Raw genomic sequence first — 51,203 nt, 5'->3', positions numbered from 1 at the left:
CAGCAGGTCCCCGCAAAACGTCAAAACCGCGGCCCCGGCAACTCAACGGGTGATGGTTTTTTTAAAGCAAAACAGGTTCAGAAGGAGGAGCTACATGAGCGAGGCGCTGGCGGTTTTACCCGACGACACCTTTACCCGCGAACAGGCTGAGGCCGTTGCGGCGCAGTACACCAACGTGGAAATTGAGGACGATCAAGGAGCGCATTTTCGCCTGGTTGTCCGTAAGGACGGCGAGATGGTCTGGCGCACGTGGAACTTCGAGCCGGGCGGCACGTACTGGCTCAACCGTTATATCGCGGACTACGGCATCCGTAAGCCGCAGTAAGAAGGTGCCCTGCCGGAGCGGTAACTCCGCAGGGCCGGACAATCATCAATCTGTGAGGTATTAACTATGTCAGTAACCGATGTTAAAGCAAAAGCACCCAAAAAAGCGAGCAGCAAAAAAATCACGAAGGCGCAGGAAGATGCCCTGAAAGCCGCCCTTGAGGCCGCTGTCATCGAGTATGTTCCGCTGTCTGCTCTCGTTAAATCCCCGCTTAACGTGCGCACCATTCCGTATTCCGTGGACAGCGTTCGCGGTCTGGCCGACTCCATTGAGTCGCTCGGACTGCTGCAGAACCTGATTGTTCACACTCTCGCGGACGGACAATCCGGCGTGGCCGCAGGTGGCCGCCGACTGACTGCCCTTAATCTGCTGGCGCAGGAAGACCGTCTTGCGGCCGATCATACCGTCATGGTCAAGCGCGTCCCGGACGACATTGCGGCTCTTGCCTCCATCGCTGAGAACGAACAACGCGCTGCCATGCATCCCGCCGAGCAAATCTCAGGGTTCCGCACATTAGCGGAGCAGGGCAAAACCCCCGCGCAGATTGGTGACGCGCTCGGTTTCGGCTCCCGCCACGTCCAGCGGATGCTGAAGCTGGCAAATCTCGCCCCGTCCCTGATGGAGAAGCTCGCGCAGGACGAACTGACCGTTGAACAGTGTCAGGCGCTCTGTCTCGAGGACGATCACGCCCGTCAGGCCGAAATCCTCGATACCGTAAAAGCCAGCTGGTCGAATGCCCCTGCGCACCTGATTAAACGCGCCATTACTGAAACCGAGATGCGTACCGACAACACAAAATTCCGGTTCATCGGACGGGAAGCGTACGAGGCTGCAGGGGGTTACGTCCGTGAAGATCTGTTCAGCCAGGACGAGGGCGACGGCACGGCTGACAGCGTGCTGGTTGAGCGTCTGGTGCAGGAAAAACTGGAGCATATCGCCCTGGACATCAAGCAGCGTGAGGGCTGGGCATGGAGTCGCGGACGTGCAGCCCGCATCTGGTACCACGGAGAAGACGGTAAAGAGTTCGTTCAGCCCGCAGAACCCGAGCCTGTATACACCCCTGAGCAGCAGCAGCGCCTTGATGAACTCTGTGAGCAATGGGACGGCTACGACTCCCGCTGTGACGAGACGGACGCGCTGGAAGTTGAGATCGAAGCCATCGAACAGGCCGCAGAAGTCAGCGCGTGGACTGACGACATGAAGTCAGGCGCAGGGGTAATGGTCAGCCTGTACGAAGGGCAGGTGTACGTGCAGCGCGGTGTGCGCCTGAAAGCGGATATGCCGGAAGAAACCGAAACCAGCAGCGTAACGGTGCCGTTCACCTCGCGCCAGCCCGATGCCGCAGAGGGGATCAGCGTTCCGCTGCTCACGAAAATGACCTCCGAGCGCACGCTGGCTGTACAGGCGGCGCTGATGCAGCAGCCCGAAAAGGCGGTGGCGCTGATGGTCTGGCGCATGTGTACCTGCGTCTTTTCCGGCTGTCTGACCACGACGCATCCGTTCCGTATCAGCCTGACCGTGTCTCACGGCAGCCTGACGGAAAACGCCCCGTCCGGTCAGGAGGGCGCAGCGTTTGGCGTCCTGATGACCGAAAAGGCGCGGCTGAAAGCCCTGCTGCCGGAAGGGTGGGAGAAGGACTTCACCACCTTCTTTGCACTCGACGGCGGGGTTCTGATGTCGCTCATGGCCTTCTGCACGGCCTGTTCCGTGGACGGGGTACAGACCCGCGATATGGGGCACACCTCGCGCAGCACCCTCGATACGGTAGAGGCGGCAATCGGGTTCCACCTGCGCGACTGGTGGCAGCCGACGAAGGACAACTACTTCGGCAGCCTGAAACATCCGCAGATTGTCGCATCCCTGAAAGAAGCGGGTCTGACGGGCGCGGCGGGTGACGCGGAGAAGATGAAGAAGGGCGATGCAGCAGGGCATGCGGAGCATTTTATGCAGCACACCCGCTGGGTTCCGGCATGGCTGAAAGGCCCGGAGCCAGCGGCTGAATCCGGTGCTGACGACGCTGTTTCCGATACCGACAGCACTGACAACGACACCACTGACACGGCACACGCCGCCTGATAACGGAGAGCCGCCCTGCGGGGCGGCAATAAGGAGATACCCATGCAAACTGTTCTGACCCCCGATGTGCTGAAGACCATGTCACCTGACGAGATGGAGGACTGGCGCGACAGCGGCGAAGACTATCGCCGTGAACTGACCCACGCCGTTATGCGTGACCTGTCATGCCCTGAAAACTGGGACATGAACGGCGAGTACCGCAGCGAGTTCGGCGGGTTCTTCCCCGTACAGATACGCTTTACCCCCTCGCACGGCAGTTACCATATTGCGGTGTGCAGTCCTGGTGCCATCAGTCCGGCGTGGATGGTGGTGTTTGTGCCCGCCAGCGGTCGCCCGTTCTCCGTCATTCGTACCCTGCGCGGCTACCAGCCGGAGCTTGTCAGCCACACCGTCAGCCTGACGGCGCGTCTCGATGCGGACGGATACAGTCAGGCCAGCATTATCAGCATTCTGGCAGCGGAGGGCGCGGCATGACCCCCTCACATCTCTCTCTGGTTCCCTTCAGCCCCGAGCGACGCGCCGCGATGGAGGCCATCGCGGAGATTGAGCGCAGGCGGTCGCGCGGCGCGGTGTCCACGGTGTATCCCTATGCCAGCGCCTTTTTTCGCCGGCTCACGGGCAGCACGCGCATCACTATCAGGGAAATCCATTATTTTGCGCCGGTGCTGACGGCGCGGGAGCTGCGGGGCAGCAGGGACAGCTGGCTCAGTGCCATCGATGCGCTGATTGAAAGCCGCGGGACATGTTGCTGGCTGCCGCTTCCTGTCGGTGCAGGTCAGCGCCTCTTTCCGGAGGTGGCCTTTCAGCAGACCGAGCGGGTTCGCTGTCAGGACGCCCTGCGGGATGAAAAATACACCCGCCAGCGCCACAAAGAACAGTGCCAGCGTGAGCAGGCGTACCAGGCGCTGGCGGGGCAGGCGGAAATTGAACTGGCCTTTCATACACCGGAAACGGTCAGCAGCTGGAGCGTGCGCTGGTCGGGGACTGAACTGCGCCAGTACGACCTGGAGGAGATGTTCTGGCGCTGGAGCGAGCGCTTTCCGTCACTGGCACCAATGGAACGCTGGATGACGGAGAACCAGCCTTTCTGGACGGTGATGGCTGAAACGGATGCGCTGGCACGGGAAAGTCCGGGATCTGTCAGGCAGCTGGAGCGCTGGATGGTCCCGAACAAGCTGACAGCACGGGACCGGGCATGAAGTGGCGTTACTCGCTGCGCTGGAAGCGTTCCGGTCCCTGTCCCGGTGAACCTGAGCTGGCGTCAGAAGTGGTGGAGGCAGGGAAGCCCGTCCCTGAGTCCGTGATGTCACTGTGGGTGGCCGGAGCCGGATATGCTGTCTGCGTTGATTTTCTGTGTGACAGGCAGATCAGGCGCTGGACCGACGAGCGTAAGGCGGCCACCCGCCGACGGAATCTGGAGAAGCGTATTAACCTAAAAGCGCCCCTGTTTGCTGATGAACTCATTGAGCGGGAACTGATGGCCCGGCCTGACTATTTTCGGGGAAAGTCGCCTCGTTGAGTCTGATATCATGCCTGGCTAATGAACTGGCTGGCATCACCGGTACGGCAATATCCGGGCGTCGTCCCTGACGGGACACGGCTGTCGTGAACAGAGCCAGCGAGCTGTCTCTGCCCTCCGGGCGTCCATCCTGACTCAACGTCAACCCCTGCGCTTGCTGCGTCCGTAAACGGACGCGCCGCTTCACCCTGTCGGCGGTAAAACTGCCGACAGTCCGCTGACGCCACGCCGTTCCGCCGTGTCGGATGTGTTCATCCTCTCCCCGTACCTCTGGTGAGCCCTCTCCCGTTAAGTCCCCGGGCGGAGGGCTGGTCGTAGCACCGCCGTGTCGTCATCCAAGGGGTGAAATAAACTCCGCCAAAACTTTTTGCGAAGAGCTGCAAAAACTTTTGTCTCCGCCCCTTTCCTTCCTCCGTACGTCGTTGCTCCTTTGCCCTTTGCCGCCAGGGAACTCACCGAGAGATGGATTAACCACCAGACAAGAGGAAAAGCAGGATGAACACACAGAACGTCAACGTCAAAACCGCCACCAAAGAATCTTCCGAAAGATGGGTGAAAACCTCGTCCCTGCGTACTGATGGCTTTGTGCGCAATATCCATTCGCCTAGCCCGTTCGATGTTATTCGCGCGGACGTGGTTCTGGCCCGTATGGAAATACAGGCTAACCGTGGGTGTGGTCTGCACTACGAGATTTACGAGTCCCGCCTGTTGGGAATGGCCATGCGTTATCTCGTCGAACTACCGCTTAAAGATCGTCCGGTTTTCATCGGTGCGGCGTCGAAGCGGGGTTACACGCTGACGCTGGCGGAAGAAGACCGTGCACATGGTGAGTGTGCCGGACTGATGAACGAACTGGCGGCAGATTACTAAACCAGCTGGCGGCAGGTGATGCCGTCATAAACCAAAGAAGGAGAAAACGATGCACTTACATCTTACCGAATCCTCAGCAGTACCCGGAATGCAGGCCACGGCGGAAGCAGAACGCGCCTACTGGATGAGTCGGGAAAAAGCGGCGGTTGCTGCACCATCGGAAATCGACGTGCACGCTTTTCATGACGCGCTGGGGCTGATGTATCCGATGAACTGGCGCAGCAGTGAGAACGGCGAGTGTGAAACCTTCATGCTGGCGGAGATGTATTGCGGCAACGTGACCGAAATCTATGCGCGGATCGGTATCCGTTATTACCGCATGCGTGACTACAGCAACCTTGACCACGCGGAGATTCTGGCATGCGTGAAGGAGGTAGTGCAGCGCCAGAAATGAAAAAAGCAGGCTTTCGCCTGCCTTATTCCGCCGGATTTATTCGCCTAGGAACGATGAATCCGGCCTCAACTAAAAGGAAACACCTATGAATCATTTCAGTAGAGCGTCGATTGTTACACCGACCGCCCTGTATGTCCAGATGCTTGAGGCGGAAAACGCACCCGTAAAAAAACAGGTGCGTATCAAACGCAGTGATATCGACCGTGACAAAATCAGCACCGAAATGCGGGCGCTGGGGAGACATATCGCAAAGTGCCGCAGAAAGGGGCGTGCCGTTCGCATTCCTGCCATGCGCGGAAGCGAGTGGGGACAGGTGTTACGCACGCTCGAACTGAAGCGGGCATTTAACTGATAACTGAGCCGCTCCTTACGGGGCGGCATTTAAGGAGGAACGATGTCTCAACTCAGTTTTGCCAGCTTCTTTGACCAGGCGAAAGAGGTCGCGTCAGCCACGCCCGTAAAGCCCGCATTGCCCGCTATAAACGCGCGGCCGATACCGCACCGGATGATGACCATCGAGGACGCCCGCCGCCAGTTTGTCAGCGTGTTCATGGACACCGCCCGTAATTTGCGCCGCTGGGAGGTGTTCAGCGACTTTATCACGCTGGCGGCCAGCGAGCTGGATATGGCGCGGATAAGAACGCCGGAGAACATTGATCGCAGTCGTGAAATCTGCGCGAAGTACAGCGCGAGCGATATCAGCAACCTGCATACGCTTTTCTGCCTGATGGTCTGCGCACTGGAGGCGAAATTCCACGACTTTCTGGGCGCGATCTTCATGGAGCTTGAGCTTGGCGACGACCGCAACGGGCAGTATTTCACGCCGTATCACGTCCAGTCACTGCTGGCGAGGCTGCTGATGCCGGACGTTGACGAAACGATACGCCGTGAGGGATTCGTTACCGTCAGCGATCCGGCAAGCGGTGCGGCGGGAATGATTGTGGCGTATGCGGAATATCTGCTGGAGGCGGGCTATAACCCGTCTGAACATATGTTCGGTAGCTGCATCGATATCGATCCTGTTGCGGCCGATATGGCGTTTATTCAGCTTTCCCTGCTGGGTATTCCTGCCGAGGTGGTCACGGGCAATACGCTGACGATGCAGTTAAACAGGGTGCGGTATACGCCGGTGTACTACATCAACAACTTTGAAAAGCGGCTGGACGATCAGCGCCGTGTCAGTGCCATGCGCGAATTTTTGCGCGGTATAAATGAAGCTGCATAACAATCCAGAAGGGCAGGGGAGTATCCTGCCTTTCGTGGCATCAAAGGCCGCGCACCTGCGGCGCAGAATAAGCAGGCTGCGCTGACGCGCTGCCCGTATTACTCCGGCGCGTGGTTGTCACATCATTATTATTTATTAAGACCTGTAATATCTCATTCGGCATCCTGCTGTTTATCTCTTCTGGTATTTATCCTTTGTGCTGAAAATAATAAATATCGGGCCGGGCGTCGTCCCTGAAGGGACACGGCTGTCGTGAACAGAGCCAGCAAGCTGTCTCTGCCCTTCGGGCATCCATCCTGACGCAAATTCAATTTCACGCTTGCTGCATCCTGAAAGGATGCGCCGCTTTCACCGTGTCGGTAATAAATTACCAACACTCTGATATCCGTAACGGTAATTCGTCCTGCGACGATTTTCCGTTACGGGATGTGTGCATTCTCCTGGTGTGACTATCGCCCGATTTCATCAGTTCGCGGAGGGCTGCTTTTAGCATCAGCCAGTAAGGAAATAAAGGGGTATATAAACGCTGCGCGCCCCTTTATTTCCTTACTGTCAACTGCTCATTGCCCTTCGCCGCTCAGTGATGAAGTCGAACGATGTAATAACCCAATGAGGAGAAAACCAGAATGCACACATTAAACGTCAAAACCGCCACTCGTGAATCAGCCGAACAATTTAAAATCGATGAACGCCAGCGCTACTCTGTCACTGATGGTGATGAGCGTCTTGAATTTATTCCAGCTCTGTTTTTTACACCGTCAGCGGACAATATGATTGCCAGCTGGTTACGTCAGCATTCAGATTACGATGGTGGTTTCTGGAATTACTGGATTATTCCACAAGGTACTGGCGGGAATGTTGCACCAAACTGTGTCAGATACACCACGACACAAACCGGTTATATCGCACCGGAAGGTGAACAACGTTATAACATGGTAATTCCAGGTAATTATTTTGAATCAGAGATCAGCGCTGATGCTGCCGGAATTATTGCCACGCTGATGATCATGAACTGGTTATCCTGGCAGGTTGCGGATATGGGGCCTGAATATGCGAAAGTCTGTAAACATCTCGTCGCTCGTCAGGATGCACTGAAAGACTATATTAGTATCATAAAACATCCTGAAGCTCATTTGATCTACCGGGCTATTGATTGATGGGTTAAAGACCACATGAATAAAAAAGACCTCGTATTGAGGTCTTTTTTATTGTTTCGGGAGAAACTGCTCTGCATTTTTATTCTTCTTTATCGCCCGATATGTTGCCTCGATTTTTCTGGCATAGGCATATCTTCTCTGCGCCTGTTCTTCTGTTTTCCGGAAACCTGCATTATACGCGCCCACGGCCTGCCAGCTGACTCCCCACTTTTTGAATGCTATTGCAAGATAGTAAGCCCCGGTGTAGATATTCATACATGGGTCGGAAATAAGGTGCTCCGGTTTTATTCCATAACGAGCCAGTTCGTTAAAGTGCTGGGAGTCCACCTGCATAAGTCCGGAGCCAAAGCCCGAAACAGGATTATAGCCTTTAACGTCTGTGCGGAAGTTCGATTCATTCCAGGAGATTGCCCGAAGTAGATCTGGATCTATACGATAATCTCTGCCCGCCATATCAAAACAATCTGCATTAGCATTCTGAGCGGCTATCAGGAGTAATGCTGCCAGAAGTAGATTCCTCACTATTATTTCCCTGTGACGTATTTTAGATGCCCTGATGATCGCATTATTACCTGATCTCAGGCAAGCCAAATATAGCCGAGAATTACTCTATGGATACCCGTGCTAATATGCTTCTCCGGTAGTTTCGTTCTCACACCCCACGCAAAATTTTATTTTGCAGGATTAACTAATTAAATCATTTACTTACATTGAAATTCTGAATGCAGGTTTGTGTTTTATCGCACAGAAAGGCACTGCTACAGTGCTGTAATGTCGCCGGTTTGTGGCTGGAATGTGGCTTTTACAGTGCTAAATGAGAAAATTCATATAATTACCATGAACACCACACATTGCGGTGCCGCCTGATGTGTGGCATTGTAGTGCCTGATTTTAGTTGATTAGCACTACAGTGGTGCTGCATTTCAACTGGCGTGGTTTTTATGCAGTGCCGGTATGGTGCTGCATGAACAAAGGGAAAATAAAGTCATGGCAAGGCAGAATGTTTATTTGAAGCAAAAAACGATAGACGGGATTCGACAGATTGTCGATATGAGAAGAGAAGAGGGAGCGACAGCTTCTGATGCCAATATCTCCAGTGTTTGTTCTGAAATGCTGGAGCTGGGAATGCGGGTTTATTTGAATGCGAAGAAAAGGGCTGTTAATGATGATGAGCGCCCGGAAGATAAATTGATGAAGGAACTGGCAAAAGAAGTCGTTAAATCCAGACTGGCATCACAAGAAATACTGAAGCTGATGTTTGATTTGCAAGATATCAAATCTGACAGCAGGAACAACTATGACAAACTGGTTGACCGATTGAAGAACCAGACCGATATACGGATTGAATCCGTTTTTAATGGTAGTTAATGATACAGGATATACTACTATGGGTAATGTAGTGGTAATATATATTGCATTTTAATTACGGTCCATTTTTAGGTGGTTTTAATGAAAACAGTTTTTATTAGTGGTGCTAGTCGAGGGATTGGTATGGCTATTTGTAAGGATTTTGTGAAAGATGGCGGATATCATGTTTACGGAACATCGACCTCAGATAAAGGAGTGGAAGACATTAATCAGATGGGGGCACATGGTTTAAAGTTAGACGTAGTAAGTGAAGAAGAATGTTCTTGCCTTTTTACTGAATTAAAAAATAAAGGGGTATCTATTGATGTATTAGTGAATAATGCAGGTGTAGCTAATGTGTCACTTTTTGCTAAAACTAAAAGAGAATCTTTTGATTCTGTTTTTGATGTTAATTTTCATGGGAGTATGCGATTAATAAAAGAGTGTTTAAGGTATATGTCTAAAAATAGATTTGGACGAATAATAAATGTATCTAGTGTATTGTCTGTTATGCCCCAGCATGGGTTCTCCTCTTATGCTGCATCTAAATCTGCATTGGAAGGTGTAACTAAAGTCCTGGCACTAGAATATGCCAGTAAAGGAATTACAGTTAATTGCGTTAATCCCGGTTTTGTCGATACTGATTTACTTAAGGTCATTGGAGGGAAGGGGGAGGATTTGAAAAGTAAAATACCTTGCGGTTATGCAGCTGAACCCGAAGATATTTCACCGTTAGTATTGTTTCTTGCATCAGAAAAAGCTAGGTATATAACTGGAGAATGTATTCAAATTAATGGTGGGCTGTACTTTTCATAATGTATCTCTGAACGAAATGCATTAAGCATGGATTTCACCGTCGTTGTGTTGATCTTCTCGTAGAAGAATGTATCATCCTTGCTTCCGGCAAAAACTATTGATTCACGATGGTTTTTGCCGGAAAGCGCAATTCCAACTCCATGTGCTATATTAAAAGATGTGCGAAAGTCTTTTATGTCGCATTCGATTCCCTTGTTGTGGGGAACCGTATCCCATATTGTGACGATGCTTTCATTATTCTTTAGTGAAAGGAATGCGTTATGATATATAGGGCAGTGATTTATTAACTTTTCCTTTATTAATTCATTCTTCCAGTCAGGGTTAGATGTGTAATAATATATGTTGTCACTACTTTCAAACATGTACGTAATATATGTGCAACCTGTTTTCGTGGCCAGGTTTCTGTAGGGCTGGTGTAATGATGGTGATTCCTGAATTAAATTAGAATGAATTTTTCTTTCTGGGGTTATTATTTTCATATAAACTTCCGTATCCATACTACATCATAAATTTCTTGTACCGTTTCTAACGGTAAGTAACTTATTTTTTGTTGATCCTGATCAAATATTACAACCTTTTTTCCATCAACCCTGGACAAATACAAGCATGTTTCACCATTGTTTAACTTAAACAACCGGAACTTTGAGTGTGTTGGGTTATTTTTGCTGTAAACCCCCCCAATGATGTCTCCTTGAGCAATATTTAACGATGTCATTGACTTCGTTACTGTGTAAATTAATGATTTGTAATTGTTTTTTTTGAAAAAGCTAACTTCTTTTAGCGCAGAGAGGTTACTTTCGAGAGTAACACTGTCGCTCGGACCTGGACCGTTACCAGCTATGAGCCAATCAAAACTGGTTTCAATCCCCTCACCTTTATAAAACTCCACCAATTGCCTTAAATAAGAGATGCTTATTTGTGATTGTGCATTTTCAAATGACGACAAGGAGGTCGCTTTAATCAGTCCACCTGAGCGAATCTCAACCTCTTTCCTGCTTATGTCCAGAAGCTCGCGAAGCTCTCTAATACGATCTGCTATATCTTTCATTTTAAACCAATTGTCTTTTAACTGATTGTATTTATTGGTTTTTATACCATCCTTTCTTTGTCTATATCTGGATTTGACTTTGATGGAGTTTAAATAATAAAATAAACTCTATTGGAGTTATTTTGGCGAGTGATAATGAAAACAAATAAATCAAAATCTGATTCTGATTACGTATACATCACATTGCGACTGGATCCTGTCCGTAATGCTGCGTTAACGACAGCAGCCCGTAGGTCTGCACGTTCTAAGAGAAAAGAAGCTGAACTCAGGCTTTCCCTGCATTTGGACAACCACGAGATAATCCCTACTGAGGAACTTCGCTCATTTAGTAAGTAGGTCGTTTGCACGTATTCATTACCCGAATTTTTTCTTCACCGAAAAATTCGGCGGGCTTCCCTTTGCCCAAAATCCGTCGGGTGAGTATTTCCCCATGAAAGGTGTGACACCCTGGGGCGGTAGCGTGCCTGTCGCCAGACTCCCGTCAGAGATCCACCCGAAGCCCCTGTGCACAGAGCCTTCGGGGGCATTTCTGCCCGCGTGTTTAATCATTTAATTTTAAGGACAGAAAAATGGCTGATATTTCAGTTATCAATCAGGGGGCGGACATTGTCTGCGAGGGGAATAAAAAGGGACGGCTGTCGCGCATGATGTCTGCCGTGAAGTCAGCGCCGTCGCTGGTGAACAACCGTACCGCGAAAGCGCTGTTTAAATATGTGGCGGTGCCGCTGGCATTGTGGCTGGCTGCGCGCGGTATGGCGCATGCCGAAGACCTGACGGCGGCCGGCAAACAGGATGCAGAGGATACCTTTGGTTCCAACTCCACCATGATGTATTACTTCATGATTGCGGAAGTGGTGCTGGTCTTCCTGCTGTACCTCAAATCCCATAACCCGGCAACCTTCCTTCTCGTTCCTGTGTTCATCGTGGTCACCAAAATTATCTTCGCTATCATTGCCGCCCGCTCCGGCGGTTGAGGCTGACAGCACACGGAGTCTAATCAATGGATGAGGAACGCGCCTCGCGCTTTATGTTTCCTCAGACACTGACAGAGCAGATGCGGCCCATCGGGCTACCGATGGATGAAACAATAGCCCTGTTCGCACCGATGGGATGGGGCTTTTATACCGGTAAGTACGTTACCGGTCTGGTCATTGCCGTTCTGCTCTGGTTCTGTCTGAAGTATTTCAAAAAGGGGAGGGGAACCGACTGGCTGCTCAACGCCTGCTACTGGTACCTCCCTTCATCACTCTTCAAAGGCATGTACAAAGTCATTCCCGATTCGTCATTCCGGCTGTGGCTGCGTTGATGCCCAGGAGGTATTCCCATGGACCTGAAGGCAAAGCGCCTGTCGGCCCGCTACACATCACTCATCTTTCTGCTGCTTCTGGTGTTCTTTGGTCTGAGTCTTGCCGGCAACCTGGTGGCCTGGTTGCGACTCGATACGCTGATTAACAGCCGTGAAGAGACCTATATCCCGATGGGGTTTGATACCCCGTTCACACTGACGCGCAACCGGATGGATGCGAACTATCTGGAGCAAACCGCCGAGTCACTGGTTTTCCTGCGCTACAACGTGTCGCCGGAATCGGTGAAAGCCAATCACAAAGCGCTGCTGCGCTTCTTTGATAACGAAGAGCGTCCTGCCATGCAGGAAGTGCTGGCCAGCGAAGCGCAGCGCGTTATCGACAATAACGTCACCACGGCCTTTTACCTGTCCGGTTTCGACACCTACCCGGCTTCGGGGATCGTGGATATTCACGGGACGGTACAGCAGTGGATAGGCAACCGTAAGCAGCTGCCGGAAGACAAAACTATCCGGATGGCACTGCGCTATCACCGGGGTATTACCACCATTCAGGATTTCAGGGAGCAGGTGGATGAAAAGAAAAAATAACAGGCATGGCAGGCACCGTCTGGCATTGCTGGTCAGTCTGCTCTGTCTGAGCGGCACTGTGCTGGCGGAGCCGGTGGCGATGTTACCAGTAAAAATCCCCGTTTCGCCGGACAGCCAGGTCCGGGTTGCGCTCAGCAATACCAATCCGAATCTGCTCGTTGTGCCCGGCGATAAGATTATCGCGGTGGACAGTGCGCAGGGGATGTTTCTCAATGACAACAAGGCGCTGGGGCAGGCTAACGGCGGCGTGCAGCTGATGACCGCCCAGACTACCCCGTTCACCTTCTATGTTCGCACGCAGGGTGGACTCACCGTGTCCGTCGTCGGTGTCCCGCAGAAACGGGATGGCCGGGTGCTGCAGTTTATCTCCAGCCGTCCGGTACAGCATGATAATGCGCGGCGCTGGGAGCGGTCGCAGCCGTATGTGCGCACTCTAATCTCTGTTCAGCAGGCGGTACTGAGCGGTGGCGTACCGAAAGGGTTTACCGAGGCGCCTGTCGTGGCGGTACCGACATTTTCCCTGCCGGGCTGGTTGTCGGTGACGCCTCAACAAATGTGGAGCGGTGGTGGGCTTCGGCTCTATCGCCTGACGGTGCGTAACCGTGGTGTCAGTGCGCTGGCTATACCAGAACGACTGTTTCAGGCACCAGGTGTACGGGCCGTGATGGTGTTTCCGTTCAGTACCACGCTGATGCCCGGCACCGATACGCAGGTGTGGGTCACGGTCAGCAACGACGGGGAGGAGCAGGCTAATGGCTAACATTAACGTGCTGACCCGTCGCAAGCAGATGGCGGTGCTGATCGCCGTGGCGCTGGGATTAAGCGCTATCGGCGGTGTCGCCTGGTATATCGGTGCACCATCAAAGGTGTCCCCCGGTAAGAGCCAGGCAAAAAAACCGGTACCGGATATGACCGGCGCGGTGACCTCCAGTACTTTCGGCAAAAAAGTCAGCGATACGGCGGTGGCTGACCTGCAGCATACCGCGAATGAAGCCGATAAAAAGCTGGCCAGCTTCGAGAATCAGCTCAATAAACTCGCCAGTGAAAACAAGGCCTACCGGGAAAAAATTCAGTCACAGGATGATGATATCAAACTGCTGCAGACGCAGATTGATGCCATGAACCAGGCGGGGGATAGCGGCAGCGGTCATGCGTCGCCTGGTCCGGGAGTGCCAGCCGGCACCCTGCCTGTCGGTGGTGGTTCAGGGGCGGTTCCACCGCCGACCGCCTTTTACCCGGGCGTTCCCGGCAATCAGACGACGGTGAATATCGCCCCACAGCTGAATCAGGGGCTGTCCACCATGAGTATCGATTACGGCGAAAAAAAGGATGATGCGCCGGCGTTGCCGTATATTCCGTCGGGAAGTTTTGTCGGCGCGACGGTCATTGAGGGGGCGGATGCTAACGCCTCCGTCACGGGTGAAAGCGCCTCATCGCCGATGCAGTTTCGTCTGACCGGGAAGGTGATTTTGCCGAACGACGGGGAATATGACCTGCGGGGCTGCTTTGTGACCGCAGCCGCTTACGGTGATATCTCCAGTGAGCGCGCCCTGCTACGTACCGACCGTCTGTCCTGCCGTGTTCATGGCCATGTTATCGACCAGCCCTTCAAAGGACACGTCTCCTTTATGGGGAAAAATGGCATCCGTGCTGAGCCGGTCATCCGCAACGGCAAGATTGTTGGCTACGCCTTTGCCGGTGGTGCCATCGATGCAATGGGCAGCGCCATATCGAACGTCGGCTCAACCAGTGTTGGTCTGGGGGCGGCGAATACCGTCAGCGGTGGCGATGTTGCCCGCGCCGGTTTCGGCGGTGGTACGTCACAGGCAGGCAAAACCCTCTCAGATTACTTCATCAAACGCGCCGAGCAGTACCACCCGGTTATCCCGGTCGGGGCCGGTGTGCAGGTCTCTGTCGTCTTCCAGGAAGGTTTCCAGCTGCAGTATGCCGACGTGAAGAAGGAGAAGAAGCCCGCCGTATCTTCTCAGGAAAAAGCGACCGGTAACGGTATCACCATCACTAAAGAAGCGCTGCGCAACCTCAATCTCGGGGACTCAGTGGGTGCCATGAAGGACCAGATACAGGCAGGAATGCAGGAGAGTATGCGATGAAACCCGGACATGATGACCGTGCTGTTATGCGTCTGAATACCGAGACAGCGAAAGAGAGCATTGAACAGTTATCTGAACGCGAATTAAACAAAAGAATGCGAAGTCTGGTGGGCATCCGCATACAGCTGGCTGAGACACGGCACACCCGAATGTCACCGCGCATCAGAATGATGTTTCTGGTGGTGCTGGTGACGCTAGTTGCCGCCCTGTTAAGCCCGTATCGGGAATACATACTGGCATTAGGCGTGATGGCAGTGTGCCTGTGCACGTTGTTGCCCGCCAGCCGGGAGGAACAATTCTTTTCTTGGTTGGCGCGCTACCCGGTTTTTAATCAACCGCGTCTCAAAGCGTTGCGTGATGCGGTGCTGAGTTCCGGTGGAGAACCCTGGCCAGCTGTCGATGGCTGGATCGCCGCTGAAATTGACGATGTGACCGCGAGGATCTGTCATTTAAAAATGGCTCGGGGATTCAGCCAGAAATGCCAGAAGGTTGATGAACATGACTGAGTACAGAACATGCTGCCTCTTCGGTGGAGTATTCCGTTCAATTCGCGTCGTTAATTTTTCTTCCCCATTCAGGAGATTGTATGCGTAAACCACAACGCCATCCTCTGGCTTCGTTGTCTTCTCCGGAGCTGGCGCAACACATTCTGGATAACTGCACGACGTTTATCACGCTGGGCCAGCCTGCACACCCATTCTGCCTGCAGGATGGGCCGCAAAGTGGCCATACGATAGTTGTCGGGCGTACCGGTAGCGGTAAATCCGACCTCTGTGCTCGCGTCATGAATGATGTTCTTCGCCGTTCCGCTTCGACGCGCCGGCGGCCGTAAAAATCTTCACCCGCTGAACCTCTTTCTCTCAGGATAAATCATGAATAAATTCATTATGCCTTTACTGGCAGGCGCTGGCCTGCTCTCCGGCTGTGCCGGGATGAACTCTGACTTTGACTGTAATACTGTGGCCCATGACCGATGTATCACTATGGAGCAGGCTAACCAGCAGGCGGCAGGGCGTACATCCTCGTCCTCTGCGATGTCCGCCGTTGATGGTGATGCGGGAAAGACGGACGCGGCTGCTGAGACCCTGCCGCGTCTGGCTCCGGTTCCGGTCTCGCCATCTCCGCTTACCGGCATTCAGGCGGCCACCCGCGACGCAGGTGTGCGTTCGGCACGAACCTCCGGCAGCCCGCTGTTGCCGGGGAATCATCCGAGGGCCACGCCACGATCCTCACTGTTATCTCCGCCAGTACCTGCGTCAGCCCCTGTCGTTGTGCCCACCACCGCTCCTGCGACAGAAGCGCAGCGCTACGCTGACACTGGCGTCACACAGCCTGTACGGGTCAATCCAACCACTGCTCGACTGTGGATTGCGGGCTGGATTGACCGGGATGATGTTATGCATCAACCGTCGGTAGTGTCTTTCGTGGTGAAGCCTGATCACTGGGCCGGGAGCTGAGTATGGCCCTGCATGATGAATTGTTCCGTCGCCTGATGACCGACTGGCAGCGGAAGGACGGTGCCGCGAAGGCCGGGGAGGCGCTGGATGATATGGATTATCCTTCTCTGGTCAGCGTGCTGCCGTATCAGCATTACGATAAAGACAGCGGCCTGTTTGTAAACCAGAACACTATGGGGTTTATCCTGGAGTGTACGCCGCTGATTGGCGCCAACGACGGTATCGTGGAGGCCCTGGACAACTTCCTGCGCAACAAACTTCCCCGTGAACAGCCGCTGAGCGTGCTCCTCCTCGGGAGCAAGTGCGTCAGCCATCTGCTGGATAACGGTCTGTCAGACATGGCATGGCAGGGGGAGCAGGCTACGCGCTTTGACCATATCACCCGCGCGTTCTATGAACACGGTGCCCTGTACGGACTGCCTAACAACAAAGGCTACCCGCTGTCGCTGCGTAACTATCGCCTCTTTATCAGCTACGCCGAGCCGTTGCGTCGTGATGTTGATGAGCTGTTCGCCTCGCTGGGTCAGACGCTGAGTATCGTACAACAGTCGCTGTTTGCCGCGAACCTTCACTCTGAGGTACTGGATGACCGGGGCCTGGTCGGGCTGATCCGTGAAATCGTGAACTTCCGCCATGACCGTATCACGCCACCGCCTGATGAGGTGGACCCGTATGAAGAGCTGAATGCCCAGTGTGTTGCCCGCTCCATCAATCTGAAAGTGACGCCGGATTGTCTGCACCAGAGCCAGTCCTCCGCAGAGGGGGGGCGGGTGAAAACCCGCATCATGAGCTATATGCCGGAGAAGAACCCGGTGAAGTTTGCGCTGTGGCAGGGCGGGAACAACCTGAGCAATCTGCTGGACCCGACGTCGACGGTGCCGTGCCCCTTTGCTATCACCCTGACGACAGAACTGGATGTTCAGGCAAAAAGCCAGAACGAAGCGGTACGCAAGTTTGCCACCAACGATAAGCGGGCAAACTCCCCGTTCGGTAAGTGGGTGCCGGGGGTAAAAAAAGCCGCCCGTGAGTGGGACGGATTGCGTGAGCGACTGTCTACCGGGCAGTCGGCGCTGGCGCGCTACAGTTTAGGCGTCACGCTGTTCTGCGAGGATGATAATGATAAGGCCCTGATGTGCGAACTGGCGCTGCAGAATACCTTCCGCGCCAATGGCATTTCACTGTGCTCGCCCACCTTTATGCAGCTGCGTAACTGGCTGTCGCTGTTTCCGTTCATGATGCCGGAAGGATTATGGAGTGATATGCGCCGCAGCGGCGCGACGCTTCGGGCGGAGTCCTTCAATGTCGCCAATCTGTTGCCGGTGGTGGCGGATAACCGTATCTGCCCGAAAGGCGTGCCCATTCCGTCGTACCGTAACCAGCTCTCGTATCTGGACCTGTTCGACAGCAAGTCAGGGCTGGGTAATGACAACTATAACCTCGGGGTGTGTGGCACCTCCGGGGGCGGGAAGTCCTTCCTGATGCAGACCATCATCCGGCACATCCTTGACAGCGGAGGGCGGGCCTGGGTGTTCGATATGGGGGATTCGTACAAGGCCCTGTGCGCCAACGTTGGCGGGGTCTACGTCGATGCCACCGACCTCAAGTTCAACCCGTTTGCCGGTATCGTCAATATTGTGGAATCGGCAGAGAGTATCCGCGACCTGTTGCTGGTCCTCTCCAGCCCGTCAGGCAAGGTCGATGATACCGCCAAGTCTATTCTGCTCAACGCGGTACAGGCGGTCTGGGAAGGGGAGGCACCGTCGAAACGTCGCGGCAACGCGGTACTGATAGACGACGTCTCCGACCTGCTCAACGTCTGGACCACAAGTGAGAAGTACCGGGATACCACCACGGTCCGCAGTCTGATGGAAGAGATGGTGGTCTCCCTGCACAAGTACACCACCGGCGGTATCTACGGCGAATACTTCAACAGTCCGGAGCCGGCGCTCGATGACAACGTTCGGTTCTGTGTGCTGGAGATGGGGCGCCTCAAAAACAAACCTGACCTGCTGGCGGCCATCATGTTCTCGATGATGATTTATGTCGAGCAGCGGATGTTCCTGTCACCCCGTAGTGAGCGTAAGGCGGCCATCATCGATGAGGCCTGGAAGCTGCTGGCGAGTGAAAACGGCTTTATTGGTGACTTCATCGAGAACGGCTACCGCACCGCACGTAAGTATGGTGGCGCCTATATCACCATCACCCAGGGGATTGAGGACTTTGACGGTGACAAGGCCAGCATCGCGGCGAAAGCGGCCTGGTCCAACTCGTCGTTCAAAATCATCCTGCGTCAGAACCGGGAAGCCTTCCGCAAGTACAACCAGAAGAATGAGGGGCAGTTCAGCTCATCGGAGCAGACCATCATTGAAGGTTTCCCTTCGGCCAAAGATGCGCACTTCAGCGCCTTTATGCTGCGCGTGGCCGGACAGGTCTCGTATCACCGCTTGATCCTCGACCCGCTGAGCCGGGTGATGTTCTCGTCCGACGGCGATGACTTTGAGTTTCGTGAACAGTGTCTGAAGGAGGGGAAAACTGTCCATGAAGCGCTCTGGTTACTGGCCCGTAAAAAATACGCTAAGGAAATGGAGGTGCTGGAAAAATGGCAGATACAGTCGTGAATCAACCGGAGTCCCCTGAAGTACAACCATCTGCGGGCGTTACCCCGGCAGACGGAATAAGTCATCACGTCGCTTCAACATCCCCTTGTCAACGCCTCAGTCGCCGTCGCCGGCGCTGCCTGGTACCGGTGGCCTGTGTCACCGCTTTTATTCTGGTCATGAATGCAGGCATCTCGATGTTGCTGGCGCAGTGGCAGCGACCGGAGACGGTGAGCTTCGATATGACCGGTACGGTGAATAACTTTATGGCTCAGGTGGCCGGGCGTCATCTCAGCGATGACGAGGTAAAAGCCACCACCGCGCGTTTTAACACCGCCCTCAATGCCTCGCTGACCGACTGGCAACGCCATCACGGCGCCGTCATCCTGGTGGCACCGGCGGTGGTGGGTGGTACCCGCGATATCACTGCAGATGTTCAGGCAGAGGTGGCGAACCGGATGGCAGAGGGAGACAGTCATGAGTGACGAAGTCGATGTGGCCCAGGACGTTGTTGAGCTGACGAACACCGTGGCGGTGCTGGCTATCCGCCATCAGTTGCAGGCAGCGGGGAGCGAATATTGCCAGTCATGCGGTGAAACTATCCCGGAGGCCCGGCGTCTGGCGGCACCGTGGGCAGACACCTGCACGCCGTGCCAGAGCGTACTGGAGCACCGAAATAAGGTGGGGTACTGATGCATAAACGATACCTGACGTTGTTGTTCCTTGTCTGTCCACTGGTCGGGCAGGCAAAAGATCTGGGCTCATGGGGAGATGTCTGGCCGGTGCAGGAGCAGAGCTTTCTGGCGCTGATTCAGGATCGCCTGCAGGAGTTGCAGGATAACGGCCAGCTGGCGGAGCTGCAGCAACAGTTCCAGGACCGGGTGGTGGAGCATACGCTGCGCCCGACACCGGTAGAAGGACTGCTTACAGACACGCAGGCACATACGTCCTGGTATGACCCGACCTTTGTGGTTGGCCAGACGCTGGCCGATGCGCAGGGCCAGGTCTTTGCGCGTCAGGGTGATACCCTGAACCCGCTGGATACGCTGGCGCTGAATACCACCCTCTATTTTATCGATGGTGATGATGCGCGTCAGGTCGCCTGGATGAAGGCGCAAACCCCACCCACGCCAACCTGGAAGGTCATCCTGGTCAACGGCAACATCAAAACGACAGCGGATGCGCTGTCAGAGCGTATCTACTTCGACCAGCAGGGCGTACTGACGAAGAAACTGGGTATTCACTATATTCCTGCGATGGTCAGTCAGGATGGTAAGCGCCTGAAGATCACCTCAGCACCCATAAAGGAGGCCCGATAATGCTGTTCCCGCTTGTTATTACCCTGCTGTGTTTCATCGTTGGCGCGCTGCTGTTGGTGGTGATATTCCAGCGACGGGAATTCCGTCGCCTGCGGGCGGACGCCGATGGGATCGTGATGCGCTATCTGGCGGTTGCTGAGCGGTTTGAGTCTCTGGTCCGTGAGCTGACGGAGCCTTACGGCGGAGTATTGTATGATTTGATGGAGGTGGAGCAGCTTGCGGTCCGGATGAAGGCGTTGCCCGACAGTGAAACACGGGAGACTGCTGAGCGTATTCTTGGGCGCCTGAATGGACGAATGCGCATGTTACTGAAGCAGGTGTCTGACCGTTATCGCCTGTCTGATGCCGATCGGCTGCGCTGGCTGAGTGAACCGGAATACCCGGAGGCTGGCAAATGACATTCAGACTGTCTGCTTTACTACTGGCCTGCGGTCTGACCATCGGTACCGGTACGCTGGCCTCTGAACCCGAATGCCAGGGACGGTTCGTCAACCCGATCACCGATATCTGCTGGGAATGTATGTTCCCGATGTCCATCGGCAATGCGGCCGTGTCGTCCGGCTCGCTGCCGGATACGGAGAACCCGTCTTCCCCTATCCAGTTCTGCCCGGTCCCGCCGCCGGTGTTTGAGCGTATAGGCCTTGCGATTGGCTTCTGGGAGCCGTTTGCCCTGACTGACGTGACCCGCGCGCCGTTCTGCATGGTAAATCTTGGTGGCACGAGTATCAGCGCAGGCAAGCTCGGCAGCGGCGGCGGGAAACGCCAGGGGGCGGTCAATACCGGTGCCTTCTACCACGTCCACTGGTACAAATACCCGCTGACCTGGTGGCTCAATATTATCACCGACCTGGGCTGCCTGCAGGGGGGGGACATGGACATCGGCTATCTGTCCGAACTGGACCCGACCTGGGATGACAGCTCACTGGCCTCGGTGCTGGCCCCTGAAGCGTTCCTGTTCGCCAATCCGATTGCGCAGGGGGCCTGTGCCGCTGATGCGCTGGCCAGTGCTGTCTCAAAACCCTTAAACCCGCTGTTCTGGTGTGCCGGTTCGCACGGCAGCATGTACCCGTTTACGGGGTTTGTCTCCAATCAGGCCAGCCCGCAGGCCGCCAGTGTGCTGCTCTCCGAGCGAATGGATTACAAGCTGCATCGCCAGGGGATGATCCTGAACAGCGTCGGTGCCGATACGGCCGTGTGCTATGAGTATCCGTCGCCCATTATGCCGAAAGATCGTTACCGCTATCAGATGGTCAACATGTATCCGGATGCGGGACGTTGCCACCCGTTTGGCCGTACCGTGATGGCCTGGGAGGCCGGGCATGCCACGCCGGCGAGCCGACAGAACTTTGGTTACCTCATCTGGCGCAAGCGTAACTGCGTCTTCCTCTGATTTTCCGGGAACAATCTGATGAAACTTAAGATTTTTACCGTGCTGGCTGGCGCGTTGATGGCGGCCGCTTCCGCACAGGCTGACGGACTGACAGACGAGCAACAGCTTTTTCGTGCCCTGCGGGAGCAGAGTGCGGCGATACGCCAGCTGCCGCAGAACACCGCCACCATGCCGGACGTTAACGCCCTTCTGCAGGACAAGCTCTCCGGGGCTGACCGTCAGTGGATTGGTGATATGCAGCGCCGGGTGCAGTCGTCCGTTGCACCGGACAGCGAGGCCCGTCCGGATGCCCTGTATTTCCTGTCGTTTTCCATCCCCGAGGAGGGACTGAAGCAGATGGTCCCGGCGGCAACGCGCTTTCACATTCCGGCGCTGATTAACGGTCTCGTGGATAACAACTTCCGCAAAACCGTGGAATCGGTCTTTCGTCTGGCGCGGGAGAACAATCAGGGTGGGGTGCAGATAGATCCCCGGCAGTTCAGCAAATACGGCATCACCACGGTTCCGGCCCTGGTGGTGACCTGCGATGCCGGATATGACCGCCTTACTGGCAACCTGAAACTGAAGGAAGCGCTGGAGCGGATTGCAGCAGAAGGGGACTGTGCCGATACGGCGAAGAAGTTGCTGAAGGAGGGGGCATCGTGAAAAAACAGCTGATACCGGGCTTTTTATTGCTGGCAACGGCGGTATCCGTACTGGCCAGCCCGCAGTATGACGAGGCGGCAAAGTATGCCGGCAGCGTGAAGGATCAGGGGATGAATGTGATGAAGGGGACGGACCCCGCCGCGACCATTCCCGGCTATACCGCGAAACCGGATGAATCAGGGTATTACGGTGGGACCACCGCCACCAGTAATACCGACCTGGAAAACGCCGGCAATACGGAGATGCATGACGGTGAAGCCGGGAAGACCATCATGGACGTCATTAAAAACCGCCCGAAGGACCTTATCTCCACCGACGCCCCCTTTATCAGCGGTTCGCTGGATATTGAGGATAAGGCTGAGACCATCATGTCCGGTACTGACACGCAGTGCAAGGACGTGAATGTGGATAAGACCCAAATCACAAATTATACCTGCGAACGCACACCTGCCGTGCAGCTGGCCTGTACACGGACGGCGACGGCAGGCGGAGGGCATGAAGAAGATTCGACCGAAATAAAACAGGTGGTTATTCAGTCTCAGGGGATTGCTTTTGCATCCTCCGATGCCGGATATACCGGTACCTGGACTTCCCCGCTGACAGGAAGGGTCGTGACGGCGTCAGCTACGTATTCCTGGAATAAACACCTGGCGTTCAGTAATTCAAACTGGTTTATGCGGGTGACCACCCCTTTCGGGCTGATCTCAATGGATGATGATACCGGCAGTCCGGCCCTGAACAGTGGGGCGCAACTGACGGAGGGGGCGAAGATGGCGTTCTCCATCCGTAACAGAAATAATAAGCCAACTGTCGATTTCATCTGGAAAAGCAGCAACATGCGTTACAGTTTTACCATCACGCTGAGGGTGGCGGTTCCTGTAAAAAAATGGGTTCCGGACGTGGTGTGGTCGGAGAACTGCCCGTTTGATAAGACCGACCAGGTGCTGATCAACAGCGTCTGTACCGACCCCGGCGGCGATCGTACTTTTACCGTCAACGGTGAAAACTATGTTCTGCACAGCGACTGCTGGCAGTACACCGACACGTATGTCTCTCAGTCGGCCGATAACGGTACCTGTAACGACTATATGCAGAACCCGGCCTGTACCGTCGGCTCCACGACCTGCCTCGACAGCCTGAATGGTACCTGTTTGCGTGAGCAGGTGGTCTTTTCCTGCGAGGAAAAGGTGAGCGGTAGTGCGCAGCTGTGCGGTGGTGAACTGGTCTGTACCGATGGCAGCTGTGACCAGCTGGATGACGGTAAGTCTGATGGATTTCAGTCTGCTGTTTCGGGGCTGGCGGCGCTGGCGGCCGCCGGTAAAGATATTGCCGCCCTGAATGGCGTCAACGTCTCCGCCTTTACCGGTGAGGGCCACAGCTGTCGTAAGGCGATGGCGGGTTTCAGCAACTGCTGCAAGGACAGCGGCTGGGGTAACGATGTCGGACTTGCCAGTTGCAACACCGAAGAAAAGGCGCTGGCGGAGGCCAAGAAGCGCAAGCTGAGTATCTACGTTGGGTCGTACTGTGCGCATAAGGTGCTCGGTGTCTGTCTTGAGAAGAAAGAAGGGTACTGCCAGTTTGACAGCAAGCTCGCGAAAATCATTCAGGACCAGGGGCGTCGCGGCCAGCTGGGTATCGGCTTTGGTAGCGGAAGTTCGCCGGACTGCCGTGGACTGACGGTGGCGGAACTGCAGCGCCTGAATTTCAAAAACATTAACTTTGCCGACTTTTATGATGACCTGGAGAACGGTACCACGCTGCCGGCAGACCAGGATCTGCTTGACCGCGTTAAAGAACAGATAGCCGGGAAGATGGCAGGAGGTGGCCAGTGAAGCAAACCCTCCCGACAGTATTCCTGTTGCTGGTTACCGGGGCGCAGGCAGCGACTGTCAGTCCTGACCCGTCGCAAAGTGCATTTCCTCCGCCTGCCCTCTCATCCACCGGGACCTATGTGGATACGCCGATTGTGGGCTGGCACTGGTACAACGAACCTCAGCCAGAAGAGGAGGATGAGCCGGACGATGACACTGTCCCGCTCAGCGTCCTGCCACCGAACCTGCAGATGTCGTTGCTGCAGAAGCTGACAAAAGAAAAGCTCAACAGCGCCATATTGTCCCCTTCCCCGGAGAAAGCGGCGGACTATCTGCGCATGCAGTCTTATCTGATGAACCTGTCCGGGCAGTTTACGCAGTCGGCCAAAAAGGCGCTGCTGCTGTATCCGGACCTCGATTACAACCTGGAGCACAGCCGCTATAACGGTACCGCAACCCTGCAGCAGACGGCGGCCCGTCAGCTGCAGAATGATGCCATTCATAACCTGGGTCAGCGCTATGGTCTGTTCCTGTTTTACCGGGGAAACAATCCGCAGGATATGCAGATGGCGGCCACGGTGCACCAGTTCTCACAACAGTATGGGCTGTCACTGATACCGATCAGCATGGACGGTGCGCGCAGCGAAGCGCTGCCGCAGACCCGACAGGACATCGGGCAGGCGGCGAAGATGGGCGTCAGCCAGTTCCCGGCCCTGATGCTGGTTGAGCCGGGCAGTGAGCAGTATCAGCCACTGGCGTACGGATTTATGACCCAGGACGACCTGGCCCGCCGCTTCCTCGACGTGGCCACCGACTTTAAAGCGCAATACTAAGGAAAGAAAAATATGACGAAAGAATGCACTTCGCATAATAAGCACGAACAACAGGTCAGGCAGGAGAACCTGCTGCTGTTCTGTGGCATGGCCTTTATGGCGGCCGGGCCGGTGTTCTGGTATCTGGCGGGGATAGCGCTGGATGCGCGGGCTCTTAGTCTGGGGCCGGACAAGGTTGATGTTCTGGAGTGGGTCAGTATTGCCGTTTCGCTATTGCTCAGTCTCTGTGGTGCCGCCCTGAGTCTGGCGGGCTGGGGACTGGCGTCATGGCATGCCTGGCGTGCTATCCGGCAGCCGGGGGGACTGTGATGAAAATCCAACACCCAAAAGTGGCGCTGGGGCTGGTACTGATGCTGAGCGGGGTTGTGTCGATGGCGCATGCCTCGACGCTGGATGAGCTAAAGGCGCTGGAAGCGGGCAAGGCAGAACCCCAGTCCCGGACAGAGGTGAGCCCAGTACCAGAGACTTCCACTACGCCTGCAGGGCGGGCATACCGTCTTCCGGATGGTCGTTCGATAAATACGGCCGATTATCGCCTGATATTGTTTATGCAGTCTTCCTGCCATTTTTGTCAGCAGTTTGATCCGCAGCTTATCCAGCTGTCCACGCAGACGGGATTTAAGGTGTTTCCCTACACGCTGGACGGGCAGGGCGATGTGAGTTTTCCGCAGGCAATACCCGCCCCCCGGGCGGTACTGGACCAGTTTTTCGGCCCGGGCAGTAATGGTGTGACACCCACGACCTGGCTGGTGAACGTGAATACTCTGCAGAGTTGGCCGCTGGCACAAGGGTTAACCGATATGAACAGTCTGCTGCAGCGGATTAATCAGGCACTGATGGCGCAATAACCGACCCACACAGCATTACCTCCGCACTTTCGTTTCATATAACGAACTATTTTTCAAAGGATTTGCAACGTGAATAAATCATTTCTGATGAGGACTGCCCTTGTCTTCTTTCTGCTGGCTGTGGCCTGCGGGGTGGCGGGATATGCCTCCCGGACGTTCTGGCTGACAGCGTTTGAGTCTCTGAAGTACGGTATCACAGATTTTGCAGCGCTGGATGCGGAGAACCAGGCGATGAAGACGCCTCTGAACCTGGTGATGTACGTCATGCCGGTGGGGTTTGGTTGTGCGGGCGTGGGACTTCTGGCCGCGTCTGCGCTGGCATACTGCCTGGGTGTACTGGACGGTGTGATGACGTATTTCTCCTGCCGGTCGGGCCGTAAGGACGGGCAGCATGCGTAAACCGATACTCTCAGGTTTTTGCGCCCTGGCGCTGCTGACCGCCCCTTCACTGTCGCATGCCGATGTGAACAGCGACCTTAATAACTACTTCAACAAGCTGGGATTTGAAGGTAATGCCACTGGCGCTGCGGCCTGGCAGGGGCAGGCCGCAGGCTATATGACCGGCGGTAACCTGTTTCTCAGGAGCCCGGTCAAACAGATGCAGGTGATGTCGTTTACCCCGCCGTCACTGAATGCCGGCTGCGGCGGTATCGATGCCTACCTCGGGGCGTTCTCGTTTATTAACAGCGACCAGCTGCAGCAGTTCATCAAAAACCTGATGGCCAATGCCCAGGGCTACTTTTTCGACCTGGCACTACAAACCGTGGCACCTGAGCTGAAAGACGCCAAGGACTACCTGCAGAAGCTGGCAGCGGACATGAACAGCATGAACATCTCCAGCTGCCAGGCGGCACAGGGCATCATCGGCGGCCTGTGGCCAAAGACCCAGGTGTCCCAACAGAAGGTCTGTCAGGACATTGCGGGAGAAAGCAACCTCTTTGCCGACTGGGCGGCCTCCCGTCAGGGCTGCACGGTCGGCGGAGAGATGGACCGTGTGCTGGACAAGGCCGGCGATAAGGACAAGGACCGGGTGCTGCGTAACAAAAACCTGATGTGGGAGTTGCTGGGGCGCAATGCCATGCTTGACGGGGACACGGAACTGAAAGAAATGGTGATGAACCTGACCGGGACGCTGATATTTGACCGCAATGGTGCGGCAAAATCTCTGATACCGGAGGTAAACCACCAGGGATTGCTGGTTGCCCTGATGAAGGGCGGTAATGTGGAAATTCAGCGCTGTGTATCGAGCGGCGACTGCCTGGAACTGAAAAACGGGTCCGTGACTATCAGCAGCAACCGCGCCCTGATATCGCGGGTGAGAGACATGATTGGCAGTATCCGCGATAAATTACGTACTGATGAACCGCTGTCAGCGGCGGAAAAAGGGTTTATCCAGAGCACTTCCATTCCGGTGCTGCGCTACCTGGTGGACCCGATGCAGCTGAGCCTCAACGTTGACATGTTGTCCTCACTGTCGGATTACATCGCCTACGACATTATGCTGCAGTATCTGAAAGAGCTGATTGAACAGGCCAAACTCTCTCTGGCCAGCCGGAATTATGATGAAGAGGTGATGAAGCCGCTGAGGGCCAACATCAGCGAATCCAGCCGTCAGGTGGAGGCCCTGCAGCAGGAAGTGCAGGTGAAAAGCGATGCGCTGGCTGAGATGGATCGTCAGATGAGCTACCTGCGTCAGCAGACCTCCAGCCAACTGCTTGACCGCTATCAGCAGAACTACCGCTTCGGCGGCAGCGAAGGGGGCCTGTGATGGATACGGTTTACGTCCTGAGCGGCGGGGAGTTCCTGACGGCCATCTTTAACGGTGTGGCCGTCCTGATGGGGACCACCGAGTGGGCCACGATGTTTCGTATTGCGGCGCTGATGTCGGTCATGGTGTTGTTTGCCACCTACATCCGCGGCCATGACCCGCTGGAAGTGCTGAAGTTTATTGCTTTCTTTATGTTTCTCACCAGCGTGCTCATCATACCCAAGCGAACGGTGCAAATCATTGACCGCAGCGACGCAACCAGTGTACATACGGTGGACAATGTACCGCTGGGGCTGGCGGCGCCAGCGAAGTTTATCACCGGCATTGGCACCGCCCTGACGGAAGGTTTTGAGGCTGTATTCCATACCCCGGATTCCGCCACCTACAGTAAAACCGGGATGCTGTTCGGCGCCAACCTGGTGGGGACTGCAACCGACTTTGCCTTCCGTAATGGTGACCTGGCAGAGTTGTTTACCGCTTACGTGCGAAACTGCGTGGTAGGCGATATGTTGCTTAACCACAAATACTCCTTCCAGGAGCTGATGAACAGCGAAGATCCGTATTCACTGATATTCAGCAAGCCCAGCCCGCTACGTGGTGTGATGGTGCAGTACGGTAATACCATGGCAAACCGGGAAGGGTTCTGGACCTGTCAGGAGCTGGCAACCGGTGTGCTGCAACCCCAGCTGACCACCGACACCCAGAATGGCGGTAAGACCTGGGACTACTATGTTGCCCGGCTCACCGGTGGAAAACCCAACGCCAGCGCGCTGTTTGGTACCCTGCTGGGTGACAGCTACAGCTATTACTACGGCGGTGGCTCCAGCGCCAGCCAGATTATGCGCCAGACGGTGGTGATGAATGGTCTGAAGCAGGGCATTGCCTCCACCAGTGCGCAGAACGGCGATGCCGCCGGCCTGGTCAATCTGGCCTCGCAGTCGTCCTATACCAAGATGCGTCTGAGCCAGGCCACATCAACCAGTATTGCCACCACCTACCTGCCTTTGCTCAATACCGTGCTGCTGGCGATGGTGATTGGTCTGTTCCCGGTGATTATTTTGCTGGCCTCCATTCATACCCTGACTATGGAAGTGCTGAAGGGGTATATCTTCACACTGATATACCTGCAGGCCTGGGGGCCGATGTTCGCTATCCTCAACTACGCGGTCAGTATGTATCTCACGGGTAAAACAGGGACGCTGAGTTTTTCGCTGTCGAACCTGTCGGTCATCCAGCAGACCCATGCGGATATTGGTTCGATTGCCGGCTGGCTGTCCCTCTCCATTCCGTTCCTCGCCTGGGGTATCGTGAAAGGGCTGGGTAGCGCAGTGTCGCAGGCCGGTAACTACCTGGGTACGGCAATGAACAGTACGGCCTCTTCTGAATCCTCCCGTGCCGGCGACGGCAGCTGGGCCTTTAATAATCTGCAGACCGACAACGTTGCCGGCAATAAGTGGGACACCAACTACGCCAGCCGTAGCGGAATGGCCATGACCCAGATGGGCAACGGTGCCACGGCAACCCGGACACGGGATGGAAGTACCGTGCTGGAAACCAGCCAGGCTATTTCAAAACTGGCGACGGAGGTTATGGGAGACCAGATATCCCAGACCGGTATCCAGAAGCTGCAGCGTGATGCTATGAGCCAACAACAGAGCCTGAACAATTCGCTTAATCATAGCACCAGTACCGGGATGTCCTTGTTGTCACAGTGGGCCAGTCAGCGGGGGAATAGCGACACCGTCAGTCGCGGAGCAGACAACAGCGTCAGCGCGAACGATGCGGCGGCTATAAGTAAGATGCAGAGTGCTGTTGCCCGCTATGCTAGGGATAACAACATCAGCCAGGCCGATGCACTGCGAACTGCCATGGATAAAAGCCAGAATATGACATTCAATGCGGGTGCAGGAGCATACGCCAAAGTCGATTCTGATAAACAAATTATTGGAAAAGTGGCCAGTCTAGGGACGGGCTGGAGTGCGGGAGGTGATTTACATACTAGACTGGATTATAACGGACAGAGTGGGTCATCTCACGGCACCAGTTCTGATATGAGTAACCGGACCAGTAACACGAAGGACTTCAGCGCTCAGGACCTGAAGGATATTCGTCACGGTGTGGATGTGGTAGCCAGTCAACGGACCACGGACAACAGCAGCCATACAGACAACGCCTCCGGCTCGCTGCTTAACCAGATGGCCGCCACCTTCAGCGACATGCGCACACAGTCCAGCCAGTACAGTGATGCGCAGACCCGTAGCCACGAATATGCGCAGGTGGCGAGCTATGTGCAAAACCACAGTGACTCGGTGCGCAGCAACTATACCCAGGAGTTTGTGGAGTATGCGCAGCAGAACGATCCAGATGCGACTCGCATACTGACGGACGTTAGTGACCCGGCGGTGCGTGAGAAACGCGAGGCTCTCGCTGGTCGTTTTGTGGAAGAACGCCTGATGCCGCAGCTGGCGCAGGAATTTGCGGCTAACCGGGCACAGACCGGTGACAATATGGGCAGTGTTGCTCCTGGCGGCGGCCTGCAAGGTGTCAGCCACAGTGACTTCGCCGACCAGCAACAGCATATGGCGCAGACTGCTGCCGATCACGGCGTGAAAGCTGAGGGTGCTGTCGCCGGTGAGGTGTCACAGTCACGGGCCGATGTGCAGCGTTCTGTTGATTCTGCTCAAGAAAAAGTCAATAAACAGCAGGGTGAGGTACATAAACAGTATACTGAACTGGAGCAAGATCATCAGGTTCAGGGGCGCCGGTTTGATGAAGAAAACAAGAATGAAAAGGTGCGACAGAGTGCTCTTCCTGGTGGCGATACGCGTGACGAATTAATGAAGCGTGCAACCGACATGCAAAAACAGTATGAGGATAAAAATAAATGATTCGTAAGTGGATGCTATGTTACTGGATTAACTATGTTGTTATTATTCTTAATGCGATCTTGTTTTTGAGTACCTTCATTTCGATTAGTTATTTGAACATAACGCCAAGCGTTATCTCTTTTGTAATATGCATGGTGCCAATGGTTTTTTCATTAGTGTCATGGTCTGCTATCAGGAAGCTAGATGCTAATCATGTATATCTTGATAGCTTATTTATGAAGAAATCGGCTGCATCGCTTTTTACTATTATTGTTATTCTTGCATGGTCATGGTGGGGAGGTGGTTTGGCGGTGCTTGTTGGTAGCATTGTTGCTAGTTGGGCTGGGTTGTTTATATTTTGGCTTGTCGGAAAAAAGGATTTTTCTTGTCTTTTTCCTGAGCAAAAAAATAATGTTGTAGTACCGCGTACCCGCGGTCATGAAATGATAACGTCCTTCGAGATTAATCCGACAACAGGGTTACCCATGATGGGGGCTGTAGACTCGAAAGGAAATGCCTATGGGGCTCCAGCCCATGAACCAAAAATCTACTCTGACTCAAGTTCGTCTTCTCGCCCGGATAATATATATGACTACTTCTCTTCCGGTAACGACCATTACAGGAATTAAACTCTAACGCATTTCGTTTGTTCTCAGTCAGTGTGTATCGGAAATCAATTTCGACATGCACTGACTGTCTGACTGAACAACCTTCCTGTTGTACAAATCATTTGTTCTCTGATTATATTTATTGATCGCCCATAAAATGCTCAGTGTCGCACTGTCGCCCACAGTGCCTGTTACTGATCTCAAAATAAGGTTCTGCCATGAATTGTTCTGATAACGTCAGTTCTGATGTTGTATTGCCTGAAGAAAATATTTCGTCTTCGCGTCAGACAGGAATGGGATACGCCCATATAAAACATCTTCTGCCTATGATGAAATGGAATAATGATGTCCTCATTATTATTTATGATCCGGCTGTTGCATTTCGGAATGCAACTTCTGAGGAGATGATTATCTCGCTTTCATGTGAATATACCGGGGAGCAAAAATGAGTTCCACCAAGCATATTACCCAGGGCGGACAGGTATTCAGCTATATGCTGAATATGTTTATGCAGGTCAACCGCCGTATTGCCTTCTGGTTATTGAATCTTTTTTTTGTGCTGACACCGTTATTTTTCTGGATGCGGGTGCCGTGGCAGGATATGCGTAACGGCGGACTGTACTGGTGGTTATACCTGTCTGCCGGCGGTGAAAAAGCGTTGTTCAACGTACCGCCCGTATATGACGTGCCCTATGACGGACAAACCCTGCATTTTACCTCCGCTGCCATTCTGAAAGACCCCTATATGACCTATGCCGGTCAGCTGACGCTACAGGAGCTGTTTATTGCGGTATTTCTGGCGAGTTGTGTGGTGCTGGCGGTGGCGTATGGCGTCTATTATCTCCTGCGCCGGCTGGGTGAGAAGCAGGCCCAGGACGATCTGGTCGGTGGCCGGACACTGACAGAAGATGTGAAAGCAGTGGCCAGAACCCTGCACCGCAATAATGAAGCATCGCCACTGCATTTTGACCAGTTGCCTCTGCTGCTCGACAGTGAGGTCAAAAACCTGTTGCTGCATGGTACGCCCGGGTCCGGTAAATCCAATGCCCTCAACAAGCTGCTGCAGCAGCTGCGCGCACGCGGCGACATGGTGATTGTCTACGACAAGGGCTGTTCGCTGGTTAAGCGCCACTTTAATGAAAACATCGATAAGCTGCTGAACCCACGTGATAAGCGGTGTGAAAACTGGGATTTGTGGCTGGAGTGTCAGACCACATCGGACTTTGATTCTATTGGCAATACGCTTATCCCCCAGAGTACCAAAGAAGATCCCTTCTGGACGGGGTCTGCCCGGACCATTTTTACCTCGGTATCTAAACGTTTCCAGAATGACCCGCATCGCAGCTATAACGCGCTGTTGCGTACCCTGCTGGCCATCAATCTGAAGGCACTGCGGGAATACGTGCAGGGTACGGAAGCGTCCAACCTGATGGAAGAGAAGGTGGAGAAGACCGCTATCTCCATTCGTGGTGTGCTGACCAACTACGTGAAAGCCCTGCGCTACATGCAAGGGATTGAGCGCACCGGTAAACCTCGCTTTGCCATCCGCGAGTGGATGAAGCAGGTCAATGAACCTGGCCAGCGTCACGGCTGGCTGTGGATCACCTCTAACGCCCGGGAGCACGAGTCTCTGAAGCCACTGATTTCCATGTGGCTGGCGCAGGCAGCGAACTGCCTGCTGGAGATGGGAGAGAACCCGACCCGTCGGGTGTGGTTTATCTACGATGAGCTGACGTCCCTGCATAAGCTGCCGGAACTGCCTGGCGTACTGTCGGAGGCCCGTAAATTTGGTGGCTGTTTTGTCCTCGGTTTTCAGAACAAACCGCAGCTGGATTTCACCTACGGTCGTGAATTTGCTGACGCAATGATGGATTTACTCAATACCCGCTTTTTCTTCCGTTCCCCGGATGAAGGCGTGGCGAACTATGTGATGCGTCAGCTGGGCCAGCGCCGGGCGAAGGTGTTTAACGAGCAGTACAGCTATGGTGCAGATACCGTGCGTGACGGGGTGTCGTTCAGCAAGCAGGAAGATGACCAGTATCTGGTCAACTACTCCGACGTGCAGTCCCTGCCAGACCTGACCTGTTATGTGACACTGCCGGGGGCGTATCCGGTGGTGCGCATGAACATGACGTACGAGAAGTTACCCTTCATTGCGGCGGAGTATCTGCCTCGCGAACTGAACGACAGCCTGGACCCGGAAATCGAGGAGGAAATTACCCGCCGCGAGCTGGATGAAGACAGCATCGACAGGCTGCTTGCGGTACAGAGCAACGAGCCTGCTGTACCGGCAACAACAGCACCAGTTGCCACCGTACCTTCGGCCACGGCTGCAACAGAAACCATCAATTCATCCCCTCTGCCACCGGCCGCTGTATCGTCCTCCGTGCCTGATACCCGGTGCAGCCAGGCAACGACCAGTCCGGTCCAGAACGGTGGTCGGGTGAAGGAATATGACGGACTGCAGGTGGATACACAGACCGGCGAAATCCTGACTGAGCCAGATCGTTACGAAGACTATGCGGCGTACGAGCAGGAGGCCCTGCAGGCGATGCGGGAAGAAGAGAAAAATATCCTCGTTCACCGTGAACATGACGAACCGGACAGGGAGTATGAGCCGGGGGACCGCTGGTAATGCTGACCGTATCATCGACTGCTGGCGGCGGAGCCAGCTACTACATGGCGAAAGATAATTATTACTTTCTCGGCAGTATGGAAGCGTCCTGGATGGGGAAAGCTGCAGAGCTGTTAGGGCTGGAAGGCCCCGTGGATGCGAAGACATTCGATGATGCCCTGGCCGGTTTCTTCCCGCAGGGCGTCGATCTCTCCCGGATGTCGGGCGGTCAGAATGTTCACCGGCCGGGTTACGATCTGACGCTGTCGGCACCCAAAAGTATTTCCGTGCTGGGTGTGGTACTGGGCGACAGCCGTATTCTGGAGGCCCATCAGCGTGCTGTCGGTGTGGCCATGGGGGAAATTGAACGACTGGCCAGTACGCGAGTCATGGTGGATGGGGTCAGCCAGACAGAGATGACCGGTAAGTTGCTGGCCGCCGCTTTCCATCATGACACCTCGCGTGAGCTTGATCCGCAGCTGCATACGCACCTGATAGTGATGAACCTGACGGAGTACCTGGGGGAGTGGAAAACCCTATCCAGCGATAAGGTCGGCAACAGCGGGTTTATCGAGAACGTCTATGCCCTGCAGGTTGCGCTGGGCAAAATCTACCGTAACGAGTTGCGTCAGGCCGTGGAGGAGATGGGATTCCGGACCGTGGTGACCGGCAAAAACGATCTGTGGGAAATCGAGGGTGTCCCGGTGGAGATATTTTCACAGCGTACGCAACAAATCCGGGAGGCCGTTGGTGATGGCGCTTCCCTGAAATCCCGTGACGTGGCGGCGCTGGATACGCGTAAGGCTAAACAGAAAGATCCCGACCGGGTCGAACTGCTGACCGACTGGATGAACCGTCTGGAGCAGGAAGGATTCGATATCGGCGCGTTTCGTCAGGAGGCTGAAGCCCGTCTGAAGGCTATGGATAGTGACAGAGCAATACGCCCGGAGACGACCCCGGACGATGTTCGTCAGGCGGTGAGCCTGGCGATTTCTCAGCTCAGTGAAAAACGTACCCGCTTTACCTATTCCGATGTGCTGAACCGAACGCTGAACAGTCTCGATGCGCGGGAGCAAATTGCGGTGATGGCGCGTTCTGCCATTGAACTGGCGATTGAGGACCAGCAGCTGATACCGCTGGATCGGGAGAAAGGTCTGTTTACCTCCTCCATTCATCTGCTGGACGAACTGAGCCTGCAGCAACTGGCCGGGGAGATGAAATCCACTGTGGTGGTCTCTGGCGGTGTTCCCGCCCGGTCCTCTCCGTCTGCACCGGTGATGCAGCAGATTGAAGCAGACCGTCCTTCACTGGCGATTGTCAGCCAGCCCGGAGGTGCAGGCGGTATGCGTGAATCGGTGCTGGCAGGCGTGCAGCTGGCGCAGTCACAGGGGCGGGACGTGGTGGTGCTGGCCACCGACCGCAGCAGTGAGCGCTGGCTGGCCGAGCAGCCCGGGCTGACGGATAAAGTGATAACCCTGAAAGGGCTGTCAGAGGCCCCGTTGCCGGAGAACAGTACCCTGATTGTGGCCGGGGCGGAGAAGCTTTCCGTCCGCGATGCGCTGACGGTCACCGACCAGGCGCTTCGCGCGCAGTCGCAGCTACTGATGATGGACAGCGGCGGGCGCAGCGGGACCGGCAATGCCCTGCAGACGCTGGAGGCGGCCGGGGTGACCCGCTACCGGGCAGAAACGGAACGCACCGTGGCCGTCAGCGTGGTCAGTGAGCCGGACAAGCGCCAGCGTTATACGGTACTGGCCCGGGATTATGTGGCGATGGTGAGCCAGGGAGAGAATGTGGTGGTCCAGGCTAGCGGCGAGCGCGAGCAGCAGTCGCTGACGGCAGCGTTGCGGCAGACGCTGCAGGAGAAGGGGCTGCTCGGGAGTAAAACAGCGACCATCGACACGCTGGTTCCGCAGTGGCTGGACAGCAAAAACCGGCGCCAGCTGGATACGTACCGGGAGGGCATGGTGCTCGAGCAACGCGCTCCGGACAGCCGGGTATCTCAGCGCTATACGATTGACCGCGTCAGCGCGGAGACCCGTTCGCTGATGCTGGTCGATGAGGATGGCCAGCGTCAGGGGATGAAGCTCAGTCAGGTGGACAGCAGCTGGAGCCTGTACCGGTCACAGACCGTTGATATTGCCGAAGGGGAGAAACTGACCTGGCTGGCGCGACAGGGAAAACAGCGAGCCGGTGACAGTGTCACGGTCACTGCCGTGCGAAAGAACAGCCTGGTGGTGGAGCAGGACGGACAGAAGCGCGTGATTCGTACCGACGAACCGCTGAAGGCCGGATACGGCTACGTCACCTCACCGGGAAAGCGCGTCAGTGAGCAGGGCACGGTGCTGGCGGCAGTATCCGGCCGGGATACCGGGGCGACGATGCTCAATACCCTGGCCCGCAGCGGCGAACACATACAGCTGTATACCCCGCTGGCGAACGATGAGGCCGGGCGACGCCTGTCCCGTTCACCGCTGTACCGGACCGCGCTGGCGCAGGTGAATCCGCAGAACGGTGAACTGGCTGACGCGCTGTCGGCGGCGCAGGATGCGCTGATGTCGCCGGCAGAGAAAGCGGTGCGTCAGGCGGTGACGCTGACCCAGGGGAGTGAAGTGGTATTCAGCCGACCTGATGTACTGGCAAATGCTCTGCCGCTGCACCCCTCCCTGCGTCAGGGGGATGTGGACCAGGAGCTGGCCCGACAGGTGCAGACCGGGGAAATTATCCCGGTGCCCGGACCGAAAGGCATCGCACAGCAGCTGTATGTGACGGCCGCGAGCTATGAGGCGGAGAAGCGCGTCATTCGTCTGGTGGTGGAGGGGCTGGACACGCAGGCGCCACTCCTGAGCCACGCCGACCCGGCGTTATTCGCCGGGCTGACGGCCGGGCAGCAGCAGGCCTCCGGCCTGATACTGGAGAGCACTGACCGTTTCACCGGCATACAGGGCTACGCCGGGGTGGGGAAAACCACCCAGCTGAAAACCGTACTGGCGGCCCTTGATACGCTGCCGGCAGACCAGCGTCCTGATGTTGTCGGGCTGGCCCCGACCCACCGGGCGGTGGGTGAGATGGCTGATGTCGGCGTCAAAGCGCAGACGCTGGCGAGCTTTCTGATGGATATGGAGCGCCGCATTCAGGGCGGAGAGAAGCCCGATTTCAGTAAGACCCTGTTCCTTGTGGACGAGAGCTCGATGGTGGGCAACCGGGATATGGCCGATGCGATGAGCCATATCGCCGCCGGTGGTGGTCGTGCGGTGCTGAGCGGTGACCGGGACCAGCTGCTGCCGGTGGATAACGGCGCACCGTTCACCCTGCTGCAGGAGCGTAGTCCGTTAGATACCGCCATCATGCAGGACATTGTGCGTCAGAGTCCGGCGCTGAAACCGGCGATCGAATCGGTCATTGCCCGCCAGGTCCCGGCGGCACTGGACACCATCCGCAGCGTGACGCCGGACACGGTGCCGAGAACGCCGGGCCGCTGGTCACCGGGGCAATCCGTGGTGGCCATCCCCCAGACGAAAGAACAGAAGGAAGAGCAGGGGGACCGGGTGATACAGGCCATCGTCGATGACTTTACCGGTCGTACCCCGGAGGCGAGAGACAGTACGCTGATTGTCACCCAGACCAACGCCGACAAAAACGCCATCAATACCGCCATCCACGCTCAGCTGCAGGAGCGCGGTGAGCTCGGCCGTGAAGTGAGCATTACCGTGCTGGAACGGGTGAAAACGCAGACCGACAGGCTGAAGTCGGTGGCGGGAATGATGGCGCAGCACGGCAATATTGCGCTGATTAACGACCGTTACTACACCATTCGCGCCGGGCAGGACAGCAAACAGAACGGTTATGTCGAACTGATTGATGACACCGGTCAGGCGCAGGCGCTGTCGGCCTTTGAGAGCAGTCTGCGGGATATCGCGGTGTTTAAACCCCGTGAGATTGCTGTATCGGTCGGGGAGAAGGTCAGTTTCTCCCGTTCTGACCGCGAACGCGGACGTGAAGCGAACAGCAACTGGACCGTCACCGGCGTGACAAAAGACGGCGAGCTGCAGCTGACTCAGGGGGAGGAGACCCGCATCCTGAACCCGAACGCCGACCTGGCTGACCGTCATCTGGACTACGGCTATGCCGGAACAGCGCACAAGGCTCAGGGAGCCAGCGCATTGTATGTCATCGTGCTTGCCGGCGTGGACGGTGGGCGCCAGGCGCTGGCCTCCCTGCGAGATGCGTATGTCGGCCTGTCGCGTGTAAAAGTGCATGTGCAGGTCTATACCGACAATCTGGGTAAGTGGCTGAAGAAGGTCTCTCAGCCTGCAGAGCGGCAGACGGCCCACGATGTGTTGCTGGCCGACGATGACCGTCAGGCTGCGACCGCACAACAGCTATGGGAAAAGGCCACGCCGTTGTCTGACAGCGCCCTGGGGCGTGCGCTGGCAACGCAGCTGCCGGAGGCGGGTGAGGCCCGCTTTATCCACGGCAGCCGGAAATATCCGGCGCCGCATGTGGCGTTGCCGGTGCATGATGCCAGCGGCGTGCAGCGGGCGGTTTTGCTGCGGGAGGTGCAGCTCGACAGCGACGGTCGTCTGCGGGGCCTCAGTGATAACCCGCGCCTGCTCGGCAGTAAAGATGCCACACTGGTGATATTCCGGCAAAGCGAAACCGGCCTGACCCGTCAGGCCACGGACCTGGCAGAGGCCCGCCAGTTGGGGCAGCAGCATCCTGGCGACGGTATTGTGGTCGTCAGTGGTGAATCCCCTACCGATGCCATTATGAAGCGACTGAGTGGTGGGCTGGCTATGCCGGACAGTGCCGACATTTCCCGCCACACGGAAAGTAACCCGGCCGACACGCCGGACCCGGTCAGCCTCAAAACGCCGGAAGAGCAGCGGATGGCGAAGGCGCTGGCTGAAGAAGCCCGACGCCAGCAGCAGGCGGAGGCTGTCCCGCATTTACCTGGTGATGCCGAACGTCCGGATGCCCTGCAGCAGGCGGAGCGCGCTGAATCCCGTGCGCTGCAGCGTGAGGCTGAACAATCCCGGCAACAGGAGCAGGCCGGGTTAAGTCAGGCCACACAGCAGGCGCGGCAGCGAGAGAGCGTGACCGACCAGCTTCACCGGGTTGAGCGCGAGATAGTGAAAGAGAAGGAAATTGGTGAGTAACCGGCATCTGTCGCGCAATATCAATGCCGCCAGCACCGGTCCTGTGGAATACTTCACATAACAATTACTCCCGAGCTATCAACACACTATTCGAGTCAGCCTATGAATGATGACAAAACCCGTCCGCTCCTGAGCCTGAAGCGTAAGGCCCCGTCAGCAGACACGTCCGCGCCTGCCAGCGAGGCGGAGGTGGACATCACGGTCTCCCGACGGAAAACGGTGGTGGTGAACACCGGGCCAAAACGCAATAAAAAGCCGCTGCCGGATGACAGACCGCCCGCTCCCCGGATGCCTCAGCCGGGCAACGGGCAAGCAAAAAAGCCAAAGAAAAAAAGCAGCCTGCGCCTCCACCCAAAAAGGTGGTGGCGGTGATCCCCCCATCCCCGAAGAAGCAGCAGCGACCTGGTCGTTCTCCACGGCTGATGCGCCCGGCGGACGCCGTGCAGACGCTGAGTACACACTGGCCGGGCCTGTTCACTGGCGGTCAGCTGCGTCCGCTGGCCATCGGGGTAAGGGAACAGCTCTTTGCTGATGCTGCGCAGCGAACATTGCCGCTGTCGCATAAGGTGCTCCGCCGCTGTCTGAAAACGCTGACGCGGACGGAAACGTATCTGAGCAGCCTGACCGTCGGGGTCGCATGCTACAACGCGGATGGTTCTGTGGACTCTCTCGTCCCTCCGGAGCGTGAAGCGGCCGCCAGGCTGAAGCTGGCGCGGGTGCAGGCAGACAAACTGAAGAAACAGGCGGTGAAGGCCGCCACCAAAGATGAAAAAAAGGAACATTAAAATGTTAACAGTAAAGCGCACCGCACTGGCGGTGCTGATGACCAGCGCTCTGTTGTCCGGTATGGCAAATGCGGCGGAGAAAGCCACACCTGTCTTTAGTCCGGAGCAGGAGGCCCGCATTGGTGAAATCGCGAAAGACTACCTGCTGGCTCATCCTGAAGTGCTGGTTGAGGTTAGTCAGAAACTGCAGGCACAGCAGCAGGAAAAGCAGCAGCAGGCGATGACGGCGGCCGTGATTCAGCATCAGGCCGCGCTGCTGAACGATAAAGGCACGCCATCATATGGCCCCGCCGATGCGAAAGTGACGGTCGTCGAATTCTTCGATTACCAGTGCATCTACTGTGCCCGCCTGGCACCGGCGCTGGAGAAAGTGATTAAGGCCAACCCGGGCGTACGCTTTGTGTTCAAGGAACTCCCTATCTTCGGAAGCCGCTGGCCGGCGTCGCTGACGGCCGCTAAAACCGGCCTGCAGATTTACCAGCAAAAGGGCAGTGAGGCTTATCTGCAGTACCATAATGCGGTCTATGCCACCGGGCATAATGAGGGCAAGCTGACGGATGCTGATATCAGCACGGCTGCAAAAGCCGTGAAGTCAGATGTGAAAACCGCGCCGGATGTTCAGGGTACCCTCGAGGGTATCGGTGCACTGGCACAGCAGCTGGGTTTTGGCGGAACACCGGCCCTGGTGGTCATGCCGTCCAGCGGTGCCAGCACAGACAATGTGACCGTTATCCCTGGCTTCACTGACGGCGACACCCTGAACGCCGCTATTCAGAAAGCGGCGGGCGGTATTCGCTGATTTTCACCCTGGTGGTGGTCTTCCTGGCCGCTGCCCAGTGACGCACGTCGTTGCGACGGGCTCCGCTGACCCCGGTCAGCGTCAACCTTAATCCAGCCAGACTGAACACTGGTCCCGGCATCGCTGGGTATGCTGACCTGCGCGTTTGCCTGGTCAACGTGCCCCTGTCCTGCCGCCCTCACGCTGTTCGGTTGGCCAACCCCGGATGCGGGTAAAAGCGAGTTTTTCCCGCATCCGGCGTTTCTTAATTAATTCAGAGAAGATGAAATCATATGGCATGTTTTGAATGCAGCAGCGATGCAATGCTTATCAATCAGCTCGTCCCCTGGGTAACCGTCGGCATTTTGATAGTCAGTGCACTATTTTTCAGTCGTCTCCTGAAGCGCGATCATCGAATGTGGACATTCGTCGTCGTTACGCTGGTGTTGATGGAGGAGCTGGCTTTGAGCCTCTGGCTGCGGCCTGGTGAAGTGCAGATATTTTCCCCGCATTTAATGGATGGCATGTAATGAGGATCGCAATGCGAATAACCCGTAATGCCCGCAGATGGTGTCTGCCCGGCCTGCTCAGTCTGGCGCTTTCAGCGCCCGTGCCGGTAGTTTGTGCCGCCAGTATCGAGGCGGGTTTTTCTCCGGAAGGAACGGCGCTGCAGCTGGTCCTTAAGACCATTGACTCAGCACAGCAGGATATCCGCCTGATGGGCTACTCCTTCACCTCTCCGGAGGTGGTCAGGGCGCTTGTCACAGCAAAACGCCGGGGTGTGGATGTGGCCGTGGTTCTGGACTGGAAAGCCAATACCGGAAAGAACAACAACGCCAGTAAAGCTGCCATGAACCTTCTGGCCGGTGCCGGCATTCCGGTTCGTACCGTCAGTGCTTACAAAATTCTCCATGACAAAGTGATCGTTGCCGACGGCCGCAACACTGAGGTCGGCTCATTTAACTTCAGCCGGGCTGCAGACCGTTCGAACTCGGAGAACGTGCTTGTCGTCTGGGATGACCCAGTCTTAGCCCGCCGCTACCTGAACCACTGGACATCCCGCTGGGCACAGGGAACGGACTGGAAACAGACGTACTGACATTTCAATAAACGATCCTGAAACGTAAACCGTGCGCCAACACAGGTTACGTTCATAAAGTAAGTCGCTGATTTCAGGAATCTGTAGTATTCTCTGCAAAGATCCAGATTTGATCCTTGAGGAGGCAGAGATGTCGCAGCCTGGAAATGCAGTTTCCTCATCGAAAGAAAAACGTGCGTACCGCAAAGGCCATCCGCTGAGTGCTTCTGAGCGACAACAAAGTTTTGTTGCGCGGAAACGTGAAACGCACAAAGAAATTAAGATCCTTGTGCCTAAAGAGCTCAAGAGCAAATTTCAGGAAATGTGTGCAGAAAGCGGTCTGAGTCAGGCAGAACTGTTTAGCCGTTTAATCGACAAAGCCAGTTAAACTGGCGTTATGGGCTGACATTCTTGCTTGAGTGGGCACGTAGTGCTAGATTACTGATCGTTTAAAGAATTTTGATGGCTGGCCACGCCGTAAGGTGGCAGGGAACTGGTTCTGATGAGGTGTCTACCCGGGACCAGAAAAGACAAAACCCCGATAATCTTTCAATGTTTGGCGACGAAGAAGATTACCGGGGCTTACCTAAACTGTATAGAAGCTGTTGCTCTATGCAGGGAGTATAGTTTTATGCTCAGAAAAGTTCAATACTTGTTTCTGCGCCATTTGCTCCTTCCGTGCAACATAAGTGCGGGCGGGTTTGAATAGCGGAACGTCCTCCGATACTACCTATTTCGACTGGTCGGAATACGATTCAGTGAATCTGCGTGAAGCACGCGATTCTGCTGTTGTTTCTCCGAAGCGTACACGCCGTCGTCGCGGAACACACTCGACGGCGTGTAAGTGTGCTGATCCTAAATATCTTCGACCTGCCACCTTTAACCAGCTCCCAAAAGTACTTCGGGACGGGTATCATCGCGCCCAGAAACGCCGTTTCTCGCGGCATCCGTATTTCGTGCATATGCGCACGAATGCTGGCCGTGAGCGCGATTTCCGCCAGGAACGCCAGCATCTTCTTGATGCGATGGCTGTTCTGCTGGTTAGCGGCTGCGACATTGCCACCTTTAACGTCGCCCTCAACAGTTCACAGATATGCAAGGCGTTAAGCCCAAAAGACTCCCGGGGTGAGGTAATACCAGGTGAAGAGGTCACGCCTTCCCGCATTTGCCGCGCACTCGATCTCTTAGAAAATTACGGCCTTATCGAGCCGTACATGCGCCGCCTGGACCCGTACACAAAAACATACCTCCCACGGCATGTCACTTTAACAGAGCAGTTCTTTAAGCTTCTCCAGGTCAATCTCGACCTGCTGTATAAAGAGCGTGATGAACGTTTGCTCGCGATGGCCGAGGGGATTCTTGCCCCTGGTGAAGTGATGTCCGTAAAAGCGGCCCGACAGCGCTTCTCTGACGAGAAAGTGGCACAGGCCCTGAAGGTTCGCCGCGAGAAAGCGATAGAACAGAAGCGTCTTTCCAGAATTGCGCGCGCTAGCCAGCTTGATGACCGGCAGTTCCAGATTGCTGCCTGGTTGATCAACACACGGCCGGAGGTCTCAGGCATGGCGCCGGATGATTTCGAGTTGCTGGTCTACCATTACCTGCGCCAGATCAAGCTCAATTTTGACGCTGAGCCACCAGGCTAACTTAACACTCACTCCATATTTTCCCTCTACCGCCGCTGGCGGTTTTCGTGCTTCCCCGCGTTTAAAAACAGGCTAAAAAGTCATCAGTAAAGCCTGCCGTTACTACACTTATTACAGGCTAAAATCACCGTGATGATGCAAATTGGTCATGTCCTTATGGTTATGCACAAATATCCGCAAACATAGAGAGCTTTTTACCCGCAATGACAGAGAGTATTACTCGCAAGTTTTTCTTAATCTTTTGGGAGTTCTATGCTCTTTATGACCAACGAACGCTTACGCGCTTTTGCCCTTTTTAAACATTCAATTAAAAAATGAATCTTATTCAGTCCCGCTTTCCTGTGGAAAACGAGGATAATGTCCGCCCTTGCAGCGGACTACGTCCGCGCCGGTTCGGTAACTACCTTCCTTAAGTAGCTCCCATCGCTACGCGACGGGCCCCAACCATAGTTACAACATACGAAATATTTCCCAAGAGCACCAACAGTGCCAGTCTGAAACCTCACAGCCCCTCCCCACCACTGAAAAGCGAGGCCGCCCCGGCCCTAAGGGCCGGAACAACATCGCTTTTAATGCTGGATGTTGTAACTAGGGTTTTGAGTCGCTGTGAGTCGTTTCGCTGGAAGTATTGAGTAACACGCCCGTAAGCGGCCCTTACGGCCCGCTAACGCGGAGATACATTCCGGCTATGCCGGAATCACTCCGACGGCGCACACAAGCTTCTGTAACGCTTTTAGCGGGTTTTGGTCTGACAGGGCGAAGGGATGGATTGGCAGAACCTATCAAAACGGTAACCGGCTGCGCCGGGCTACGGCGCCAGTCTCTCACTGAGCTATATTCACCTTCAGCTGGCGCCTCCATGACGCTTCGCGTCATTCAGTGGACCGGCTGCGCACTGCTCGCCAGTCCGGTATGCATGTGATATAAACGGTTGTGTTTATAAACACTTCTGTGGATATCGTTATGCTGCTGACCGACTACATTGACAGCGTGTACGGAACGGCGCGCGGAAACCGGGCGCGCTTTCTGAAGGACAACCCGGATATCCTTCCTCAGGAGCTGAGCCGCTGGCTTAAGGCAGGCCTGAAAATCAGGCCTGAGACCGGCGAAATCTACAAGCCCGTATCACGCCGCGTCAGGATACCGTCGGCGGTTGCTGCCGGGGCTGGCGTCTTTCTCTCTGACAACCTGCGTGAACGTGTCGCATCGCTGGCCACCGCGCAAAACGTAACTTCCGAAGCCATGCTGAATGCCCTGGTGGATCGCGAGGAACTGTGCCGTAAACTGTCCCTTCAGGCAGAAAGTGATACCGCCGTGCCGGAGCAGCTGATTGCCGGCATTGTCAGTCGCCATTTTGCTGTGCTGTCTGAAGTCAGTGAGACAGACGCCTGGCACAGGGTGCTGGAGGCGCTGGTCCGTGAGCTGACGGAGTCTGACCTGCTGTCATTCCTCACCGGTAATATTGCCGAGAGCCGTCGCCTGAACATCCCCCGCACAGCGTATTACTGGTACGGCGGTTTTGTGGCAAAGCGGGTGGCCATGATGCTGGGCTGCCACGATATCTACCTGTGGAACGAAATGATCCGCCCGGACAGCGACGTCGTTTTTGTGGGCGATGCGCGCAACGTGGTGGCCTGCTACTTCATCTGCCAGCAGATGTGTCGTCAGCTGAAAGCCGTAAGGCTGCACTGGCGCAAGCTGCAGGGGGCATGGGGAAGCCGGACAGAGCTGGATGAGGCCGCGCACCGGTACACGCAGCGGCTGGCCGAGGGGATAGTGGATAACGGGATTTTCATCGGTGGTGATGAGTATAATACTTACCGTCTGTACGATTACGCGGAAAAACATTACGCCTGGGCCATGCGCTGAGCGGATGCAGACGGTTCCGGATGCCACTTTGTTGCTGTTCCGGATAAAATACTCTCAGTATGATCGTAAGCGGGAACCCGCCAGAATTTTGTGGACAGAATAAAGAAGGAAAAGAGCACTCAGTGACGCTGACAGAAAAATCGGGCCATCTGGCATGGTGCGCCCTGGTGGCACTTGCGCTGGCCAGGCAGAACGGCGATGTGCTGTCACCGGCACAGGAAAATCTCTTTCTCACCCGCTGGCTGGCGACCGCGCTGAAGCAAAGGCGTTTTTCGCGTGATGTGGCGCCCGATATCGAGTGGCTTCTGAAACAGGGACGCCAGCTGGGCGTCAGCGCGAAGCTGGCCAGCAAGCTGAATTACCTCTGGCGCTCCTGCACCGGCGAACTGTCTGAGCAAAACGACCTGTTCCGGCTGACCTATGCCCTGGAAACCGCGAAAGACATGAGCTGGAATTACCGCCTGTTGAGCGATCGGGAATGGTCCGGGCGGTATGCCTTAGCCCTGAATGCCGACGTGAACGGCATTTATCTCTCACGGACTAACCTCGACGCGGCATTTGACGACGATGGGCGACAGATAAATCCGCTGCTGACGCGCCTGACCGGTAATGTTGGGGCCGTGGTAAAGCTGTTTAACCGGTGTGGCTGGCAGGCTGATTCGGCACAGGATGCCTCCCTGCCCCACCAGTTTATGCTGGTAGCCCGTCAGGTTTCCGGAGCGCACCTTCACAAAATCGCATGATATGATTATTCCAGGTATTTAAAGGACACCATAAGGAGAGGGATATGTCGCAATTAAAGCAACCAGGTTTTCTGAAAAAGATAGAGAAAGCTATCAGCGCGATCCCTGGCCTTGAGGACCAACTTTTTTCATTCAGAAAGAAAAAACGTAGTGATAATCCATTAGTATTCATCGACAGAAAGGATGAAGAACGAATCCTGATGAATCTTCTTCAGCGTCAGCATAAAGATGAAAAACAGGCCGCAAAAATAGAATATCTTTTTCAGAAAAACAAATTATCACCCTACAGTGTTCTGAGTTTTATATACTGGCGCTATACAAAGAAAATTTACCGACTGAGCGCTGATATTATCAGCGATGTGGCCGGTACCTATGTTGATAACATTCCGGCTCAGGTTCTGAAGGAGCTTCCCGCATGGAGTATTTATGTTTCTGCCGAAGAACTGCACACTGAGCTTCTCACTTCCTACCCAATAAATGGCTTCTTCTTTTATCCGCTTTATAATAATGACGGGAATATTATCCGCCTTTTCATTATTGATGATTTGAAACAAGGTCAGGGAGTTTCTGGCCTGAAAGAAAAAGACGTTGATGTCGTCAACAATGTTATCCGGATAAAGGACTCACGTGAAGGACTTATCGATTCACGGCAGATGGAATGCATCGACGGCGAGGTAGTTGTGACGGTTAATCAGGATATCAAGGATTTCAGGGAAAGAGAATTTAATCTTCTTAACGCACAGCTATCAATGGTGCTTTATATCTGTTCACAGATGAATGACATCAGAGAAGTCAGTCAACTCAAACGTCCAGAGAAGAATAAAAGGCAGGTTCACCTGGACCATGAATCGCCGGCAACAGCCATCAGGGAATGGGATGTGGGTATTAGGATGGGGCAGGCCATACGTCAATATCGCCAGTCTGAACCCGCCAGTGAAGGCCGACCGACAGCAACGGGCGGCAAACGTCCTCATATACGCCGGGGGCACTGGCATACATACTGGACGGGAAGCAAAAAGCCGGAACTTGCCCATGAGCGGAAACCCAAATTAAAGTGGTTGCCCCCGGTACCAGTGAACTCCGAGGACGTGGACAACTTACCTGTTGTTATCACGCCTGTTGAGAAGTGAGCCGGATATGCCGCTGCAGATGGCTGGTTTGATTAGTCATGTAGTGGGCGCTGTTGCTGGCAAGGCTTTTTTGACTTTTTAATATTTACTGGAGTGTTTCGATGAAGTTATTAGTTCCTTTTGATGCTCTCGTTTTTCAACTAAAAAATACAACGGTCCTGATGGAGTGTCTTGTATCTGAAACAGAAGATGTTATATTGCATTCGCTAAAAGCATTTGAAGAAAAAGAACCTTCAATGCATGTAATAGAAGTAGACGAAGGTCCAGACACTGAATATTATTCATATAAACAATATGCCAGTTATTCTTTTGAGGATGTCGTTGATACTTATACGGTTTCATTACCATCCTGTTTCAGGCGTTCCTCTTTTCTGACAATTTACAGTATGCTGGAATTTCATCTTACTAACTTTTGTAATAAAAGAATGGATGCAATGAAATTTCCATTGAGCTATAAAGATATAAACGGAACTGGGATTGAAAGGTGCAACATTATTCTCAAAAAAGTCTTCGGAATGGTTCATTCCGAAAACATGAAATTATTAAACCAACTTACTAGGTTAAGGAATGCATGTATACATAATAATGCTATTATTACAAATGATAAAGATAAGTTAAACAGTCTTACATCACTCAGTAATGGGACATTGTATTTCCAGAATGATGAAGTTATCTTTCTAAAAGGTTCACTTGATTTTATTATTAGCATAATAAAAGAACACTTTGAAAATATTGAATTATTATTCTCCAGTTCAAAACGATGACTTCGGGGCGATATACATAAATTTTCTTCCCCTACGCCTAAAAGGCGGGAACGACGTCATAAAAATCTGGTCTGGTAAATTTATCCCCAGCCGCTTAAGTCAGATATGGCAAGCAGAGCCTGAAAGGAATACCTCCCTGCCCTACCAGTTTACGCTGATGGCCGGACGGGGAGTGTCAGGAAAGGATGATTAGTCGTAGAGTTACATCTGGTCGTCCCTGATGTAGCCAGACAACCGTTAGGCCGCTCCCCGTGCCGTCTGACGTTGATAATGGCGGTTGCATATCCTGTCATATTAGTCTAGTATTATCTTACTGCAAGAGCATACGCAGGGGGCGCAAATCAGATACAGGCCTTCTGTGCCGGGCAGTCAGGTGGCTGATCACCTGCCGGGTAGTTACGACATGAGTCGGTTTCTGAACCCTTAGTGCTAAAGAAATGCTGCGACTACCAACAAATTCATAAGGGCGCTATATGCGCCCTGTTTTTTTATATAATTCTGCCTATCTGTACACCATGTGGATTACGCTTCGAATAAGCCGTTACAACCACATAAATCCAACCGGAATCAGTCTCTGGAGCTTCTCTTGGCTCCAGAATCACCATACCCAAAGCAGATTTTAGAACAGTCGTTCTGTGTTTCCCGCCCGGATGATTAAACTCACAATAAATGGGGGCTCCTGGCTGGATAATATCCCGCACAAAGCGAGCAACATCACTGATTGTATTATAGCCAAGCCGGGCTAATTCTTTCTCATGTTCAGCCCAAATATGGTTAACACCAAAGCCACGATTAGGCCCTGTATGCCTCCCCACACGCAGGAAAATATCCCCAGCTGGAATAAAGTCATTTTTCGTTTCAATCTCTGGCACGCGCCCATAGCAAGCCAACCCGTCAGGGTGAGCTATAGGGCTGTTTGGAGATCCAGCAATGCTAACGTATTTACCCTGCCTAGCCATTCATCAATCCAATATCCCGCAGTTATTACTGAAAGTCCCGCAGGCCGTTGTGTGTCCACTCTGCCTGGTCGTACTGGTGAAGCCCAGCGTATTGAGCGCGTTTATAATAAGGTTTTGAAGTCCAATGGAAGTTATTATACCGGAGCTGGAGTTCTGGTACCTGAGTTTCATCGGAGGCTGGTCCGGGGATTACGCTTCCTCACCTTCAGAACTGCTGCAGACGCGTATCACTGTCATTTTTGACACTCCAGCCAGACGGGCTGTTTCCCTCAAGGATTTGCCGTGCGTAAGACGAAGTGTGCGTATTAATTCATGTTTCTGCGCATCGGCTACCCTGCCCCTATATCTACCCTCCGCTTTTGCCTTGCTTATACCTTCAGCCTGACGACGTCGCCGATCCTCGTAGTCTTTTCGGGCAATAGCGGCGAGCATATCCAGCATCATGCTATTTACGGCCTTCAGCATGCTTCGGGTAAAGTCATCACTTACTGCGCTGGATAGCGCCAGATGGCTGGTCGGTAGATCAAGACTGACAATGGCCAGCTGCTTGTCGGTGATTTGCTTTCTGAGTGTCTCCCAGCCTGCATCATCCAAGCGGGTAAGCCTGTCGACCTGTTCAATAAGAATGACATCGCTAGGCTCCGCATCCCCAAGAAGCCTGATCAGTTCAGGACGGTTCATTGTAGTACCGGAGACATTATCGATATACCAGCCAGCAATACGGTGGCCATGTTGGTTTGCAAATGCCTTCAGTGCATTTTTTGCCCGGCTGGCATCCTGCTCTGAGGTGGATGCCCGGAGGTAACCAAAAACGAACATTATTTGTCCTTCTGGTAACATTTAAGTGGTCTTGCGTACTATGGTATCACTTATGTGGTCACAATAACATTCGTCGGTATCTTTACTGGTGGTATATATAGAGCATACCTCAATGTGACAGCCTGGCGCGCCCGTCAGGCTTGTCCAACCCTTCGCCTGCTCAGATGCAAGCTCTGAACAGACTCATGGTTTCGGTAACAGGTCAATAAAAATAAATACGATCATCAGAAGTATTTTATGGACACTTTTACTATTGTACCTAGGTGAGCAGTGAAATTCGCAGCGCGGCTTATTAATATAGAATCAGGCTGGTCTCGAACAGATTTCCTGTTTCATCAAAACTAAACCAATATGCATTATAGTCTTTATCTTCGCAGTTTACATATAGTTTCCCTGTGAAGTTTAAATCGGTGTAGGTTCCATCCTGATTATCTTTGAGTAACCGCCCTTCTTCGGAAACAACATAGAATGGGCAGAAAAACTCTAAATCTTTTGTGCAAAAATTTTCAGAAGTGGCGGCTTCGGGTAGTGGTCTTTTCTTGTACGTGATGTTATTTACAAAACCCATGATAGTTACCTTATGTTTATGGTTTTTATTACCTGAATGTCCAATGGATCGCTTAGCCATCTGTTTTGTGGGCATATCGATGTCTAGAGGAAGGGGAATGCCAGCAACTTTGCGGCTTACCTCGAATTATGCCTAAGATTATCATAACAAGATAACAAGATAACAAGATAACAAGATAACAAGACGTTATCTTTGCTTTGCTTCTGCTATCAATCGTGATATCTCTGTTTTTGATAGTGTTTTTAGTGCTTCTACCGCCGCCCTGACAACATCAGAACGATTCACTCTGCCTTTACCTGAAACCATCTCTGCCGTTATAAGGTCATCAATGTCTTTTAGGTTTTCTTCAAAAAAGGAAATACTCACTGGTTTTGCTTTGCTTACAACCGATGATTTATCTGATGACTTTTTGGCATTATCAAGGCCAGCCGTGCCACCGTTAATAAATGCTGCCTCGTCACGAGGTGGAGTGTTTGCTCTATTTCTCACAGAATAACCTCTTTAACTAACGCTTCGATTTCTTGCTGTGCTTTATCATTTTGCGTTTCAAAAATTGTCATTGATTCGGCCCAGGCATCTCTATGTGCTTTACGATCACATACCCGGGAGTTCGCCAGATGCATTTCAGGGTAATCCTTAAGTACTTCAGCTGCCTGATTGGCTTCATTAACAAACATGTTTGTGGGAGTCATGTTTAAAACGAGATATCCCCGAACATCCTCATTAAAATCTTTTGCTGCTGTAAAAACGGAGCATGTATGAGGCACAACATCCAGGTCCATCTGAGAAGGACGCAAAGGAGAAATGAAAACATTTGCGGCCATCAATCCACTACGCATTTCTGCACTATCACGGCCAGCACAGTCTGCAATGACAAAATCATAGGATTTTTCGTGTTCCTTTAACATTGCTTTGATGTTGCCTGTTGCTCCTGTCACCGGAATATGGGGGCGATCTTCAGGGCGGTTGTTGTACCAGGTTAATACTGATTTCTGGTCGTCTGCGTCGACAATAATCACGCGATTGCCTGATGACATCAGATATGCGGCTATTGATACCGCAAGTGTACTTTTGCCAACACCACCTTTTTGACTACCTAATACAATAATCATTATAGCCTCATATTAAGTTGTTAAGATAACAACTTAATATTGCCACCAGAACACGGGCTATGCAATTATTTTATTATGGTAATAACTTAATTAGTTGTTAACTAATTGATTTATCTTTAAATTAAGATAACAAGATAACAAGATAACAAGATAACAAGATAACAAGATTGTGAGGTGAATTGGACACCGAAATTGTTGACATCAGCGATGCAATAACGATGTCGCTACGCTCCTCATTCACGCCGTTCAACGGTGAC

General features: G+C 54.2%; 59 protein-coding genes and 1 pseudogene. 51 read left to right on the top strand and 9 right to left on the bottom strand.

All coding sequences use genetic code 11. The annotated features are described in order from the left end of the window. Positions 1–94: 94 nt before the first annotated feature. From GSQ70_RS21290 to GSQ70_RS21245, 10 genes are all read left to right on the top strand, one after another. The gene (locus tag GSQ70_RS21290; RefSeq protein ID WP_158784372.1) at positions 95–325 is read left to right on the top strand and encodes a DUF905 domain-containing protein; all 231 of its coding nucleotides are present in this window, start codon (positions 95–97) and stop codon (positions 323–325) included. Positions 326–391: 66 nt separating this feature from the next. After that, entirely contained in the window at positions 392–2,401 is a 2,010-nt protein-coding gene (locus tag GSQ70_RS21285) for a ParB/RepB/Spo0J family partition protein (RefSeq protein WP_158784371.1), read from the top strand. A 42-nt stretch (positions 2,402–2,443) separates the two neighbouring features. Further along, complete coding sequence (psiB, locus tag GSQ70_RS21280) at positions 2,444–2,875, top strand: conjugation system SOS inhibitor PsiB (RefSeq protein ID WP_158784370.1); 432 nt, start codon at positions 2,444–2,446, stop codon at positions 2,873–2,875. Continuing rightward, a complete protein-coding gene (locus tag GSQ70_RS21275) occupies positions 2,872–3,600 on the top strand; it encodes a plasmid SOS inhibition protein A (protein ID WP_158784369.1) in 729 nt (242 codons plus the stop codon). Before psiB ends, GSQ70_RS21275 begins: the two co-directional genes overlap by 4 nt. Then, positions 3,597–3,920: a theronine dehydrogenase gene (locus GSQ70_RS21270; RefSeq protein ID WP_158784368.1), complete on the top strand. Its 324-nt coding sequence runs from the start codon at positions 3,597–3,599 to the stop codon at positions 3,918–3,920. The genes GSQ70_RS21275 and GSQ70_RS21270 overlap by 4 nt, the downstream gene beginning before the upstream one ends. Before the next feature lie 495 nt (positions 3,921–4,415). Then, on the top strand, positions 4,416–4,790 hold the full coding sequence (locus tag GSQ70_RS21265; RefSeq protein WP_158784367.1) for a hypothetical protein: 375 nt from the start codon (positions 4,416–4,418) through the stop codon (positions 4,788–4,790). A 49-nt stretch (positions 4,791–4,839) separates the two neighbouring features. Further along, a complete protein-coding gene (locus GSQ70_RS21260) occupies positions 4,840–5,184 on the top strand; it encodes a hypothetical protein (protein ID WP_158784366.1) in 345 nt (114 codons plus the stop codon). A 139-nt stretch (positions 5,185–5,323) separates the two neighbouring features. Continuing rightward, positions 5,324–5,536 (top strand): hypothetical protein, encoded by a 213-nt coding sequence (locus GSQ70_RS21255; RefSeq protein WP_158785414.1) that lies wholly within the window; start codon positions 5,324–5,326, stop codon positions 5,534–5,536. A gap of 156 nt (positions 5,537–5,692) precedes the next feature. Beyond that, positions 5,693–6,409 carry an N-6 DNA methylase gene (locus GSQ70_RS21250; protein WP_370521122.1) on the top strand — a complete coding sequence of 239 codons (717 nt, stop codon included), beginning with the start codon at positions 5,693–5,695 and terminating at the stop codon, positions 6,407–6,409. Between the two features lie 626 nt (positions 6,410–7,035). After that, positions 7,036–7,566 carry an antirestriction protein gene (locus GSQ70_RS21245; protein ID WP_158784364.1) on the top strand — a complete coding sequence of 177 codons (531 nt, stop codon included), beginning with the start codon at positions 7,036–7,038 and terminating at the stop codon, positions 7,564–7,566. Between the two features lie 48 nt (positions 7,567–7,614). On the opposite strand, the gene GSQ70_RS21240 is transcribed toward GSQ70_RS21245, so the two are convergent. Further along, positions 7,615–8,088 (bottom strand): transglycosylase SLT domain-containing protein, encoded by a 474-nt coding sequence (locus tag GSQ70_RS21240; RefSeq protein WP_158784363.1) that lies wholly within the window; start codon positions 8,086–8,088, stop codon positions 7,615–7,617. A 432-nt stretch (positions 8,089–8,520) separates the two neighbouring features. Here GSQ70_RS21240 and GSQ70_RS21235 point away from each other — a divergent pair, with 432 nt between their 5' ends. Together GSQ70_RS21235 and GSQ70_RS21230 are read left to right on the top strand one after the other, a co-directional pair. Next, positions 8,521–8,934, top strand: a complete 414-nt coding sequence (locus tag GSQ70_RS21235; protein WP_233268401.1) for a relaxosome protein TraM — start codon at positions 8,521–8,523, stop codon at positions 8,932–8,934. 81 nt (positions 8,935–9,015) lie between these two features. Further along, positions 9,016–9,729 (top strand): SDR family NAD(P)-dependent oxidoreductase, encoded by a 714-nt coding sequence (locus GSQ70_RS21230; RefSeq protein ID WP_158784362.1) that lies wholly within the window; start codon positions 9,016–9,018, stop codon positions 9,727–9,729. Here GSQ70_RS21230 and GSQ70_RS21225 read toward each other — a convergent pair. Both GSQ70_RS21225 and GSQ70_RS21220 read right to left on the bottom strand, forming a co-directional pair. After that, positions 9,699–10,208 carry an autoinducer binding domain-containing protein gene (locus GSQ70_RS21225; RefSeq protein WP_158784361.1) on the bottom strand — a complete coding sequence of 170 codons (510 nt, stop codon included), beginning with the start codon at positions 10,206–10,208 and terminating at the stop codon, positions 9,699–9,701. The two genes, GSQ70_RS21230 and GSQ70_RS21225, sit on opposite strands and share 31 nt — an antisense overlap. After that, the gene (locus GSQ70_RS21220; RefSeq protein ID WP_158784360.1) at positions 10,205–10,777 is read right to left on the bottom strand and encodes a helix-turn-helix domain-containing protein; all 573 of its coding nucleotides are present in this window, start codon (positions 10,775–10,777) and stop codon (positions 10,205–10,207) included. The genes GSQ70_RS21225 and GSQ70_RS21220 overlap by 4 nt, the downstream gene beginning before the upstream one ends. A gap of 135 nt (positions 10,778–10,912) precedes the next feature. Here GSQ70_RS21220 and GSQ70_RS26480 point away from each other — a divergent pair, with 135 nt between their 5' ends. The 33 genes from GSQ70_RS26480 to repA (GSQ70_RS21055) all read left to right on the top strand — a co-directional run bounded on the left by GSQ70_RS26480 (position 10,913) and on the right by repA (GSQ70_RS21055) (position 41,727). Beyond that, positions 10,913–11,113, top strand: a complete 201-nt coding sequence (locus tag GSQ70_RS26480) for a TraY domain-containing protein (protein ID WP_158784359.1) — start codon at positions 10,913–10,915, stop codon at positions 11,111–11,113. A gap of 233 nt (positions 11,114–11,346) precedes the next feature. Then, complete coding sequence (locus GSQ70_RS21210; protein WP_158784358.1) at positions 11,347–11,751, top strand: type IV conjugative transfer system pilin TraA; 405 nt, start codon at positions 11,347–11,349, stop codon at positions 11,749–11,751. A gap of 26 nt (positions 11,752–11,777) precedes the next feature. After that, positions 11,778–12,083 (top strand): type IV conjugative transfer system protein TraL, encoded by a 306-nt coding sequence (gene traL, locus GSQ70_RS21205; RefSeq protein ID WP_158784357.1) that lies wholly within the window; start codon positions 11,778–11,780, stop codon positions 12,081–12,083. 18 nt (positions 12,084–12,101) lie between these two features. After that, on the top strand, positions 12,102–12,671 hold the full coding sequence (traE, locus tag GSQ70_RS21200; RefSeq protein WP_017694218.1) for a type IV conjugative transfer system protein TraE: 570 nt from the start codon (positions 12,102–12,104) through the stop codon (positions 12,669–12,671). After that, positions 12,655–13,431 (top strand): type-F conjugative transfer system secretin TraK, encoded by a 777-nt coding sequence (traK, locus tag GSQ70_RS21195; RefSeq protein ID WP_158784356.1) that lies wholly within the window; start codon positions 12,655–12,657, stop codon positions 13,429–13,431. The genes traE and traK overlap by 17 nt, the downstream gene beginning before the upstream one ends. Next, positions 13,424–14,782 (top strand): TrbI/VirB10 family protein, encoded by a 1,359-nt coding sequence (locus GSQ70_RS21190; protein ID WP_158784355.1) that lies wholly within the window; start codon positions 13,424–13,426, stop codon positions 14,780–14,782. The genes traK and GSQ70_RS21190 overlap by 8 nt, the downstream gene beginning before the upstream one ends. Next, a complete protein-coding gene (locus tag GSQ70_RS21185) occupies positions 14,779–15,288 on the top strand; it encodes a hypothetical protein (RefSeq protein WP_158784354.1) in 510 nt (169 codons plus the stop codon). The genes GSQ70_RS21190 and GSQ70_RS21185 overlap by 4 nt, the downstream gene beginning before the upstream one ends. Positions 15,289–15,368: 80 nt before the next feature. After that, on the top strand, positions 15,369–15,614 hold the full coding sequence (locus GSQ70_RS21180; protein WP_158784353.1) for a hypothetical protein: 246 nt from the start codon (positions 15,369–15,371) through the stop codon (positions 15,612–15,614). 40 nt (positions 15,615–15,654) lie between these two features. Next, a complete protein-coding gene (locus GSQ70_RS21175) occupies positions 15,655–16,239 on the top strand; it encodes a TraV family lipoprotein (protein WP_158784352.1) in 585 nt (194 codons plus the stop codon). A 2-nt stretch (positions 16,240–16,241) separates the two neighbouring features. Beyond that, on the top strand, positions 16,242–18,857 hold the full coding sequence (gene traC, locus GSQ70_RS21170) for a type IV secretion system protein TraC (RefSeq protein WP_158784351.1): 2,616 nt from the start codon (positions 16,242–16,244) through the stop codon (positions 18,855–18,857). After that, positions 18,839–19,321, top strand: coding sequence for a type-F conjugative transfer system protein TrbI (gene trbI / locus GSQ70_RS21165; protein WP_233268400.1), 483 nt, complete (start codon positions 18,839–18,841; stop codon positions 19,319–19,321). Before traC ends, trbI begins: the two co-directional genes overlap by 19 nt. After that, the gene (locus GSQ70_RS21160) at positions 19,314–19,529 is read left to right on the top strand and encodes a TraR/DksA C4-type zinc finger protein (RefSeq protein ID WP_032713693.1); all 216 of its coding nucleotides are present in this window, start codon (positions 19,314–19,316) and stop codon (positions 19,527–19,529) included. The genes trbI and GSQ70_RS21160 overlap by 8 nt, the downstream gene beginning before the upstream one ends. Continuing rightward, complete coding sequence (gene traW / locus GSQ70_RS21155; protein ID WP_158784350.1) at positions 19,529–20,155, top strand: type-F conjugative transfer system protein TraW; 627 nt, start codon at positions 19,529–19,531, stop codon at positions 20,153–20,155. The genes GSQ70_RS21160 and traW overlap by 1 nt, the downstream gene beginning before the upstream one ends. Further along, positions 20,155–20,553, top strand: a complete 399-nt coding sequence (locus GSQ70_RS21150; protein ID WP_158784349.1) for a hypothetical protein — start codon at positions 20,155–20,157, stop codon at positions 20,551–20,553. Before traW ends, GSQ70_RS21150 begins: the two co-directional genes overlap by 1 nt. Then, on the top strand, positions 20,550–21,545 hold the full coding sequence (gene traU / locus GSQ70_RS21145; protein WP_158784348.1) for a conjugal transfer pilus assembly protein TraU: 996 nt from the start codon (positions 20,550–20,552) through the stop codon (positions 21,543–21,545). The genes GSQ70_RS21150 and traU overlap by 4 nt, the downstream gene beginning before the upstream one ends. Before the next feature lie 18 nt (positions 21,546–21,563). Continuing rightward, positions 21,564–22,190 carry a type-F conjugative transfer system pilin assembly protein TrbC gene (gene trbC / locus GSQ70_RS21140; RefSeq protein ID WP_158784347.1) on the top strand — a complete coding sequence of 209 codons (627 nt, stop codon included), beginning with the start codon at positions 21,564–21,566 and terminating at the stop codon, positions 22,188–22,190. Beyond that, complete coding sequence (gene traN / locus GSQ70_RS21135; RefSeq protein WP_158784346.1) at positions 22,187–24,022, top strand: type-F conjugative transfer system mating-pair stabilization protein TraN; 1,836 nt, start codon at positions 22,187–22,189, stop codon at positions 24,020–24,022. The genes trbC and traN overlap by 4 nt, the downstream gene beginning before the upstream one ends. Beyond that, a complete protein-coding gene (traF, locus tag GSQ70_RS21130) occupies positions 24,019–24,834 on the top strand; it encodes a type-F conjugative transfer system pilin assembly protein TraF (protein WP_233268399.1) in 816 nt (271 codons plus the stop codon). Before traN ends, traF begins: the two co-directional genes overlap by 4 nt. Before the next feature lie 12 nt (positions 24,835–24,846). Continuing rightward, complete coding sequence (locus tag GSQ70_RS21125; RefSeq protein ID WP_158784345.1) at positions 24,847–25,143, top strand: hypothetical protein; 297 nt, start codon at positions 24,847–24,849, stop codon at positions 25,141–25,143. Further along, positions 25,143–25,682: a type-F conjugative transfer system pilin assembly thiol-disulfide isomerase TrbB gene (gene trbB / locus GSQ70_RS21120; protein WP_158784344.1), complete on the top strand. Its 540-nt coding sequence runs from the start codon at positions 25,143–25,145 to the stop codon at positions 25,680–25,682. The genes GSQ70_RS21125 and trbB overlap by 1 nt, the downstream gene beginning before the upstream one ends. A 69-nt stretch (positions 25,683–25,751) precedes the next feature. Next, positions 25,752–26,081: a hypothetical protein gene (locus GSQ70_RS21115; RefSeq protein WP_233268393.1), complete on the top strand. Its 330-nt coding sequence runs from the start codon at positions 25,752–25,754 to the stop codon at positions 26,079–26,081. After that, entirely contained in the window at positions 26,074–27,450 is a 1,377-nt protein-coding gene (gene traH, locus GSQ70_RS21110; protein WP_158784343.1) for a conjugal transfer pilus assembly protein TraH, read from the top strand. The genes GSQ70_RS21115 and traH overlap by 8 nt, the downstream gene beginning before the upstream one ends. Then, on the top strand, positions 27,450–30,338 hold the full coding sequence (gene traG / locus GSQ70_RS21105; protein WP_158784342.1) for a conjugal transfer mating-pair stabilization protein TraG: 2,889 nt from the start codon (positions 27,450–27,452) through the stop codon (positions 30,336–30,338). The genes traH and traG overlap by 1 nt, the downstream gene beginning before the upstream one ends. Further along, complete coding sequence (locus GSQ70_RS21100; protein WP_158784341.1) at positions 30,335–30,946, top strand: hypothetical protein; 612 nt, start codon at positions 30,335–30,337, stop codon at positions 30,944–30,946. Before traG ends, GSQ70_RS21100 begins: the two co-directional genes overlap by 4 nt. A gap of 197 nt (positions 30,947–31,143) precedes the next feature. Further along, on the top strand, positions 31,144–31,374 hold the full coding sequence (locus tag GSQ70_RS21095; protein ID WP_158784340.1) for a hypothetical protein: 231 nt from the start codon (positions 31,144–31,146) through the stop codon (positions 31,372–31,374). Next, complete coding sequence (traD, locus tag GSQ70_RS21090; RefSeq protein ID WP_158784339.1) at positions 31,371–33,560, top strand: type IV conjugative transfer system coupling protein TraD; 2,190 nt, start codon at positions 31,371–31,373, stop codon at positions 33,558–33,560. The genes GSQ70_RS21095 and traD overlap by 4 nt, the downstream gene beginning before the upstream one ends. Beyond that, on the top strand, positions 33,560–38,698 hold the full coding sequence (gene traI, locus GSQ70_RS21085; protein WP_158784338.1) for a conjugative transfer relaxase/helicase TraI: 5,139 nt from the start codon (positions 33,560–33,562) through the stop codon (positions 38,696–38,698). The genes traD and traI overlap by 1 nt, the downstream gene beginning before the upstream one ends. Before the next feature lie 102 nt (positions 38,699–38,800). Continuing rightward, entirely contained in the window at positions 38,801–39,070 is a 270-nt protein-coding gene (locus GSQ70_RS26475; RefSeq protein ID WP_158784337.1) for a hypothetical protein, read from the top strand. Then, entirely contained in the window at positions 39,067–39,483 is a 417-nt protein-coding gene (locus GSQ70_RS21075) for a ProQ/FINO family protein (protein ID WP_233268391.1), read from the top strand. The genes GSQ70_RS26475 and GSQ70_RS21075 overlap by 4 nt, the downstream gene beginning before the upstream one ends. 1 nt (position 39,484) lies before the next feature. Beyond that, a complete protein-coding gene (locus GSQ70_RS21070; protein ID WP_158784336.1) occupies positions 39,485–40,282 on the top strand; it encodes a DsbA family protein in 798 nt (265 codons plus the stop codon). Between the two features lie 272 nt (positions 40,283–40,554). Continuing rightward, complete coding sequence (locus tag GSQ70_RS21065; protein WP_233268389.1) at positions 40,555–40,791, top strand: hypothetical protein; 237 nt, start codon at positions 40,555–40,557, stop codon at positions 40,789–40,791. An 11-nt stretch (positions 40,792–40,802) separates the two neighbouring features. After that, positions 40,803–41,360: a phospholipase D family protein gene (locus GSQ70_RS21060; RefSeq protein ID WP_158784335.1), complete on the top strand. Its 558-nt coding sequence runs from the start codon at positions 40,803–40,805 to the stop codon at positions 41,358–41,360. A gap of 130 nt (positions 41,361–41,490) precedes the next feature. After that, positions 41,491–41,727: a replication regulatory protein RepA gene (gene repA / locus GSQ70_RS21055; protein ID WP_000081846.1), complete on the top strand. Its 237-nt coding sequence runs from the start codon at positions 41,491–41,493 to the stop codon at positions 41,725–41,727. A 50-nt stretch (positions 41,728–41,777) separates the two neighbouring features. Here the strand turns inward: repA (GSQ70_RS21055) and GSQ70_RS26470 are convergent. Then, a pseudogene (locus tag GSQ70_RS26470) lies at positions 41,778–41,885 on the bottom strand (replication protein RepA). Positions 41,886–41,970: 85 nt separating this feature from the next. Here GSQ70_RS26470 and tap point away from each other — a divergent pair. The 6 genes from tap (at position 41,971) to GSQ70_RS21025 (ending at position 47,488) form a co-directional block, all read left to right on the top strand. Beyond that, entirely contained in the window at positions 41,971–42,048 is a 78-nt protein-coding gene (gene tap, locus GSQ70_RS26465; RefSeq protein ID WP_031621057.1) for a RepA leader peptide Tap, read from the top strand. Between the two features lie 49 nt (positions 42,049–42,097). Then, positions 42,098–42,982, top strand: coding sequence for a plasmid replication initiator RepA (gene repA / locus GSQ70_RS21045; protein WP_233268387.1), 885 nt, complete (start codon positions 42,098–42,100; stop codon positions 42,980–42,982). A gap of 963 nt (positions 42,983–43,945) precedes the next feature. After that, positions 43,946–44,851: a hypothetical protein gene (locus GSQ70_RS21040; protein WP_158784333.1), complete on the top strand. Its 906-nt coding sequence runs from the start codon at positions 43,946–43,948 to the stop codon at positions 44,849–44,851. Between the two features lie 122 nt (positions 44,852–44,973). Beyond that, positions 44,974–45,594 (top strand): DUF2913 family protein, encoded by a 621-nt coding sequence (locus tag GSQ70_RS21035; protein ID WP_158784332.1) that lies wholly within the window; start codon positions 44,974–44,976, stop codon positions 45,592–45,594. 44 nt (positions 45,595–45,638) lie between these two features. Further along, positions 45,639–46,724: a protein finQ gene (locus GSQ70_RS21030; RefSeq protein WP_158784331.1), complete on the top strand. Its 1,086-nt coding sequence runs from the start codon at positions 45,639–45,641 to the stop codon at positions 46,722–46,724. Positions 46,725–46,825: 101 nt separating this feature from the next. Next, the gene (locus GSQ70_RS21025; protein WP_158784330.1) at positions 46,826–47,488 is read left to right on the top strand and encodes a hypothetical protein; all 663 of its coding nucleotides are present in this window, start codon (positions 46,826–46,828) and stop codon (positions 47,486–47,488) included. Between the two features lie 488 nt (positions 47,489–47,976). On the opposite strand, the gene GSQ70_RS21020 is transcribed toward GSQ70_RS21025, so the two are convergent. The 5 genes from GSQ70_RS21020 to GSQ70_RS21000 form a co-directional block, all read right to left on the bottom strand. Beyond that, positions 47,977–48,447, bottom strand: a complete 471-nt coding sequence (locus tag GSQ70_RS21020; protein WP_199257289.1) for a hypothetical protein — start codon at positions 48,445–48,447, stop codon at positions 47,977–47,979. Positions 48,448–48,636: 189 nt separating this feature from the next. Then, positions 48,637–49,266: a recombinase family protein gene (locus GSQ70_RS21015; protein WP_158784329.1), complete on the bottom strand. Its 630-nt coding sequence runs from the start codon at positions 49,264–49,266 to the stop codon at positions 48,637–48,639. A 292-nt stretch (positions 49,267–49,558) separates the two neighbouring features. Continuing rightward, positions 49,559–49,834, bottom strand: a complete 276-nt coding sequence (locus GSQ70_RS21010) for a hypothetical protein (protein WP_158784328.1) — start codon at positions 49,832–49,834, stop codon at positions 49,559–49,561. Positions 49,835–50,020: 186 nt separating this feature from the next. Next, entirely contained in the window at positions 50,021–50,323 is a 303-nt protein-coding gene (locus tag GSQ70_RS25810) for a hypothetical protein (RefSeq protein ID WP_181244197.1), read from the bottom strand. Then, positions 50,320–50,946 carry a ParA family plasmid-partitioning AAA ATPase gene (locus GSQ70_RS21000; RefSeq protein WP_158784327.1) on the bottom strand — a complete coding sequence of 209 codons (627 nt, stop codon included), beginning with the start codon at positions 50,944–50,946 and terminating at the stop codon, positions 50,320–50,322. Before GSQ70_RS21000 ends, GSQ70_RS25810 begins: the two co-directional genes overlap by 4 nt. Positions 50,947–51,203: the final 257 nt, after the last annotated feature.

The sequence above is a fragment of the Pantoea sp. BAV 3049 genome (genome assembly GCF_009765445.1).
Lineage (GTDB): Bacteria > Pseudomonadota > Gammaproteobacteria > Enterobacterales > Enterobacteriaceae > Erwinia.
Note: the sequence above shows the minus strand (reverse complement) of the source record. Positions and strands in the feature narration are given on the sequence as shown.

Excerpts from the sequence above, each read along its gene's own strand:
- GSQ70_RS21290 (WP_158784372.1), top strand. The coding sequence starts at position 95 with ATGAGCGAGGCGCTGGCGGTTTTACCCGACGACACCTTTACCCGCGAA.
- GSQ70_RS21285 (WP_158784371.1), top strand. The coding sequence starts at position 392 with ATGTCAGTAACCGATGTTAAAGCAAAAGCACCCAAAAAAGCGAGCAGC.
- psiB (WP_158784370.1), top strand. The coding sequence starts at position 2,444 with ATGCAAACTGTTCTGACCCCCGATGTGCTGAAGACCATGTCACCTGAC.
- GSQ70_RS21275 (WP_158784369.1), top strand. The coding sequence starts at position 2,872 with ATGACCCCCTCACATCTCTCTCTGGTTCCCTTCAGCCCCGAGCGACGC.
- GSQ70_RS21270 (WP_158784368.1), top strand. The coding sequence starts at position 3,597 with ATGAAGTGGCGTTACTCGCTGCGCTGGAAGCGTTCCGGTCCCTGTCCC.
- GSQ70_RS21265 (WP_158784367.1), top strand. The coding sequence starts at position 4,416 with ATGAACACACAGAACGTCAACGTCAAAACCGCCACCAAAGAATCTTCC.
- GSQ70_RS21260 (WP_158784366.1), top strand. The coding sequence starts at position 4,840 with ATGCACTTACATCTTACCGAATCCTCAGCAGTACCCGGAATGCAGGCC.
- GSQ70_RS21255 (WP_158785414.1), top strand. The coding sequence starts at position 5,324 with ATGCTTGAGGCGGAAAACGCACCCGTAAAAAAACAGGTGCGTATCAAA.
- GSQ70_RS21250 (WP_370521122.1), top strand. The coding sequence starts at position 5,693 with ATGACCATCGAGGACGCCCGCCGCCAGTTTGTCAGCGTGTTCATGGAC.
- GSQ70_RS21245 (WP_158784364.1), top strand. The coding sequence starts at position 7,036 with ATGCACACATTAAACGTCAAAACCGCCACTCGTGAATCAGCCGAACAA.
- GSQ70_RS21235 (WP_233268401.1), top strand. The coding sequence starts at position 8,521 with ATGGTGCTGCATGAACAAAGGGAAAATAAAGTCATGGCAAGGCAGAAT.
- GSQ70_RS21230 (WP_158784362.1), top strand. The coding sequence starts at position 9,016 with ATGAAAACAGTTTTTATTAGTGGTGCTAGTCGAGGGATTGGTATGGCT.
- GSQ70_RS21225 (WP_158784361.1), bottom strand. The coding sequence starts at position 10,208 with ATGAAAATAATAACCCCAGAAAGAAAAATTCATTCTAATTTAATTCAG.
- GSQ70_RS21220 (WP_158784360.1), bottom strand. The coding sequence starts at position 10,777 with ATGAAAGATATAGCAGATCGTATTAGAGAGCTTCGCGAGCTTCTGGAC.
- GSQ70_RS26480 (WP_158784359.1), top strand. The coding sequence starts at position 10,913 with ATGAAAACAAATAAATCAAAATCTGATTCTGATTACGTATACATCACA.
- GSQ70_RS21210 (WP_158784358.1), top strand. The coding sequence starts at position 11,347 with ATGGCTGATATTTCAGTTATCAATCAGGGGGCGGACATTGTCTGCGAG.
- traL (WP_158784357.1), top strand. The coding sequence starts at position 11,778 with ATGGATGAGGAACGCGCCTCGCGCTTTATGTTTCCTCAGACACTGACA.
- traE (WP_017694218.1), top strand. The coding sequence starts at position 12,102 with ATGGACCTGAAGGCAAAGCGCCTGTCGGCCCGCTACACATCACTCATC.
- traK (WP_158784356.1), top strand. The coding sequence starts at position 12,655 with ATGAAAAGAAAAAATAACAGGCATGGCAGGCACCGTCTGGCATTGCTG.
- GSQ70_RS21190 (WP_158784355.1), top strand. The coding sequence starts at position 13,424 with ATGGCTAACATTAACGTGCTGACCCGTCGCAAGCAGATGGCGGTGCTG.
- GSQ70_RS21185 (WP_158784354.1), top strand. The coding sequence starts at position 14,779 with ATGAAACCCGGACATGATGACCGTGCTGTTATGCGTCTGAATACCGAG.
- GSQ70_RS21180 (WP_158784353.1), top strand. The coding sequence starts at position 15,369 with ATGCGTAAACCACAACGCCATCCTCTGGCTTCGTTGTCTTCTCCGGAG.
- GSQ70_RS21175 (WP_158784352.1), top strand. The coding sequence starts at position 15,655 with ATGAATAAATTCATTATGCCTTTACTGGCAGGCGCTGGCCTGCTCTCC.
- traC (WP_158784351.1), top strand. The coding sequence starts at position 16,242 with ATGGCCCTGCATGATGAATTGTTCCGTCGCCTGATGACCGACTGGCAG.
- trbI (WP_233268400.1), top strand. The coding sequence starts at position 18,839 with ATGGCAGATACAGTCGTGAATCAACCGGAGTCCCCTGAAGTACAACCA.
- GSQ70_RS21160 (WP_032713693.1), top strand. The coding sequence starts at position 19,314 with ATGAGTGACGAAGTCGATGTGGCCCAGGACGTTGTTGAGCTGACGAAC.
- traW (WP_158784350.1), top strand. The coding sequence starts at position 19,529 with ATGCATAAACGATACCTGACGTTGTTGTTCCTTGTCTGTCCACTGGTC.
- GSQ70_RS21150 (WP_158784349.1), top strand. The coding sequence starts at position 20,155 with ATGCTGTTCCCGCTTGTTATTACCCTGCTGTGTTTCATCGTTGGCGCG.
- traU (WP_158784348.1), top strand. The coding sequence starts at position 20,550 with ATGACATTCAGACTGTCTGCTTTACTACTGGCCTGCGGTCTGACCATC.
- trbC (WP_158784347.1), top strand. The coding sequence starts at position 21,564 with ATGAAACTTAAGATTTTTACCGTGCTGGCTGGCGCGTTGATGGCGGCC.
- GSQ70_RS21125 (WP_158784345.1), top strand. The coding sequence starts at position 24,847 with ATGACGAAAGAATGCACTTCGCATAATAAGCACGAACAACAGGTCAGG.
- trbB (WP_158784344.1), top strand. The coding sequence starts at position 25,143 with ATGAAAATCCAACACCCAAAAGTGGCGCTGGGGCTGGTACTGATGCTG.
- traH (WP_158784343.1), top strand. The coding sequence starts at position 26,074 with ATGCGTAAACCGATACTCTCAGGTTTTTGCGCCCTGGCGCTGCTGACC.
- traG (WP_158784342.1), top strand. The coding sequence starts at position 27,450 with ATGGATACGGTTTACGTCCTGAGCGGCGGGGAGTTCCTGACGGCCATC.
- GSQ70_RS21100 (WP_158784341.1), top strand. The coding sequence starts at position 30,335 with ATGATTCGTAAGTGGATGCTATGTTACTGGATTAACTATGTTGTTATT.
- GSQ70_RS21095 (WP_158784340.1), top strand. The coding sequence starts at position 31,144 with ATGAATTGTTCTGATAACGTCAGTTCTGATGTTGTATTGCCTGAAGAA.
- traD (WP_158784339.1), top strand. The coding sequence starts at position 31,371 with ATGAGTTCCACCAAGCATATTACCCAGGGCGGACAGGTATTCAGCTAT.
- traI (WP_158784338.1), top strand. The coding sequence starts at position 33,560 with ATGCTGACCGTATCATCGACTGCTGGCGGCGGAGCCAGCTACTACATG.
- GSQ70_RS26475 (WP_158784337.1), top strand. The coding sequence starts at position 38,801 with ATGAATGATGACAAAACCCGTCCGCTCCTGAGCCTGAAGCGTAAGGCC.
- GSQ70_RS21070 (WP_158784336.1), top strand. The coding sequence starts at position 39,485 with ATGTTAACAGTAAAGCGCACCGCACTGGCGGTGCTGATGACCAGCGCT.
- GSQ70_RS21065 (WP_233268389.1), top strand. The coding sequence starts at position 40,555 with ATGGCATGTTTTGAATGCAGCAGCGATGCAATGCTTATCAATCAGCTC.
- GSQ70_RS21060 (WP_158784335.1), top strand. The coding sequence starts at position 40,803 with ATGCGAATAACCCGTAATGCCCGCAGATGGTGTCTGCCCGGCCTGCTC.
- repA (WP_000081846.1), top strand. The coding sequence starts at position 41,491 with ATGTCGCAGCCTGGAAATGCAGTTTCCTCATCGAAAGAAAAACGTGCG.
- tap (WP_031621057.1), top strand. The coding sequence starts at position 41,971 with ATGCTCAGAAAAGTTCAATACTTGTTTCTGCGCCATTTGCTCCTTCCG.
- GSQ70_RS21040 (WP_158784333.1), top strand. The coding sequence starts at position 43,946 with ATGCTGCTGACCGACTACATTGACAGCGTGTACGGAACGGCGCGCGGA.
- GSQ70_RS21030 (WP_158784331.1), top strand. The coding sequence starts at position 45,639 with ATGTCGCAATTAAAGCAACCAGGTTTTCTGAAAAAGATAGAGAAAGCT.
- GSQ70_RS21025 (WP_158784330.1), top strand. The coding sequence starts at position 46,826 with ATGAAGTTATTAGTTCCTTTTGATGCTCTCGTTTTTCAACTAAAAAAT.
- GSQ70_RS21020 (WP_199257289.1), bottom strand. The coding sequence starts at position 48,447 with ATGGCTAGGCAGGGTAAATACGTTAGCATTGCTGGATCTCCAAACAGC.
- GSQ70_RS21015 (WP_158784329.1), bottom strand. The coding sequence starts at position 49,266 with ATGTTCGTTTTTGGTTACCTCCGGGCATCCACCTCAGAGCAGGATGCC.
- GSQ70_RS21010 (WP_158784328.1), bottom strand. The coding sequence starts at position 49,834 with ATGGGTTTTGTAAATAACATCACGTACAAGAAAAGACCACTACCCGAA.
- GSQ70_RS21000 (WP_158784327.1), bottom strand. The coding sequence starts at position 50,946 with ATGATTATTGTATTAGGTAGTCAAAAAGGTGGTGTTGGCAAAAGTACA.